Origin of the sequence: Photobacterium sp. DA100 (genome assembly GCF_029223585.1) — a bacterium.
In the GTDB taxonomy this organism is placed as follows: Bacteria; Pseudomonadota; Gammaproteobacteria; order Enterobacterales; family Vibrionaceae; genus Photobacterium.
Map to the genome: position 1 here is coordinate 115,343 of NZ_CP119424.1, position 57,671 is coordinate 173,013.

General features: G+C 48.0%; 53 protein-coding genes and 1 tRNA gene (2 of these 54 running past the window's edge). 32 read left to right on the plus strand and 22 right to left on the minus strand.

The window, feature by feature from the left end; genetic code table 11:
* Positions 1-2,122 carry the 5' portion of a beta-galactosidase subunit alpha gene (gene ebgA, locus PTW35_RS18235; RefSeq protein WP_281028390.1) on the minus strand. 983 nt of this gene lie to the left of the window's left edge, so only the first 2,122 of its 3,105 coding nucleotides appear in the window; it begins with the start codon at positions 2,120-2,122; the stop codon falls past the left edge of the window.
* Positions 2,123-2,438: 316 nt separating this feature from the next.
* Complete coding sequence (gene ebgR / locus PTW35_RS18240) at positions 2,439-3,422, minus strand: transcriptional regulator EbgR (RefSeq protein ID WP_281028391.1); 984 nt, start codon at positions 3,420-3,422, stop codon at positions 2,439-2,441.
* A 333-nt stretch (positions 3,423-3,755) separates the two neighbouring features.
* Between ebgR and PTW35_RS18245 the strand changes: the two genes are divergently transcribed.
* Positions 3,756-4,088, plus strand: a complete 333-nt coding sequence (locus PTW35_RS18245; protein WP_281028392.1) for a tRNA-binding protein — start codon at positions 3,756-3,758, stop codon at positions 4,086-4,088.
* 764 nt (positions 4,089-4,852) lie between these two features.
* Here PTW35_RS18245 and ulaR read toward each other — a convergent pair.
* Positions 4,853-5,620 (minus strand): HTH-type transcriptional regulator UlaR, encoded by a 768-nt coding sequence (ulaR, locus tag PTW35_RS18250; protein ID WP_281028393.1) that lies wholly within the window; start codon positions 5,618-5,620, stop codon positions 4,853-4,855.
* Positions 5,621-5,834: 214 nt separating this feature from the next.
* Between ulaR and PTW35_RS18255 the strand changes: the two genes are divergently transcribed.
* The 11 genes from PTW35_RS18255 to PTW35_RS18305 all read left to right on the plus strand — a co-directional run bounded on the left by PTW35_RS18255 (position 5,835) and on the right by PTW35_RS18305 (position 18,751).
* On the plus strand, positions 5,835-6,677 hold the full coding sequence (locus PTW35_RS18255; RefSeq protein ID WP_281028394.1) for an HAD family hydrolase: 843 nt from the start codon (positions 5,835-5,837) through the stop codon (positions 6,675-6,677).
* A 9-nt stretch (positions 6,678-6,686) separates the two neighbouring features.
* Entirely contained in the window at positions 6,687-7,409 is a 723-nt protein-coding gene (locus PTW35_RS18260; RefSeq protein WP_053439523.1) for a pentose-5-phosphate 3-epimerase, read from the plus strand.
* A gap of 79 nt (positions 7,410-7,488) precedes the next feature.
* The gene (locus PTW35_RS18265; RefSeq protein WP_281028395.1) at positions 7,489-8,646 is read left to right on the plus strand and encodes an iron-containing alcohol dehydrogenase; all 1,158 of its coding nucleotides are present in this window, start codon (positions 7,489-7,491) and stop codon (positions 8,644-8,646) included.
* A 20-nt stretch (positions 8,647-8,666) separates the two neighbouring features.
* Positions 8,667-9,401, plus strand: a complete 735-nt coding sequence (locus PTW35_RS18270) for an HAD family phosphatase (protein WP_281028396.1) — start codon at positions 8,667-8,669, stop codon at positions 9,399-9,401.
* A 4-nt stretch (positions 9,402-9,405) separates the two neighbouring features.
* Positions 9,406-10,359: a transaldolase gene (tal, locus tag PTW35_RS18275; protein ID WP_281028397.1), complete on the plus strand. Its 954-nt coding sequence runs from the start codon at positions 9,406-9,408 to the stop codon at positions 10,357-10,359.
* An 11-nt stretch (positions 10,360-10,370) separates the two neighbouring features.
* Positions 10,371-12,365, plus strand: coding sequence for a transketolase (gene tkt / locus PTW35_RS18280; protein ID WP_281028398.1), 1,995 nt, complete (start codon positions 10,371-10,373; stop codon positions 12,363-12,365).
* Between the two features lie 2 nt (positions 12,366-12,367).
* Complete coding sequence (gene rpiA / locus PTW35_RS18285) at positions 12,368-13,072, plus strand: ribose-5-phosphate isomerase RpiA (protein ID WP_281028399.1); 705 nt, start codon at positions 12,368-12,370, stop codon at positions 13,070-13,072.
* A 59-nt stretch (positions 13,073-13,131) separates the two neighbouring features.
* On the plus strand, positions 13,132-14,538 hold the full coding sequence (locus tag PTW35_RS18290) for a Sapep family Mn(2+)-dependent dipeptidase (RefSeq protein WP_281028400.1): 1,407 nt from the start codon (positions 13,132-13,134) through the stop codon (positions 14,536-14,538).
* Between the two features lie 3 nt (positions 14,539-14,541).
* Positions 14,542-16,128 carry a PTS transporter subunit EIIC gene (locus PTW35_RS18295; RefSeq protein WP_281028401.1) on the plus strand — a complete coding sequence of 529 codons (1,587 nt, stop codon included), beginning with the start codon at positions 14,542-14,544 and terminating at the stop codon, positions 16,126-16,128.
* A 101-nt stretch (positions 16,129-16,229) separates the two neighbouring features.
* Entirely contained in the window at positions 16,230-17,648 is a 1,419-nt protein-coding gene (locus PTW35_RS18300; RefSeq protein ID WP_281028402.1) for an alginate export family protein, read from the plus strand.
* A 569-nt stretch (positions 17,649-18,217) separates the two neighbouring features.
* The gene (locus PTW35_RS18305) at positions 18,218-18,751 is read left to right on the plus strand and encodes a nucleotidyltransferase family protein (protein ID WP_281028403.1); all 534 of its coding nucleotides are present in this window, start codon (positions 18,218-18,220) and stop codon (positions 18,749-18,751) included.
* 80 nt (positions 18,752-18,831) lie between these two features.
* Here PTW35_RS18305 and PTW35_RS18310 read toward each other — a convergent pair whose 3' ends face one another.
* Entirely contained in the window at positions 18,832-19,809 is a 978-nt protein-coding gene (locus PTW35_RS18310; protein ID WP_281028404.1) for a zinc-dependent alcohol dehydrogenase family protein, read from the minus strand.
* Between the two features lie 138 nt (positions 19,810-19,947).
* On the opposite strand from PTW35_RS18310, the gene PTW35_RS18315 reads away from it, so the two are divergent.
* Together PTW35_RS18315 and PTW35_RS18320 are read left to right on the plus strand one after the other, a co-directional pair.
* On the plus strand, positions 19,948-20,847 hold the full coding sequence (locus PTW35_RS18315; RefSeq protein WP_281028405.1) for a LysR family transcriptional regulator: 900 nt from the start codon (positions 19,948-19,950) through the stop codon (positions 20,845-20,847).
* 33 nt (positions 20,848-20,880) lie between these two features.
* Positions 20,881-21,132: a hypothetical protein gene (locus PTW35_RS18320; protein WP_231580610.1), complete on the plus strand. Its 252-nt coding sequence runs from the start codon at positions 20,881-20,883 to the stop codon at positions 21,130-21,132.
* A 77-nt stretch (positions 21,133-21,209) separates the two neighbouring features.
* Here the strand turns inward: PTW35_RS18320 and PTW35_RS18325 are convergent, their stop codons facing one another.
* Positions 21,210-22,373 carry a DUF4382 domain-containing protein gene (locus PTW35_RS18325; protein ID WP_281028406.1) on the minus strand — a complete coding sequence of 388 codons (1,164 nt, stop codon included), beginning with the start codon at positions 22,371-22,373 and terminating at the stop codon, positions 21,210-21,212.
* Between the two features lie 176 nt (positions 22,374-22,549).
* On the opposite strand from PTW35_RS18325, the gene PTW35_RS18330 reads away from it, so the two are divergent.
* From PTW35_RS18330 to PTW35_RS18345, 4 genes are all read left to right on the plus strand, one after another.
* Positions 22,550-22,789 carry a hypothetical protein gene (locus PTW35_RS18330; protein ID WP_281028407.1) on the plus strand — a complete coding sequence of 80 codons (240 nt, stop codon included), beginning with the start codon at positions 22,550-22,552 and terminating at the stop codon, positions 22,787-22,789.
* 147 nt (positions 22,790-22,936) lie between these two features.
* Positions 22,937-23,227, plus strand: coding sequence for a DUF3303 family protein (locus PTW35_RS18335; RefSeq protein ID WP_044620563.1), 291 nt, complete (start codon positions 22,937-22,939; stop codon positions 23,225-23,227).
* A 288-nt stretch (positions 23,228-23,515) separates the two neighbouring features.
* Positions 23,516-23,731, plus strand: a complete 216-nt coding sequence (locus tag PTW35_RS18340; RefSeq protein WP_044620564.1) for a TIGR02450 family Trp-rich protein — start codon at positions 23,516-23,518, stop codon at positions 23,729-23,731.
* Positions 23,732-23,819: 88 nt separating this feature from the next.
* Complete coding sequence (locus PTW35_RS18345) at positions 23,820-24,422, plus strand: 2OG-Fe(II) oxygenase (protein WP_281028408.1); 603 nt, start codon at positions 23,820-23,822, stop codon at positions 24,420-24,422.
* 44 nt (positions 24,423-24,466) lie between these two features.
* On the opposite strand, the gene trpS is transcribed toward PTW35_RS18345, so the two are convergent.
* Positions 24,467-25,519 (minus strand): tryptophan--tRNA ligase, encoded by a 1,053-nt coding sequence (gene trpS, locus PTW35_RS18350; RefSeq protein WP_281028409.1) that lies wholly within the window; start codon positions 25,517-25,519, stop codon positions 24,467-24,469.
* Positions 25,520-25,836: 317 nt separating this feature from the next.
* Positions 25,837-26,580, minus strand: coding sequence for a hypothetical protein (locus PTW35_RS18355; RefSeq protein WP_281028410.1), 744 nt, complete (start codon positions 26,578-26,580; stop codon positions 25,837-25,839).
* 299 nt (positions 26,581-26,879) lie between these two features.
* On the opposite strand from PTW35_RS18355, the gene PTW35_RS18360 reads away from it, so the two are divergent.
* From PTW35_RS18360 to PTW35_RS18375, 4 genes are all read left to right on the plus strand, one after another.
* Positions 26,880-28,292: a DUF3943 domain-containing protein gene (locus PTW35_RS18360; protein WP_281028411.1), complete on the plus strand. Its 1,413-nt coding sequence runs from the start codon at positions 26,880-26,882 to the stop codon at positions 28,290-28,292.
* Between the two features lie 179 nt (positions 28,293-28,471).
* Positions 28,472-29,587, plus strand: coding sequence for a M20/M25/M40 family metallo-hydrolase (locus PTW35_RS18365; protein WP_281028412.1), 1,116 nt, complete (start codon positions 28,472-28,474; stop codon positions 29,585-29,587).
* A 276-nt stretch (positions 29,588-29,863) separates the two neighbouring features.
* A complete protein-coding gene (melR, locus tag PTW35_RS18370) occupies positions 29,864-30,820 on the plus strand; it encodes a transcriptional regulator MelR (protein WP_281028413.1) in 957 nt (318 codons plus the stop codon).
* A 49-nt stretch (positions 30,821-30,869) separates the two neighbouring features.
* Positions 30,870-31,361, plus strand: coding sequence for a transcription elongation factor (locus PTW35_RS18375; protein ID WP_281028414.1), 492 nt, complete (start codon positions 30,870-30,872; stop codon positions 31,359-31,361).
* Between the two features lie 79 nt (positions 31,362-31,440).
* On the opposite strand, the gene PTW35_RS18380 is transcribed toward PTW35_RS18375, so the two are convergent.
* The 3 genes from PTW35_RS18380 to PTW35_RS18390 form a co-directional block, all read right to left on the minus strand.
* On the minus strand, positions 31,441-32,754 hold the full coding sequence (locus PTW35_RS18380) for a peptidoglycan DD-metalloendopeptidase family protein (RefSeq protein WP_281028415.1): 1,314 nt from the start codon (positions 32,752-32,754) through the stop codon (positions 31,441-31,443).
* A 488-nt stretch (positions 32,755-33,242) separates the two neighbouring features.
* Positions 33,243-33,443 (minus strand): hypothetical protein, encoded by a 201-nt coding sequence (locus tag PTW35_RS18385; RefSeq protein ID WP_281028416.1) that lies wholly within the window; start codon positions 33,441-33,443, stop codon positions 33,243-33,245.
* A gap of 517 nt (positions 33,444-33,960) precedes the next feature.
* Positions 33,961-34,497 carry an N-acetyltransferase gene (locus tag PTW35_RS18390; RefSeq protein WP_281028417.1) on the minus strand — a complete coding sequence of 179 codons (537 nt, stop codon included), beginning with the start codon at positions 34,495-34,497 and terminating at the stop codon, positions 33,961-33,963.
* A 234-nt stretch (positions 34,498-34,731) separates the two neighbouring features.
* On the opposite strand from PTW35_RS18390, the gene PTW35_RS18395 reads away from it, so the two are divergent.
* The 3 genes from PTW35_RS18395 (at position 34,732) to PTW35_RS18405 (ending at position 37,123) form a co-directional block, all read left to right on the plus strand.
* Positions 34,732-34,866 carry a hypothetical protein gene (locus PTW35_RS18395; protein ID WP_281028418.1) on the plus strand — a complete coding sequence of 45 codons (135 nt, stop codon included), beginning with the start codon at positions 34,732-34,734 and terminating at the stop codon, positions 34,864-34,866.
* 179 nt (positions 34,867-35,045) lie between these two features.
* Entirely contained in the window at positions 35,046-35,378 is a 333-nt protein-coding gene (locus PTW35_RS18400) for a cupin domain-containing protein (protein WP_281028419.1), read from the plus strand.
* Between the two features lie 284 nt (positions 35,379-35,662).
* Positions 35,663-37,123 carry a glutathione synthase gene (locus tag PTW35_RS18405; protein WP_281028420.1) on the plus strand — a complete coding sequence of 487 codons (1,461 nt, stop codon included), beginning with the start codon at positions 35,663-35,665 and terminating at the stop codon, positions 37,121-37,123.
* An 83-nt stretch (positions 37,124-37,206) separates the two neighbouring features.
* Here PTW35_RS18405 and PTW35_RS18410 read toward each other — a convergent pair whose 3' ends face one another.
* Positions 37,207-37,779: a DUF2913 family protein gene (locus PTW35_RS18410; RefSeq protein WP_281028421.1), complete on the minus strand. Its 573-nt coding sequence runs from the start codon at positions 37,777-37,779 to the stop codon at positions 37,207-37,209.
* A 314-nt stretch (positions 37,780-38,093) separates the two neighbouring features.
* Positions 38,094-38,480 (minus strand): hypothetical protein, encoded by a 387-nt coding sequence (locus PTW35_RS18415; protein WP_281028422.1) that lies wholly within the window; start codon positions 38,478-38,480, stop codon positions 38,094-38,096.
* A gap of 272 nt (positions 38,481-38,752) precedes the next feature.
* On the opposite strand from PTW35_RS18415, the gene PTW35_RS18420 reads away from it, so the two are divergent.
* Entirely contained in the window at positions 38,753-39,658 is a 906-nt protein-coding gene (locus PTW35_RS18420) for a DUF2860 domain-containing protein (protein WP_281028423.1), read from the plus strand.
* Positions 39,659-39,728: 70 nt separating this feature from the next.
* Here the strand turns inward: PTW35_RS18420 and PTW35_RS18425 are convergent, their stop codons facing one another.
* Positions 39,729-40,664: a LysR family transcriptional regulator gene (locus PTW35_RS18425; RefSeq protein WP_281028424.1), complete on the minus strand. Its 936-nt coding sequence runs from the start codon at positions 40,662-40,664 to the stop codon at positions 39,729-39,731.
* Between the two features lie 161 nt (positions 40,665-40,825).
* Here PTW35_RS18425 and gltS point away from each other — a divergent pair, with 161 nt between their 5' ends.
* Positions 40,826-42,028, plus strand: a complete 1,203-nt coding sequence (gltS, locus tag PTW35_RS18430) for a sodium/glutamate symporter (RefSeq protein WP_281028425.1) — start codon at positions 40,826-40,828, stop codon at positions 42,026-42,028.
* 178 nt (positions 42,029-42,206) lie between these two features.
* Here the strand turns inward: gltS and PTW35_RS18435 are convergent, their stop codons facing one another.
* The 4 genes from PTW35_RS18435 to PTW35_RS18450 form a co-directional block, all read right to left on the minus strand.
* Entirely contained in the window at positions 42,207-42,653 is a 447-nt protein-coding gene (locus tag PTW35_RS18435) for a hypothetical protein (protein ID WP_281028426.1), read from the minus strand.
* Positions 42,654-43,012: 359 nt separating this feature from the next.
* Positions 43,013-43,309: a hypothetical protein gene (locus tag PTW35_RS18440; RefSeq protein WP_281028427.1), complete on the minus strand. Its 297-nt coding sequence runs from the start codon at positions 43,307-43,309 to the stop codon at positions 43,013-43,015.
* Between the two features lie 218 nt (positions 43,310-43,527).
* Entirely contained in the window at positions 43,528-46,584 is a 3,057-nt protein-coding gene (locus PTW35_RS18445) for an efflux RND transporter permease subunit (protein ID WP_281028428.1), read from the minus strand.
* Positions 46,584-47,675 (minus strand): efflux RND transporter periplasmic adaptor subunit, encoded by a 1,092-nt coding sequence (locus PTW35_RS18450; RefSeq protein ID WP_281028429.1) that lies wholly within the window; start codon positions 47,673-47,675, stop codon positions 46,584-46,586. The genes PTW35_RS18445 and PTW35_RS18450 overlap by 1 nt, the downstream gene beginning before the upstream one ends.
* A gap of 694 nt (positions 47,676-48,369) precedes the next feature.
* On the opposite strand from PTW35_RS18450, the gene PTW35_RS18455 reads away from it, so the two are divergent.
* Positions 48,370-48,645, plus strand: a complete 276-nt coding sequence (locus tag PTW35_RS18455; RefSeq protein ID WP_039460313.1) for a nitrogenase-stabilizing/protective protein NifW — start codon at positions 48,370-48,372, stop codon at positions 48,643-48,645.
* Between the two features lie 61 nt (positions 48,646-48,706).
* Here the strand turns inward: PTW35_RS18455 and PTW35_RS18460 are convergent, their stop codons facing one another.
* Positions 48,707-49,126, minus strand: a complete 420-nt coding sequence (locus tag PTW35_RS18460) for a universal stress protein (RefSeq protein ID WP_044620578.1) — start codon at positions 49,124-49,126, stop codon at positions 48,707-48,709.
* Between the two features lie 550 nt (positions 49,127-49,676).
* Here PTW35_RS18460 and PTW35_RS18465 point away from each other — a divergent pair.
* Positions 49,677-51,080 (plus strand): tryptophanase, encoded by a 1,404-nt coding sequence (locus PTW35_RS18465; protein ID WP_281028430.1) that lies wholly within the window; start codon positions 49,677-49,679, stop codon positions 51,078-51,080.
* Between the two features lie 175 nt (positions 51,081-51,255).
* Complete coding sequence (locus tag PTW35_RS18470; protein WP_281028431.1) at positions 51,256-51,798, plus strand: copper resistance protein NlpE; 543 nt, start codon at positions 51,256-51,258, stop codon at positions 51,796-51,798.
* Positions 51,799-51,909: 111 nt separating this feature from the next.
* Here PTW35_RS18470 and PTW35_RS18475 read toward each other — a convergent pair whose 3' ends face one another.
* On the minus strand, positions 51,910-52,308 hold the full coding sequence (locus PTW35_RS18475; protein WP_281028432.1) for a hypothetical protein: 399 nt from the start codon (positions 52,306-52,308) through the stop codon (positions 51,910-51,912).
* A 291-nt stretch (positions 52,309-52,599) separates the two neighbouring features.
* Positions 52,600-54,429, minus strand: a complete 1,830-nt coding sequence (locus tag PTW35_RS18480) for a hybrid-cluster NAD(P)-dependent oxidoreductase (RefSeq protein ID WP_281028433.1) — start codon at positions 54,427-54,429, stop codon at positions 52,600-52,602.
* 274 nt (positions 54,430-54,703) lie between these two features.
* Here PTW35_RS18480 and PTW35_RS18485 point away from each other — a divergent pair, with 274 nt between their 5' ends.
* Positions 54,704-56,320 (plus strand): methyl-accepting chemotaxis protein, encoded by a 1,617-nt coding sequence (locus tag PTW35_RS18485; RefSeq protein WP_281028434.1) that lies wholly within the window; start codon positions 54,704-54,706, stop codon positions 56,318-56,320.
* Positions 56,321-56,395: 75 nt separating this feature from the next.
* On the opposite strand, the gene trxC is transcribed toward PTW35_RS18485, so the two are convergent.
* On the minus strand, positions 56,396-56,830 hold the full coding sequence (gene trxC / locus PTW35_RS18490) for a thioredoxin TrxC (RefSeq protein WP_044620582.1): 435 nt from the start codon (positions 56,828-56,830) through the stop codon (positions 56,396-56,398).
* 165 nt (positions 56,831-56,995) lie between these two features.
* A complete protein-coding gene (locus PTW35_RS18495) occupies positions 56,996-57,193 on the minus strand; it encodes a hypothetical protein (RefSeq protein ID WP_039460297.1) in 198 nt (65 codons plus the stop codon).
* A 389-nt stretch (positions 57,194-57,582) separates the two neighbouring features.
* Here PTW35_RS18495 and PTW35_RS18500 point away from each other — a divergent pair.
* Positions 57,583-57,671, plus strand: a tRNA-Ser gene (locus PTW35_RS18500) (it continues 2 nt past the right edge of the window).

Genomic DNA, 57,671 nt, shown 5'->3' on the forward strand with positions numbered 1-57,671 from the left:
TGTTTTCTTTAAGCGGGTACTGGTAAACCGCAATTTCGTGGTTGGCAGCGCTGTACAGCGTGCGGCTGTCTTTGCGCACCGTGAAGTTGATGAACACTTCACGCTCGTCCAGCTCTGGGATAGCAATCGTGATTTCGCGGCTTGTGTTGGCAGCAAGATCTTCAACTTTGAACTGCACGGTACGCAGGGTTTCGCCCTCGGCGCGGATATCGGCGGTGATGGTGTAGTCGTTCAGATCGGAGAACCACAGTTTGTTCTCGACCAGGAACTTGCCAGCCTGTTCGTCGATAGCACGGATCTTCACCGGTGCGATCACTTGCTTGTACTCTTTCAGGCCTGGGCCCGGGGTCTGGTCTGGGTAGATCAGGCCATCCATGCAGAAGTTGTAGTTGTTCGGGTAGTCGCCGTAGTCGCCGCCGTACTTGTAGAACTCGGTGCCGTTTTCGTCACGGGCCAGAATGCCGTGATCACACCATTCCCACACGTAATGTCCCTGGATATGGTCGTGCTGGTAGAACACGTTTTGGTATTCGGTCAGGCCGCCCGGGCCGTTACCCATGGCATGGGCATACTCACAGATGATGCGAGGCTTCTCGTGCGGGTGCTCGCCGAAGTAGTTCATCAACTGGGCGCGGGAGTACATGGTTGAAATCACATCAACCACTTCTGCGTCGCGATCTTCTTCGTAGTGCACCAAACGGGTGTCATCAATCGCCTTGGTGGCGCTATACATAGCGCGGATGTTGCAGCCGTAGCCAGACTCGTTACCCAGTGACCACATGATGATTGAAGGGTGGTTCTTCTGGGCGTGGACATGGCGCACTGCACGGTCTACGAAGACGGTTTCCCACTCGGCATCATCGGTGATGCGGCTCAGGTCGCCGACATTGGCAAAGCCATGGGTTTCGACATCGGTCTCAGCCATGACGAACAGGCCGTAGATGTCACACAGCTCGTAGAAGCGCGGGTCGTTAGGGTAGTGCGCGGTACGGACCGAGTTGATGTTGTGCTGTTTCATCAGGATCAGATCTTTTTCGATGCGATCCATACCGACAGCACGGCCTTTGAGGTGGTCGTTGTCGTGACGGTTGACGCCATGCAGCATGACGTATTGGTTGTTGATGTAGAACAGGCCGTCGCGCACTTTGATGTCGCGGAAGCCGACACGCTGTGGGATGATTTCCAGGGTGTTGCCCTGATTGTCCTTAAGCGTCAGGATCAGCTGGTAAAGGTAAGGATTTTCGGCTGTCCAGTGGGTCGGGTTATCGAGCTCAATGGCAAATTGTGTCTGTGCCTGTACCTGTGAATTGGCATCGATAGTCAGCTCAGGGCATGCGCCCTCGGCAATGATCTGGCCCTTGTCATACAGCGCGTAATCCAACATAAGGCCTGATGCCTGAGTTGCAGACAGGTTTTCGAGCTCGACTGCGCAAGATAGCGTTGCTTGCTGGTAGTTCTCTGCAAAATCAGTGCGAACCGTGAAGTCCTGGACATGCACCAGCTCTTTGCCGACAAGGTACACATCGCGGAAGATCCCGGCTGTCCACCACATGTCCTGATCTTCAATGTAGGTGGAATCAGCCCACTGCATCACACGTACCGAAAGCAGGTTGTCGCCTTGCTTAACGTATTGGCTGATGTCGAACTCGGCGGTCAGGCGGCTGCCTTTGCTAAAGCCGACGTATTCGCCGTTTACGTACACTTCGAAGTAGGTTTCGACGCCGTCGAACTTGATGATGGTCTGCTTGTCTTGCCAGTTTTCGCCCAGTGTGAAGGTACGCTGGTAAGCACCGGTTGGGTTATCGGTTGGGACGAACGGGACATCGATAGGGAAAGGGAAACCCTCGTCGGTGTATTGCAGATCGCCATGGCCTTCCATCTGCCACATGTTAGGGACAGTGATGTGGCCCCAGTCAGCCATTGGCTGGGAGTAAAACTCCTCTGGCACCAACAGCGGGTGGGTAAAGTATTGGAACTGCCACTGGCCGCTGAGCAGCATGTAGTGGCTGCTTAGCTCTCGCTGGAAAGTCTGTGCGCTGGAGAGGGAGTTGTACGAGAAGAAGTATGCACGTGGTGCAAGTCGGTTCTCATGTAGGTGAAGGAAGTTTTCCCAGTTGTTCACGAAATGCCTCCGGTTCGATACCGATGTATTTTTTGCCATGACCAGGATGTTGGCCAGGTAACTTGGGAATCAGTTTAGTAAAAGTTTTACTAAATAGAATCGGTAAAACTTCGATGCTTTAACTTGATCACGGTTTTAACTGTTGGTTCGCTCAATAGTGTGATGGTGATTAAGAAAATTGACAGAGAAGCGGTTTTACCTAGCAGAGGGAGTGGGAGAGGGGACTGACTGGTGGGCAGGCTTTGAAGAGCGATACAAAAAAGCGCTGTATATCAGCGCCTTATAAGATATTAAGTCGTAATGTAAAAGCTATAAATCACTTCGTGGTATCGCGCAACTTGAGCTTGCTTGGCACATACACTTGCAGCGGTAATGTCCTGCCGTCGCGGATTTTTTCAACCAGCAAGTTGACCCCTTGAATACCCATCATTTCAGAGTGGATACGAACCGTAGACAGTGACGGGAAGGTAAACTTCGCGGTTGGGATATCATTGACACTGATTAGGGCAATATCGTCAGGGATCTTAAGGCCGTGCTCGTGAATTGCCCGTAATACCCCGATGGCGATGGAATCTGAAGCCACAAACAAGGCCGACGGATAATCACCGGTCGCAAGCATTTTTATTGCTAACTTGTAGCCGGATGAGCTGGAGAAGTCGCCGCGGTAGATATCCTTGCGGGATACTACGCCTTTGAGCTGGCCGTATTCCGCAAAAGCTTCTTCACGAATATCGGCCAAATCCGGTAGATCCTGCCCGCCAATAAAGCCAATTCGCTGGTAGCCCTGCTCGATGAAAAAGTCGGTGATTTCCTTGCTGACCCTAGCCAGGTCAATATCGACAGAGTCATAAGGCGAGTGAGTATCACTGAAATCCACAAAGCAAATGTTGTCCGACAGCGTTTTTACTTTCTCTAGCACTTTCGGGCTGTTACGACCAACCAGGATAATGCCGCTAACTTTGCTGTTTTCATTGGTAATTTCGCCGTTGTAACAGTTGGTTAGCTCAATGCCGAGCTTGCCGCACTGGGTCTCGATACCATAGCGGATAGAGAGGTAGTAGGGGTCGTTAACCTCAGCTTCTTGCTTGTAGTTGTACACAGCCAAGAAGTGCTGCTGTTGTTTTTTGCTGGTCGCCAGGGCCTTGGAGGTGCTGGTTTTGTATTCCAGCTTTTCAGCGATCTCGAGAATCCGGTGCTTGGTTTCTTCTTTAACGCTGAGAGTCGGGTCGTCGTTGAGAACGCGAGATACCGTCGCCAGAGATACGCCCGCTTCCGTCGCGATATCTTTCAGTGTCGCCATTTACTTGTATCCATTGGCAAGGCTCACTCACCGTGAGCGGTCTATCAATTGACTTATTGTAAACAAACTCGTTGGTGAAGTTCTACGTTTTACTAAAATCATTTCAAATAAACCGCGGGCGATACGGCTAAGTGGATGATTGATAACTGAGAGGTATTCAGCGGTGACATCGCATTTTTGATTATTACCATTGGGTATAATACGTTACCTAATAACCGACTTGATGGCACTGTGCGCGCATGGGTCAAAAAAAGAACGTGACTGCTTGCCATCTGCCTGGGTTCTGGTAAGTTAAAGGTGTTTTAGTAAAATTTACTTATGAGGAAATGCATCATGGAAACCATTGCTTACTCTGACTTCGCCAAACTGGAGATCCGAACCGGTAAGATCATCGAAGTGGCCCGTCACCAAAATGCCGACAAGCTGTATATTGTCCAAATCGATGTCGGTGAGAAAACGCTCCAGACAGTGACCAGCCTGGTACCTTACTACACCAAAGAAGAGTTGATGGGTAAGCAGGTGGTGGTATTGTGCAACTTGGCCAAAGCCAAGATGCGCGGTGAAACGTCTGAATGTATGCTGCTTTGTGCCGAAACCGATGATGAGTCGGAAAGTGTACTCCTGACCCCCGAGCGTGCGATGCCGGCAGGGGTGAAAATCGTTTAGTAGCGTTGTTGAGAAAAGATCTTCTGTAAAATAGATAAAACAAAGCCTCGTCACACCGACGAGGCTTTCTGAGTATTATCCAGAATTACTTGCTGATTTATAGCGTTGTGCTGGTCGAGGCGATATTGCTATCCGTTGTCATATTAGTGCGGATTAATAGGCCGTCATAACTGTTTGTGCTAGCTGGTTGGTAATCCCACTTAATAAAGAATTGGTCTCTATTTGCTTGGTTGAATCACCAGAAGTCAATGTCAGTCATCTCTACATAAGTTAATGATTATTTGATAACTTCTGCCTCATCGCCGTTACATTCGGTACCGGAAACCAGAGCGCCATTTTCATCGAAGACACGTTTCATCGTGGCTACTTTGCTTCTGTCACACATTTGCTTATCTTACCGTGAGCCTTTGAAATTAACGTAGCGCTCTTCACCGGCTTGATCAAAGCCTTTATCGTCAAGCTGGTTTTTCATGATTTCGGTATAAACGCCAATTATTGGATCGTAAGAGCCTGATGTGGTCTCAAATAGCTAGAATTTGTGACCTCCTTCTTTGTCTTCCTTATGGAGGTTAGTGCTTTTAGGCATCAGGTTCCTTTCATAACTGATGCTTATGTAACCCTTTATATTATCTGTATTTTTCATTCAACTAAGGATATGAATAATAGTCGCTAAAATACATCAGAAATGGAGATGTCTCGATTCGGCATCTACGAGCTTTGGTTACAAAACTGTAAAGACAGTATATTCTTCACACAGTTTGAAGCTATACAATGATTATATTAACGCCATGAGAGCGCAATGACTCGAGTACTTTCTCATCAGCACCGTGGTTCGTAATTAAGGTATCCAGTTCTGTGCTAGCCGCTAACAGCTTACCTCCATGCTTTCCTATCTTACTGCTATCAATTAACGCAATCAGTCTCGCACCATACTCAAGCAGCTTTTTCTCAGCCATATACACCAATAAATCAGAGGTATGGATACCGGCTGGTGTGGCACCGGTGCCAGTGAAGAAGACAAAGCGACTTTTATGATTATTAGCCGCTTCTTCATCAGGAGAGATGGTGATCTGACGCTCTGGCAAGTACTGGCCGCCTAAAATAATAATGCTTTGATGATCATGTGTAATCAAAGTATGGGCGAGTGGCATGAAATTAGTAACCACTTGAACATCGCGTCCCGCTAAATATTGTCCCATTAAATAAGTGGTATGACTGCCACTGATAATCACGCTATCGTGTTCATCACAAAGAGATACTGCAGCCTTTGCGATACGTTTTTTCGCCTCAACATGCTCTATGTCAAACTCAAAAGGCGTAAAACTTGAAGGCATATGGTGATTACTGTCACTACTTAGAACTTCTGCACCATTTCGGATCTTCTTTAGTTTTCCTTCTTCTGCCAGCTTAGTGATATCTCGCCGTGCCGTCGAAAGAGATATATTGAGCATGGCTACATAGTGATTCGTCGTAATAAATGTGTGACTTTCTAAGTAGTCAAGTAAACGTCTGTGACGTTGCGCTTCGTTCATCTTTGTTAAACCCTGATTTCATCTTGGTCTATTTTGACCGAATTTGACGTTTATAGCAACTTAATTTTGCTTTTGACTTTTTTTGGGCTGAAAGTGACCGATTTTTGTGATGAGTAGCAATAAAAGCGTCAAAATGAGTCGTGAGTGACTTTACATGACCCTTTTTGATGTATTATGCTTGTTTTGCGTCACAAAGAGTCAAAAGGAGGCCAAGGTGAAGTATCAAGCAATCATTATCGATTTAGATGGAACCTTACTAAACGATCACAACCAGATTAGCGTGAACAATGTTGAAGCCATTCAACAAGCGCTAAATGAAGGTTATCAAGTGACGTTGGCAAGTGGGCGACCTCATCAATTAATGCTGCCTTTTGCCAATCAGCTCGGTATTACTGCTCCATTGATTTGCTGCAATGGTGCTTATCAATACGATGCGACGAGTAACGATTACCACAATGCTCAAGCGTTTAATGCTCACCAACTGAAACAGTTATTAGACACGCTCAGCTTACGTCAGTTTGATTTTACTCTCTATGCTCAAAACGGCATTTACGCGCTACAGACTTCAAGCCATTTTCAGGGACTTGAGCATCAGATGAGTCAATTAGGTATTGATAGTCATATGGAAATCATGCCATCGCTGGCTGAGCTGCAACAAGTATGCGGAGACGTATATAAGGTGTTGGTATCAAGCCGTGACAAACAGGCGCTGTGCCAGCTTCGTGACTCACTAACCGATATTCTGCAAGCGGATCTCTCTACGCCAAACAAACTCGATATTACTTGCCTTGGTGTGAATAAAGGCCAAGCCGCTGCAACTTGGTTATCTCAGCATAACCTCAATCCAAATCTCACCATCGCGTTTGGTGACGGCGACAACGACATCTCATTGTTTAAAGCCGTTGGTGAACCGGTCGCGATGGCAAACGCTAGCCCAGCACTTCGTGGGCTAGCCAATCTCATTATCACAGATAACAACGGTTGCGGCATTGGCCAATATTTACGACTCATCGTTCGTGAAGGTCAGCACACATGCCAACACTCATTTAGCTACTAAGGAAATCTCATGAAAAAAGTAAAAATTGCTGCAGGTTTAGCGCACGTTGATTACGGTCACATGGCTGACATCGTAAAAGAAGTTTCAGATGCCGGCGCAGACTACATTCACTGTGATGCAGCAGATATGCATGACCTAAAAAACATGCAGCTAATGGGCGGCCACCAAATCGTTGAAGGTATTCGTCAATACACAGATAAGCCAATCGAAGTGCATGCTTACTTCAAAGATTGTGACCGCTTGTTTGTGGAAAAAATCGCAGCAGCAGGCGCAGATATGCTGATTCTTCCTGCGGAAAACTTCTTAGGTGCACCACTGGCATACATGATGAAGTACTGCCGCGACTACAACATGAAGTTTGGTCTAACGGTTGGCTGTTTCACACCAGTTTCTTTTGTTAAAGAAGCGATTTACTACCTTGACCGTCTACACATTGTTATCCATGGCGTAAACAACGATGAGTGGCTATGGCGTGAGTCGGCAATCGAAATGATTCGTGAAGCTCGTCAGCTTATCAATGAACGTAACCCTAACTGTGAGCTATGTGTTGATGGGGGTATCCGTAACCACAACCTAGAAGCGCTACTGAAAGAAGATATCGATGTGATGGTTGCGTCTACTAATATCTTCGGTCACGAAAAAGGCATCACAGCAGGTGTGCACGACTTCCGCGCTGCGCTAGACCAAGCTGAGAAAAATGTTGCTGCTGAAGCAGAAGTAGAACCGGCTTAATTAAGCGTTAAATGAATTTGGTGCTGGGCTGACAACCCCCTATATGCTCCGGTCTGGCACCATAACCAAGGATTTTATCATGACACAATTTCAACATTATCAACCGACTAAGCTGACATTCGGATCGGGTGAAATTCAACAAATTGGTCAATTGGTTGCGCAATATGGCAAGCGTTGCTTGGTGGTTTCAGAACTAATTTTTGACGCAGTTAAGCCTGCTTATGATCGCATTTTTGCTTTGCTGGCAAATGAAGGCATTACGGTTACTCACTTTGATGGCGTGGTACCTAACCCGCCGACAACAGTGGTTGAGCTAGGTCGCCAAGTCGCGCAAGCGGCAGAGTGTGATGTGGTGTTAGCGGTCGGTGGTGGCTCATCAATTGATACGGCGAAAATCATTGCCGCAACGATTAATGCAGAAGAGCTCAACTGGTCGCACTGGTTTGCAACTTACGATTCACCATTTGGTGACATCGCCAGCCTACCAGCACCTGTTGTGCCTTTGATTGCGGTACCGACGACCTCTGGTACTGGTTCTCAAGTAACGCAAGCGGCCGTTATTACTAACGTTGAACAGCACGCCAAGCTGACTTTATTCCATCCAGAGTTCTTTCCGCTTGAAGCAGTGATTGACCCAGAGTTGATGCTGACACTGCCACCAAGAATGACGGCAATGACAGGTTTTGACGCTTTCTCTCACGCGTTTGAATCATTCACTGGCACTCGACCATCACCATTTGTTGATCAACTTGCGCTGCAAGCAATGAAGCTGGTGGTGGATAACCTGCCAAAAGTCGTCGCAGATGGCTCGGATATCCAAGGTCGCTGTGAACTTGCTACCGCAGATACGCTAGGTGGCATTTCGCTGGCGAACGGCGGTGCTGGTGCGCCTCATCCACTGGGTGAAATCTTGGGTAGTCAGAAAACCAATTTGCCTCACGGCTTAACACTTGCGGTGGTTTACCCAGCGTATGTTCAGCTTCAGTGGCGCAAACAACCGGAGCGTTATGCTCAAGTTGCCGAACTGTTTGGTGCCGTGGGAAGCACTGAAGAGAAAGCGCAATCTTTAGCAGGACACTTAGTCACTTTCTTAAAAGAGATTGGCCTAGAATCAAACCTCACTCAGGTTGGGGTCAGTAAGCAAGATGTTGAAGCGTTAGAGCCCGCATTTTGCTTCGACTTACCACTGACCTCAGGCGAAGAGATGAAGTCAATTCTTCATGCAAGTTTAGTGTAAATAAAACAGGAGCTTAGAGCATGGAAGACAAGATCAGCGTAATAAAGCTAAACCTAACCAATGTGGAAAGAGAGGACATTGATTGTGCTCGCTTTAAAGCGCTGATATTTGACTTCGATGGTCTTTTAGTCGATACGGAAAGCTGTATGTTCAGAGCCTGGGAAGCTTTGATGAAGCCATACGGTGTAGACGTTTCGCCTCTCCAGGTTGCTGGACTAGTTGGGAGCTCAGCGCCAGCAACCGCCCTTTACCATCTCTATCGTCACCATTCAGGCTTAAACCATAGCGACACTCAAATCCGTGACCGAGTATTAGATCTCGCCTATCAAATGATCGAAACCTTGTCTGAGCGCGAAGGTGTTCGAGATTATCTCAATTTTGCCAAACGAAAGCGGCTTAAGCTTGCGTTGGCAACAAGTTCGGAGCGTGAACACTACCTGCCCATCTTACAGCGCTTGAATCTAGACCATTATTTTGACTGTTTTACCGGGGCGGAAGAGATTGAAGAAATACGCCGTAAACCTTGCCCTGATGTCTACCTAAGAAGCCTCGAAAAACTGGGAGTTTCTGCCCATCAAGCCATTGCCTTTGAAGATTCTCCACCCGGAATAACAGCGGCTCGAACGGCAGATATTTCTACGGTTGCGGTAACCAACCTATTAACCCGGCATCTGGATGTGTCTCACGCCAATGTGGTGTTGTCGTCTATGAGCCAGTTATCGCTAGCAAATTTAATTGAACGTTTGTCGAGATGAAACCATGAACAAATTAGAACAACTGAAAAAGTACACCACAGTTGTCGCCGATACCGGTGACATTGATGCTATTGCTACTTTCCAACCTCAAGATGCAACCACAAACCCTTCTTTGGTACTCAAAGCAGCGGAAATGCCACAGTACGACCACCTCATTGTTGATGCTATCGCATGGGCAAAACAGCAAAGTGATGACAAGACGCAGCAGTTAATTGATGCCAGCGACAAGCTTGCCGTCAACATTGGCGTAGAGATTTTAAAAACCGTTCCGGGCCGTATTTCTACAGAGGTAGACGCACGTCTATCGTTTGATAAAGAAGCTAGCCTAGTGAAAGCGCGCAAGCTGATTGCTATGTATCAAGAGTCAGGGATTGAGAAAGAACGCATCTTGATCAAACTGGCGTCGACATGGGAAGGCATTCGGGCGGCTGAAGTGTTAGAGCAAGAAGGCATCAACTGTAACCTGACTCTACTGTTTAACTTCGCGCAGGCAAAAGCGTGTGCAGAGGCGGGCGCTTACCTCATCTCACCTTTCGTCGGTCGTATCCTTGATTGGTACAAAACCAATACGGATAAGAAAGAGTACTTACCGTTCGAAGACCCAGGTGTGGTCTCGGTATCCAACATCTACAACTACTACAAAGATCATGGCTACAACACCGTGGTTATGGGCGCGAGTTTCCGTAACGCAGATGAAGTGCTAGCACTGGCAGGCTGTGACCGTTTAACCATTGGTCCTGCAATTCTTGATGAGCTAGCAGCGCAGCAAGGCGAGGTAGAGCCGACACTGTTTGCCGAGCGTGATGAAGTGAAAGCTGCGCCTCAAGCGATGACAGAAGCTGAGTTCCGCTGGAAAATGAACCAAGACCCAATGGCGACTGAAAAGCTGTCTGAAGGTATCCGTAATTTTGCAGTCGATCAGGGCAAGCTTGAAGCCATGATTGAAGCGCGTCTGTAAGGAGTTTGGCTATGATTACTCGTTCTAAACTCGCAGATACAATTCGCGTTCTTAGCATGGACGCTGTGCAAAAAGCGGGTTCAGGCCACCCGGGAGCACCGATGGGCATGGCTGACATAGCCGAAGTGCTTTGGCGTGATTTCCTAAAACATAACCCAACCGATCCAAGCTGGTCTGATCGCGACCGTTTTATTTTATCAAACGGCCATGGCTCTATGCTGATTTACAGCTTGCTGCATCTCACAGGTTACGACCTAACGATGGAAGATATCCAGTCATTCCGTCAGCTTCATTCAAAGACAGCGGGTCACCCTGAGTATGGCTATGCGCCGGGTATCGAAACCACGACAGGGCCGCTAGGTCAGGGCATTACCAATGGTGTTGGTATGGCGCTGGCTGAAAAAGTGTTGGGTGAGCAATTTAACCGCCCGGGTCACGATATTGTTGACCACTTTACCTACGTGTTTATGGGTGATGGCTGCATGATGGAAGGCATTTCTCATGAGGCGTGTTCATTAGCTGGCACACTCGGCCTAGGTAAGCTGGTTGCGTTCTGGGATGACAACGGCATTTCAATTGATGGTGAAGTTGAAGGTTGGTTCTCTGACGACACGCCAAAACGATTTGAAGCGTACGGTTGGCACGTTATCGCCGATGTGGATGGCCATAATGCCGAAGCGATCCGCAAGGCGATTCTAGAAGCGAAAGCAGAGACAGATAGACCGACATTGATCTGTTGTAAAACCATTATCGGCTTTGGTTCGCCAAACAAATCGGCAAGCCATGATTGCCACGGTGCACCGTTAGGCGAAGATGAAGTGGCATTAGTGCGCGAAAACTTAGGTTGGGATTACGCGCCGTTTGAGATTCCTGCGGATATCTACTCTGAGTGGGATGGTAAAGACGCGGGCAAAAATGCTCAAGCGCAATGGCAAAACCGCTTTGATGCCTATCAGCAAGCGTTCCCGGAACTCGCAGCAGAATATAAGCGCCGCGTAGAAGGTGAACTTCCTGAAAACTGGCAGCAAATCAGCGAAGATGTGATTGCTACGCTGCAAGCTAATCCTGCGACGATCGCAACGCGTAAAGCATCACAAAACGCGATTGAAGCGTTCGGTGCTCACTTACCGGAATTCTTAGGTGGTTCGGCAGATTTAACGCCATCAAACCTGACTAACTGGTCTGGTTCTAAAGCTATCTCTGCGCAAGATGCTTCAGGTAACTATCTAAGCTACGGCGTACGTGAGTTTGCTATGTCGGCGATGATGAATGGCATTGCCCTGCACGGCGGTTTTATCCCTTACGGCGGCACCTTCCTGATGTTTATGGAATACGCACGTAATGCACTGCGTATGGCAGCATTGATGAAGCAACGCAGCATATTTGTTTACACCCATGACTCCATCGGGTTAGGTGAAGATGGCCCAACGCACCAACCTGTCGAGCAAATTGCATCGCTACGTTTAACGCCAAACATGAGTATATGGCGTCCATGTGACCAAGTGGAAACCGCAGTGGCTTGGAAGTCAGCGGTTGAGCGCAAAGGTGGCCCAACATCACTGATTTTCTCTCGCCAAAACCTTGTTCAATTCGAACGCGATCAAGCAACGCTCAATGACGTCGCAAAAGGCGGCTATATTTTGTCGGACTGCGACGGTGAGCCAGAGCTAATCTTGATTGCCACAGGTTCTGAAGTGGCACTGGCAATGCAAGCGAAAGAACAGCTTGCTAACGTTCGCTGCCGCGTAGTCTCTATGCCATCGACAGACCTGTTTGAAGCACAAACGGCTGAGTATCGTGAGCAAGTTCTACCAGCATCGGTTAGCAAGCGTATTGCGATTGAAGCGGGTATTGCTGACTACTGGTTCAAATACACTGGTCTTAACGGCGATATCATCGGTATGACGACATTTGGTGAGTCTGCACCAGCAGAGCAGCTATTTGAAATGTACGGCTTTACGGTAGATAACGTAGTCGCGAAAGCACACGCGTTACTGGAGAAGTAATCATGAGTATGGCAAAGCGATTTATCGAAATGGATAGCTCAGATTGCCTGCGTACTAAGGCTGCGAAAGCGGCCTTAGACCAAGTACTGAGTGTGCTAAAGCCGTCTTCTGTGATTGGTATCGGCACTGGGGCAACGGTTGAGATATTTATTCAATTGCTCAAACAAAGCGGTGCCGAATTTTCTCATTGTGTATCGAGTTCCGAGCGCTCGAGTAAAGCGCTAGCTGCGGCAGGTCTCGCTGAGCAGCCTATCTCGAGTTGCGAACGAATAGATTTTTATGTCGATGGCATCGATGAAGGGCTAAGTAGCGGTGAAACCATCAAAGGTGGTGGTGCAGCTTTAGCACGTGAGAAGGTGCTAGCAACTCTGGCTATGAGCTTTATCACTATTGCCGATAGTGATCGCTTGAAACTTTCCTTAGGTGCTTTCCCTCTTCCTATCGAAGTTCTTCCTGCAGCAGAACTTGCCGTGACACGTGCCTTACAAAGCCTCGGGGGGATACCTGTGCGAAGAGAGGGATGCATTACCGACAATGGCAATATCATTCTCGATTGTGCTGGGCTGGATTTAAGCGAACCACAGTTACTAGAAACAGCCTTAAACAGCATTCCAGGCGTGGTAGAAAATGGCATTTTTTCTTGTAGAAAAGCGGACTGTATGGCTTTTTCTGATGACGATGGTGTGCATTGGTTAGCGAGTAATTGAGACCTAGCCAAGAACTCTAATTATCTCTTTATCAGTAACGAATAGATTAGGTTTAAAAGATGACGGAACGCAATTTTTCCACACAAATGCTAGGGTATTTTGATGGCTGTACTGATGAATTACTCAACGACTTATCTGGATTAATTGCCATTCCGTCAGTGCGTGATTTAAGCACTAAATCAGACAACGCGCCGTTTGGTCAGAGTATCAGAAAAGCCTTTGATTACTTGATTGACTGGGCGAATCGTGAAGGATTCGAAGTACGTGATCACCAAGGCTATGCGTTGGATATTAGCTACGGTGAAGGTGAAGAAGACATTGGCATTCTGCACCATGTTGATGTCGTGCCAGCAGGCGATGAAGCGACTTGGGTTACCCATCCATTCCAGCTTCACCAACAAGGAGACCTAGTATTCGGTCGCGGCGTAACGGATAACAAAGGGCCTCTTATGGCCTCGCTATATATCCTCAAGATGTTTAAGCAGCTCAACATACCAATGACACACAAAATTCGCGTGATTATTGGTGGCGCTGAAGAGACAACTTGGGAATGTGTAGAGCATTACTTTCGCCATCAGCCACAACCGGCTTTTGGCTTTTCTCCGGATGGCGACTTCCCAATCGTCAATGGAGAAAAAGGTATCTTGTATGCCGAGTTGCAAAAAGACTTCCCAACTTTAAGTGACTTAGGAGCTTGTCAGATATACCGAATCGAAAGTGAGCGAGATCGTACCTCAACGTGTCATCACCTTTCAGTTTGGTTTTCTGGGCAAGAGGCAGCAAGTGTGGCGCAACGTTTTAATAGCGTTGCTGAAGTAACTAAGCAGAAGGAACTGTATCGCGTTGTATTGACAACGCCGTGGGAGAAATCTCGCAACTCGCATCGCGTCCAAAATTGTATGGACAAATTTATGGCTGTGATGCGCCATGTTAAAGGGGTAGATGCGAACTCAAAAAGCTTAATCGACCTGTTGGAGTCATGCTTTGCAGGCTCAATCGATGGAGCGAAATTAGGGCTAGCACATATGGACGTTGAGATGGGAGGTACCAGTTGCTGCGTCTCTTCAATCAACCTTGATGAACATGGATATAACTTGGATTTTGATTTTCGGTTTCCTAAAGGACTGACCATCGAAGAGACTCGTACCCGACTCCAACACTTATCCCAAAAGTATGGAGTGAGTTTCACCGAGCAGCAGTACTTACCTCTATCTTACCTCTCACCCGAAAGTGACCTTATCCAAGCGATGGGAAAAGCGTATTCCGAAGTTACGGGAATGGAAGCTCAGTGCTTTAGCAAAGGTGCAGCATCGTATGCACGTGCGCTAAACAACGGTGTGGCATTCGGACCTACTTTTCCAGGTGATGTGACGAAAGTGCATGAGCCCAACGAACAGCTCAGCCTCGAGTCATTGAGAAAAGCAATAACAATATACGTGAAAGTTCTCATATCACTTCAGGAGTAAATTATGAGAGATAAGGTTCAAGCACTTGCTGGCGGCATGATGGTGTCGATCATCGTGTTAGTCATTGCAGGTATTTACATTGGTATTGGTGCAGGCGTTGTAAACCAAATGTCGGCTCAAGACTCTGTTATCTATGCATTCTTCAAACTGATGTTGGATCTCGGTTTGATGGTAATGCGTAACCTACCACCATTCTTTGCCATTGGTTTGGCGTTCGCACTTTCTAAATCTGAGAAAGGGTGGGCAGCCTTCACTGGTTTTACTATGTTTATGTGTTTCAACGTTGCGGTCGGTTCGATTGCCATGTTTAATGGCTGGACAGCAGAAACCACTAGCGTGGATTACCTAGTCAACACTCTGGGTTACGATATCGTTGCTGCACAAAACTTCAACTCACTGTGGGGTGAAAACCTAGGTGTATTTTCCTATAACATGGGAATCTTCAGTGGTATTGTTGTCGGCTGTCTGACTGCATGGCTACACAACCGCTTCTATAAATTTGAAATGCCCTCGATGCTCAGCTTCTTCTCAGGCCCACGAGCAGTTGTGATTTTTTCTTACATGGCGATCATGCCTATTGGTTTGATTACTTATTACGCATGGCCACCAATTGCTGGCGGTCTACAGTCTATTACGACGCTAATCACTAGCTCTGGCATTTTTGGTTCGTTCCTATACGGTGTATTTGATAAAGGCTTACTGCCATTCGGCCTTCACCATCTTATTGCGTTCCCTATCGAGTACACGCGTGTCGGTGGCGTGATGGAAATTGATGGTGTGATTTACGAAGGTGTTCGTAACATCATGAACGGTCAAATGAGCTCACCTGATGCAACGGGTTACATCACCCATAACTTCACTAGTGGACGTATTCCAATACAGATCGGTGGTCTAACAGGCGCTGCGTATGCAATGTACGTGACTGCGAAAACAGAAAACCGTAAGAAAGTTGCAGCGCTAATGGTTCCTGCTGTGTTTACTGCAGCGGTGATCGGTATCACAGAGCCTCTAGAGTACACCTTCTTATTCGTTCAGCCATTCCTGTTCTTTGCAGTGCACGTGCCACTAAATGGTCTTGCGTATGTGATTACTGAAATGATGGGCGTGTCTATTCACGGTAACCAGTTACTATTCATGGTGCCAAACCTGCTACAACCTGAGAAGGTACACGCATGGGCGTTGCTATGGATCATCCCACTTTACTTCGTGATTTACTTCTACACCTTTAAGTTCTTCATCTTGAAGTTCGACTCGAAAACTCCGGGTCGTGAGGATGCTGAAGAAGGTGAAATTGCGCTGTACAGCAAACACGATTTCAAGAAGAAGCAGCAACAAAACACGGCTGGTCTACCTGTTGAGATCATCAAAGCTCTAGGTGGCGCGGATAACATTGATAACGTATCTAACTGTGCGACTCGTCTACGTGTATCTCTGCATGATGACACACTTACCGCCAGTGACGACTTCTGGAAGAAAGAGTTGAATGCTATCGGCGTGGTGCGTATGCCTAAGGGTATCCAAGTCATCTATGGTGCAAACGTGATCACTATTGCCTCGGGTATCAAAGAAGCCCTAGGCGTGGACTCGTAACGCCTTCCCACAAATAAAAAATCACCAATAACAACAAACTCCTCCTGTGGCCAAAAGGTCACAGGCAGGATTCCTTGTGCCCAAAATATGGAAATAAAATAATGAAAACCATAACTAAATGTACCTTAAGCTTGCTGGCGTTATCGATTTCTGGCGTGTTACACGCGAGTGACACGGCGACTTCAACTTGGCCTGAGCGCAACCCAATCGTGTTCTGGGGTGACCGCGCTAACGAAGATTGGAGCTATGTCGATAATCTTGATGAAAGCCAAAAGAGCTTCTCTGAAAAGCTAAAACGCCTTGATATTACCGATGATGGAGATTGGAAAGTCTCTTTCGCTGGTAACGTAAAAGTGGCTCTCGATAACCGCTGGAATCATATGTATGACCCAGATATTCGCAAGCATAATGAACTGCGCTCACGCCTACAGCTTTCTACTGATGTGACTTACCAAGATTGGATGCGAGTATTTGGTGAAATTCGTACTAATTACACCAACCTAGATGCGCCAGGTCCTATTGATGATGCTGGTACGGATTTCCACCAACTTTTCACCGAGTTCAAACTATTGGATGACGGCGAGCAATATTTAAGTACACGGCTTGGCCGCCAAGAGATCTATCTGAATGAGTGGCAGATGATGAACCGTGAACCAACCCCAGTGCAATCTAGCTGGAACGCGGTCAGCGCTAAATACAGTGTCAGCGGTATCAACTTTGATGCTTACTACGGTGAAGAAGTCTTCCCGTTGTTTGACGATGGCAGCTTTAGTGGCAACTGGGATGACAAAACCAACGGCAATAAGTCGACAGGTCTATTTGCTAACTGGCGTACCGACTTTGGCGCGATGCAAGCTTACGTGATGAGTAATAAACTGACCAACTCAAGTTTTGTAAACGCGCCTGATGGTGATGTCGATATTCAAGTGCTTGGTCTTCATGCTCATGATTTTGTGAGTGAAGGCTTTGGTTACATGATCGATGGTGTTTACCAGTTTGGTGATCATGCAGGTAAAGATATTTCAGCGTACATGGCTTATGCCGACCTGAACTATAACTGGAAAGCGGATTGGAACTACCGAGTGGGTATGAACCTGCACTACGCATCGGGCTCTGACGCTGACAGTGACAAGGTCAATACTTTCAACCCATTATGGACAGGTGACCCACTGGGATTTGCGCATGATGGAGCTTACGGGAACGCCATGCAAGTTGGTGGCTACTCTGTGATTGAGTATGCACCTAAGCAGATAATCATTACCGGTTTCATGTCAACCTGGCGTGCTAATACCGATGATGCGATCTACACTCTTAACCAGGATGTGTTATTTGGTGAAGATTCCGATGAGAAATACGCATACACCCAGTTCTACCTGCAGTTCCACAACTACATTACTGGCAACCTAAAAACAGAAGTGAATACATACTATGCGCTGGCGAGTGACTACACAGATGATGTTGTTGGCCCGAATAGTAAAGATATTACGCGATTTGAATTGGCACTAATCTACAACTTCTAATATTATTTTTACAATTTTTTATGAAGCCAGGCTAATTACTAATAAAGGTCTAATGATATTACAGAAATATGGCTAAATCTTTTTTAAATATACCAATTGATTTTCAGTCACCATAAGGGCACGACATAGTCGATTGGTCTTTTTCCCTCTATATTCTTCGGTAAGGACAACTTAAAACTCAGTGCTGAGTATAGAGTAATGAGAGGGGGCGTCTTAAATACTTTGACGATGTATTTTTAAGTCAGTAACTTTTGTTGCTGACTTATTTTGTGCACAATATTTAGCGTTTTAGTTAAGGCTCAGTGTGGCTTCATATTATATATTATTGACTCATCCACGAGCTTTGTCAGCGTCCTAATATTTAATTCACTCGTTCTGCAGTCAGCTTAAGTTTACATTGCCTTGCTAGCTTCCCTTTGGTGAAGATATAAAGGTATTGTAAATTAATAATTTTATTTTGAAAGGTTGGTATTTTTAGGGTAAATGTGCTTTGCTTTTGATCTTAAAGAACGGAGTAAAACAATAAATATTGTGTATTTATAGCTATATCTATGAAGTAAGGGTGTAAATTGGACTTAATTGTACAGCTGATTGAAAAGAATCAGCTTCATCTTATGGCGCTGCAATGCGCTCGCCAGCTAAACCTGCCGCAATGCTACTTGGCAGCGGGGTTTGTCCGCAATCTGGTTTGGGATCACCTGCATGACTATAGCGAGCCTACACCGCTCAATGATGTCGATGTGGTGTATTTCGACCCCGATGAAGACGATCCCAATCAATATCTGTTTTATGAGCGTCAACTGACGCAGATGCTGCCGGATTGCCACTGGCAGGTGCGCAACCAAGCACGGATGCATCTGCGCAATGGCGACACCCCGTATTCCAGTACATTGGATGCGATGAGTTATTGGCCTGAAAAAGAGACGGCGGTAGGCGTTCGGCTTACCGGCGAGGGGGAGTATGAATGCATCGCGGCTTTTGGTTTTGAATCATTGTTTGAGTTGCAGCTTACCCCCAACCCCAAACGTCCGTATTCGCTTTTTACCGAACGGCTGAACGGCAAGAACTGGCTTGAACATTGGCCTAAACTGCAGGTGATCTAGGGGCTTGATCTAGCTCTTGTTCAAGGAACAGACAAAAAATCCCCTCAGCTGGCAACAGCAGTGAGGGGTTCCGAATCTAGTTAGGCGGTTAGCACAACTTTGCCGACAGCTTGCTTGGACTCCAAACGCTGGTGGCCCTGGGCAACGTCCCAAATACTGTACTGGCTGTCGTCAACCAGAGGTTTAATCTGTCCATCGTCGACCAGTTTGGCAATGTGGGCCAGGATTTCACCGTGCGCCTTGCGGTTGATGCCATAGACCAGAGGGATCGGCATCAACACACTGTGGAAGCTCAATCCTTTCAGGGCGACCTGCAGCGGATCGCTGATTGGCAGGATGGTCGCGACCTTGCCGTTGTAGCGGGCTGCCTTGAAACTGTTCTGGATGTGGTCGCCGGCAATGGTGTCGAAGACGGCATCGAAGCCCAATCCGCCTGTGAGCTGCTCGGTGTAGGCTTCGACCGATTGCTGTTCGGCATTGATCACATGGTCGGCCCCCAATGTGCTGGCTGTGTCGAGGTTTTTCGCCAGTGAGGTGGTGGCGACGGTTGCCCCCAGCACTTTAGCCAGCTGCACCGCAACATGGCCGACACCGCCGGTTGCGCCGTGGATCAGTACATTGTCACCGGGTTTGATCATCATCTTGCTGACGAGTGCTTCCCAGGCGGTGATTGACACCAGTGGTAGTGCGGCCGCCTCGCGCATCGACAGCGTTTCGGGTTTGTGGGCCATCAAATCGGCATCGACCAGCATGTACTCGGCAAGTGCCCCGTTGGTGCCTGCGATACCGCCGGCGCAGCCATAGACTTCCTCGCCGACCTTGAACTGCTCAACGCCCTCGCCCACTTCGACGATGACCCCGGCGACATCACCGTGCAGGATCTCCGGTAGGTTGGCTGACCATGGCGTCTCCGTCGAGCGAAGCATGGTATCAAGCGGATTGACACTGGTTGCCTTTACCTCGACCACCAAATGGCCTGCTTTTGCCTTGGGCCTATCACGCTCGACCTGTCGGAATACATTGGCATCGCCCAGTGAATCAATAATCATCGCTTTCATTGTTTAACCCTCGTTTGTTGAAGCGGGGCCAGTCTATTGATTGCGTTAACTGCAATCCATGCATTAAAAGACAAGTATATTTTGTCTTTTATGCAAAATATGCTTAGGTAGAATACTGCTCCGTGATTGGAGGTAAAGATGATCAAACGACTGCAATATTTTAATGCCGTGGTGGAAACCGGCAGTATTTCTGAAACCAGCCGGGTGTTTGATGTCCAGCCTTCTTCGGTTTCCCGCCAATTGGCGGCGCTGGAGGAGGAACTTGGGGTTCGGCTGATTAACCGCAATACCCGAACGGTATCGCTCACCGAAGCCGGGCAGACCTTTTACAGTTATTCTCAGCATATTGTTGCCAGTCTCGATGAAGCGCGCAGGACCATCAATGATCTGCAGGATATCCCGAAGGGCAAGCTGGTGGTCAGTGCCACGGTGGGGTATGGCGAAGTGGTCCTTCTGCCATTGATCAACGAGTTCCGTCGGCGCTATCCCGAGGTGGATATCCGCATCGAGTTGAGCGAGCGGGTGAAAGATCTCATTGAAGACAATATTGATGTGGCGATCCGAAGCGGGGAGCTGGCAGACTCTTCGCTGGTCGCCAGGAAGCTGCAGAACAATGATTTTATTCTCTGTGCCAGCCCCGAGTACCTCGAGCTGGCACCAGAACTGAACTGTCCGCAGGATTTAACGGAGCACCACTGTATTCGATACGGCTATGCCGGATGGCAGCATTGGTATTTGATCGGCGAAGAGCTGGAGAAGTTGTCTATTGGCGGTGGGCTAGAGGTCAATACGGTTAACGGTCAGAAACAACTGTTGCTCAGCCATTGCGGGATTGCGCTCATTCCCCTTTGGGCTGTTGCCAGCGAGCTGGCAGATGGCCGCTTGCAACAGGTGCTGGCGGAATATCGCTTCAGTCCGCAGGCGACGCCAACGGCGACCTATGCTATCTATCTCAAGCGGGAGATGGTTTCACCCAAGGTGCGGGTGTTCATTGATTATCTGGTCGAAAAGATACACGGCAACAAACAGGAGCTTTGAGCTCAGTGGCATTGGCTATACTCAGAAGGCATCATGAACACAACTGTTGAGGGTGATGAACCTATGGCTGCAGATTTTGACTCCATGCTCCCTGAGCTGAAAGAATTTACGATTCCGGATACGCCGTTCAAAGTCGTTGATCCGACCGGGTTGCCAGATGACACCCGCAAAGCATTTGATGATTTTCTGGCGGGCTCGACCTTGCCTCAAGCATTTTGTGCCTATAGCCACGATTACTCGCAGTTTTGCAAAATGGTCAGAAATGGCGATATCAATATTGGCTAGCAACTGTGCCACGGGACGGGGTAAGAAAAAGGCCGCGGGTGCGGCCTTTTTGTTTGGTGTTAATCTATGTCTATGGCTTATAGAGAAAATGTCACGCCGATGGTTCGGCCCGGTTCAACGATGATGTTGTTGATCGAGTCGTAGATTTCAAAGCCTGACCCATTCGCTTCTTCCGTGTCGTGCTGGGCGGTACAGGTATAGCCGACGGCATACTCTCCGGCATACACATCACTGAAGCTGAATTGTGCCTGCATACCCGATGGGTCTTCAACCAGAGGAACTGCAACTGCAGCCAACTCTACTGGGCGGCGTTCGCCTTCATTACCGATTCTCGGATCGTGGAAGCCTAGCATCTGGCTTTGCTCGGTAGCGCCTCGATACAGGTAAACCGCGTCCACAGCATCTAAGTTGTTGTCGTGACATACGCTTTGGATGGTGTCGATGTCAATGGTACCGCGGATATGGCCTAGTCGCGGGGCGATATCATCGACATGGACGATTTCGAAATCTTTGTTGCCGAGGAAGCGCCAGTCATGGTTTTTATTGTACTGAAGGGTTTCTTCCAAGTTAAACCAGAATGCCAGGTTGTTGTAGCCTTTTTGTACCGTAAACGGCTGGCTGACCAGACGGCCGGTTGGGCGGGCATTTTGCGGCGGCTTGGCACCGGCACACGAACCCTGGCTTGGTGTGGTTAGGTAAAGATAGCTACCGTCGATATCACGGACGTGTGAGTCATAGTCAACTTCTACCTGCGTACCACTTTCGTATTTACCATTGATATACAGGCACATCTCATAGTCGCCCGGCGATAGCTTCAAGTCTTGGAAAAGCGGGTAGGCATTGTCACCGTTGGCATTCATGACATCGATCATACGAAGCTCATTGGCTTCTTGCTCAAAGGTGATGTGGTACGCCTCGCACTCCCCGGTCTGATCGCAGGTTGCGTCGTCACCACCGCCGTTGCCGTTGACTTTTTTCAGGTAGACATAATTGAAGGCGATGACGGCTTCGTCAATGTCATCGAGACATTTGCCGTGATTGCAGTTTGTACTGCTGTAATCACTTGTCTCAATAAGGCTTTTGCTGGCGCTTGCCGGGGAGCTGAGCTGATTGATCACGCCAAAGTTCAAGGTGGCGTCTGTTGGCCCCGGTACGTTTCCGCCATTGTCATTATTGTCGGAGCCACAGCCAACAAGGATGCTGCTCAGTACCAAAGGTAGGAGTAACTTATTGCTTTTCATGATAAAACCTGCCATCTGCGTTTTTGCGCAAGATACAAAAATCTGGTGACAGTAATGTCATCAGATTGTCAGGCGTAGTCGTTCTTGTGAGTGGAATAACACAGATAACGAAAAGCGGCATGATTCATGCTATATCCCTGCAGTGTGTCTCTCCATGCTCGGTAAAGGAAAACACCATGAAACTTTCCAGTGTTGATATGCCTGCGGTGCACGAGCTCCAAGCCCTGGGCTATACCAAGTCGGAGTGTTTGGTCATCATTGAGCGAGAAATTTACCGCCTGACCGCGACGGACCGGATAATGATTGATTCCATGTGCGGCAGCCAGCACTTCAAAAAACAAGAGGCGGTTGATAAAGTCCGCAGCATTAAACGTACGAGGTTCTTCCAATATATCCAGCGCTTTGTTTTTCGCTGAAGGCTGAGCATTCGCTTTTCTCAGCCCTGCTTTGCCTCCCAAATTGCTTCTCATTGTGCGACAGCGATTTCCTCTATAAACCGAGAGGTAGTTGGCCAACAGTGACTATACTCTCAACACGTTTGATTCGAGAGGTAGAGGTATGTCATGACTTTCCTGATTTCCTGGCAGCTTTATCAAGGGCGGTTGCATCCTGTGCTTGCGCACTTTTCCAAACTGACAGAAGAGCAAGACAAGGCACTGATGGGGCCGGATATCAAGTTGGTTGGCCGCTGGCATGACTTGGTCAGTGGCACGGGCGTGTGTATCGTAGAATCTGACAGTATCGAGGCCGTGACCGCCTATGCTTTGAAGTGGAACAGTGAAATGGAGATCACGGTGCAGCCTGTGGTTGATGACGCTATGGCCCGAGAAATGGGCGAAAGGCTTTCGTTGTAGTCTTTAACTAAGAACAAAGCCTGATATAAACCGCGCCTTCCTCATTCCGCTTTAGGTGATGTGATGACTTGGTGGAAAGAGGGAGGCTGAAGGATGGCCCGGAGTGCTGTTCTTTCTTGTATTGCAGAATCTTCTCCTGAAGCGCTTACCTTGCAGCATTCTCGAAATTTCCCCCTATACATCCTCACAATGACTTTAGAATCTAGAACCTAAAGTCATCCCTTGAGCAGAAAACCATGGTCGTTTAGATTACGTATTGTGGTAAAAGCGTTTTGTTGGAGGCTCCCCATGAATCGGGTACACCCTAAATCCCTTTATGGAAGCAAATGGACCAAAGTGGAAGTCGAAGGGCGAGAGAAGCATTTCATGGTGATCGATGTGGAATATGATGACAACCAAAAAGTCGTCTACTGTCTAATTCAAGCGGTGATCAATCATCGAATGTTTGAGCTTGATTGGCGTGAGCTCAAAGATAGCAGCCGCTGGATAATGGGCTGGAAGTAATTCTCATCGTCAGGATTAAACATCTGAATTGTCGCTCTGTGAGATTGGTTATATAACGCGCATTCTTTTCTAATTTTGTGAAAACGTGATGCAGAAGTTAATCGATGCGCTGGCGACCCAGGGATATTTTGTTTGGGATGACTTTCTCCCCCCTGAGCAAGTGAATGAGCTCAAATTGTGTTTGCCGGAGCAATGGACCCAAGCCCGAATTGGCCGTAACGATGAAGTGGCTCGTGAATCATCGATTCGTAGTGACAAAATTCATTGGCTAGCGGCAGATCAAGGTATCGCGGCACAAGATTACCTGGAGCGTATGGAAGTTATCCGCCGAGAGGTCAACCAGCACTTTTTTCTCGGCCTGTTTGAATATGAAGCCCATTTTGCCAAGTATGAAAAAGGTGACTTCTACCAGAAGCATTTAGACTGTTTTCGTGGCAATGAGAATCGCCGCTTAACGACAGTGTTCTATATGAATGACAGCTGGGATGAACAGGATGGTGGCGAGCTGGTGGTCTATGACTTGGATGACAAGGAATTGATGAAGCTAGCACCTAAATCAGGCCGCCTGTTTGTGTTCCTGTCCGAGCAGTTTCCTCATGAGGTACTGCCGACCAATGTCGAGCGCTTCAGTATCGCGGGGTGGTTTCGCACCAACGGCGTGAAAAATAACATGCTCGATATCGCGCAGTAATGTCTTTAGCCATACCCTGAGATAACAGGGTATGGCTATTTATTTCATAGCAAATTCAGCCCAAACGCCGTTTTTACTTTATCGAGTGTTTGTTGCGATTCTTCCTTCGCTTGCTCGGTTCCTTTCTTTAACACCTCTGTCAGATATCCTTTATCTGCTATCAGCCTTTGTCGGCGGGCACGTATCGGGGCAATCAGCGCCTGCAGGCAATCGGTGAGAATTTGTTTGGTTTTGCCATCGCCTAAACCGCCACGTTGATAGTGTTTTTTTAGCTCAGCAATAAATATCGTATCTGGGTGAAATGCATCTAGGTAGGTGAAAACCACATTGCCTTCAATTTGCCCCGGTTGGTCGATGGTTAGGTGGCTCGGGTCGGTATACATGGCTTTCACTGCTTGGCCGATGGCTTGATCCGATGCATCGAGCGTAATCACATTACCCAGCGACTTGGACATCTTGCTTTTGCCGTCGGCACTGGGCAACCGGCTGACATTGCTCAATAAGGGGTGGCATTCCACTAGGATTTCGCTGTTTGCCAATGCGTTTACCTTCCTCACAATCTCGTTGGTTTGCTCCAGCATAGGGAGCTGATCATCGCCGACTGGCACCAGCTGAGCTTGGAATGCGGTGATATCGGCGGCTTGGCTGATAGGGTAGGTGAGAAAACCGGCAGGAATGGAACGGCCAAAGTTCTTTCCTTGGATTTCGTTCTTTACGGTAGGGTTCCGCTCCAGGCGGGCAATAGAGACCAAGTTAGCGTAATACATTGTCAGCTCGGCAAGGGCCGGGACGCCAGACTGCAAGCAGATGGTGGTTTGGGCTGGGTTTATACCGACTGCGAGGTAATCCGCCACCACATTGAGGATGTTGCTGGCGACTTTGCTGGGGGTATTGCCATTGTCGGTAAGCCCCTGCATGTCCGCGACCAGAATCGTTTGCTGGTTGCCCTGTTGCAGTTCAACCCGTTGTTTCAATGAACCGACATAATGGCCGAGATGGAGCTGCCCTGTTGCCCGATCTCCGGTGAGGATCTTTTTGCCGGTTGCTATGGTTTTGCTATTAATTGCTGGAGTAAGGGTGTTTGGGGTATCTAGCATTGTGTGTCTCCGAAATAGCTAGCAGAAAAATAAATGCCGGAGACAAGGGAAAGAGTTGTTCATAGCCTGCCATCCGGCGGCTTTGAACAAATATGACTATTCAGCACCGCTCTTAAAGAAGAGAGTGCCACCAAGAAAGGTTGATAAGAGGCTTGGAGATAATCATTTGCATGCCATTAACCTACCACTGTTTTTTATCCCGTCAATATAATTTCTGCGGCTGCGTTATCTCTATGAGTTACTGATGAGGAATCGCCGTCACTTTACAATGTAAATTTCCTTTGTCCCCCGCTTGCGGGGGACTAGAAACAAGCGAGTTATTTTTCCTGGTTAGCCTGTTCGATGAGCCGTGTGCGCTCGTTGGTGCCCCGGTTGCGGATCTCATGCATGACAAAGATCAGCGGGTCTCGGGTCCAAGGCTGGCCTGACTCCTTGTCGTAGTCGTTCGGCAGCTCGATCCCCTCGGGGGCATAGGCATCGATACCGGCATCCTTTGAGGTGTTGATAGTGCGTAGGCTGTGCTCATAGAAACCGACCACAACGGCTTTACCGAGTTTATCAGTTCCTCCGGCCAGTTTAACTATCTCTTCGGCAACGCCAATCGTACTGAGGTAGATGATGGTGCCGTCAGCGCCCACTTTGGGATAGATGGCAGTGAGATCCTTTTCATCAATACGATCGCCAATTTCCTGGGCAATTTCCCACTGGGCATATACCGGCTTGCCGGTTTGCTTGTAAATCTCCACAACTGTATCTGCCAGCGCTTTGTTCATCGGACCGGGCGACTGGTTGCCATTTTCGGCAATTCGGTTACCAAAGGCATAGGCAATAATACTGTCTGCTTGATCAAGCGGTAGGGGTTCCCCTTGCCAGGTCAGTAGGTTTTTCATAATAAAGTCAGCTGTGTGGGCTGCTACTTTCTCATCTTTTAATTGTTCGGTTAATTTTGCTTCTATCGCTGCCTGTAAATCGGCGTCCGATAATTGTTGTGCGATGACCGCGGGGGAAATGAAAGCAATGGTTGAAATTGCAAGCACGGCTGATTTAGCAATTATGTTCATGTTCATTCCTACCATTTGTCTGGGGATAGATTTTAACTGCAAACTAAAGGCTAGCATTAATTGGGTTTTCGGCGACTTTGTTGGCTATTTGGCAAAGTAGGTGTCGGTGCTGTTCTTCTGCCATGCCCCTGATTCTGTGCGACAGATCTGAGAACTGATAATCGGTTGTAAGCATTTTTTCTCTTTGGATTTTGTTAACTATACTCAAAGGTACGGTTTTTAAGTGTCTGAAATTAATAGCCAATATAAAAGTGTTCTTTTGGTACTTGAACCGAGCGTCGTTTTGAAAGGAGATTGAAATGCGGTTAGCAATGGCAGTGGGAATAGCATTGGCCTCATCAGTGGCTGTGGCAGAAGGGGACAATGGTGAGGTTGGGCAGGCCCCAACAGAGCAGCAGCCTCTTTTTCTTTCAAACGGCTCGCAAGAGCAACCCTCTTACACCTCCCATTATTCGAGTGCTCCCTATACCAATACGACTTGGGAGCAGGTGCCACGTGATGCCTCAGTATATGACTCGCCGTATAACGTCGCTTTGTTTTCGGGAGAGAACGGCGAGGACAAGGCGCGTATGTGGTCGCAAACCAAATCAATTTTTTGGTATGGCGTGGGGGTGGCTGGTTTTATTGCCCTGTTACCGGAAGATATCTCGAATTGGGATACTAGCGACGACCGCTTGCTGGAAAAATGGTGGAACAATGTCAAAGACGGTCCGGTATGGGATAGGGATGTGTGGTACATCAACTATATCGGTCACCCTTATTTTGGTGGGGTGTATTACCAGATCGCGAGGAAGTCGGGATACCGGCAATGGGATGCTTTTGTCTATTCCTTCATGATGTCGACCTTCTATTGGGAATATGGTGTAGAGGCTTTTGCCGAGATCCCTGCTGTGCAGGATCTTGTTGTTACTCCGGTGCTGGGATGGGTATACGGTGAATGGGCTTTCCACAAAGAGCGCGAGATTATTCAGGGCGGGGGAAAAGTCTGGGATTCCGAATGGATGGGAAGTACTGCCCTGTTCTTGCTCGATCCGGTTGATAGCCTGGGTCGCGGCGTAAACCATCTGATGGGGCGTGATGTGGTGAAGGCGGGAACGGGATATATTGGCTACCAGGATGTTGCGCTTCCTAATGGTCAGACTGATACCAAGTTCAGCGTGAATATGAATTTTCAGCTAGGAGAGGGGGAAACAAGCCCGGCGATGCGCCGTAATTATACCCGGGTGCAAATGATGACCACCAGCGATCCGGTGGACTATGGCATTGTCGGCATTTCCGTCGGCGGCCGCTACCTTGATTTGGATGATGAATGGGGGATTGAAAATAACTGGGCGCCGATGATTACCTTGGGGCTTTACTACACCCCGTATTTGTCTTCCCGCTTGCAATACACCCGTGTGGATACGGACAGCAAGCTGACGGGGGAAAGTGTGACCTATGAAAACTACAGCTTTGACTTTCAATATTACTTCCTCTCCGACCACGATCTTCGCCCCTACATCAATGCAGGGATCGGTGAAACCCTGCTAGAGAAAGATCGTGATACCACCACGTTCCAAGTCAATGGTGGCCTGGGTTTGCATTATCAGCTGGACAGCAACTGGGCACTCCAAATGGACTGGGTACACTTCTACAGTGGAAAACTATCGTCTAACGATGATCTCTTCTCCGGGCAGTTGGTCTACCGTTTTGGCCGAGGTGAGCGGTGGTGACAAGACGTAAAAATACGCACTTTTTCATTGTTTTTATGCCTAATTGATTGAGTTCTCAAAGTAATATTTTTCTGCTCATAATTTATTCGTTCGCGATATTAATCACGGTTTTTATTCTGTCAGGCCAGATACTAATTTCGAATAACAACAATTAATTGAAATTAGATAGTGGTGCGATCATGAAAAAAGGAATTATCAGTTTACTTTCCCTTTCGGTCTTAATTGGACTCAGTGGCTGTAACAGCGACTCCGGATCCGAATCCATCGACTACGGCAAAAAGGCGACCGGCTATCTGGTCGATATCGCCGATGAAATCGAGGGTATTGGCGCGCGTGAAGCCAGCACGCCAGAGGAAGAGGCGATGGGCAACTGGCTGTACGACAAGTTAACCGGCTTTGGCTACGACGTTAAGGTTCAGCCTTTTACCTATCAAAAAGGCGATAAGCTACTTTCCTCGAAAAACTTTATTGTTGAGAAGCAAGGGGCGAGTGAGAAAACCATCGTTTTGGCCGCTCACTACGACTCTACCGGCTCTGATCACGGTTCACTGGGAGCGACCGATAATGGCGCTGGAGTTGCTGCTGCGGTAGCGATTGCCGAAAGCCTGATGCAAGAATCTCTGCCTTATACTGTACGTATTCTGTTCCCCGGCGCGGAAGAAAACGGCCTCAACGGCTCGCTGCATTATGTTCGTCAGGCGTTGGACAACGACCAACTGGACAACGTCATTGCCATGATTAACTACGATACCGTCGGTGGTGGCGACTATGTTTATGTGCATGCTGCGCACTCGGATTATGCTGAGTATCAATCCACCTGTGAGAAGTTGGGCTTGGGTGAAGCCGACTACAATGCCCAAACCCATGTCCGGGATGCCATGCTACAGGCTTCAATCGCTGTCAAAGGCGAAGAGGGACAGTATACCGTTCACCCTGCTTTCCCGGGCTACCCAGAGGGGGAGACTGGGTCATGGTCTGATCATGCGGGCTTTGCCTGTGCCGGTATTCCGATTGCGTATGTTGAAGCGACTAATTTTGACATCAATGGTAAGTGGGGCTTTGACGGTTATTCGCAAACGGTTAATCCTGCGGCCTGGGACTGCTACGATGCCGAAAACAAAACCGCCTGTGATCGCGATAGCGAAACCCAATGGGGCAAAATTTGGCATACCGAGTTTGATCGCCTGGACAAGCTGGAAGAGCTATTCCCGGGACGGGTCGATCAGCAATTGAGCGATAACGTGAATATTGTTTTGGAGCTACTGACATCAGCGGCTTATATCAACGAAAAATAAGAAATAAACGATAAAAAATGCTTGTTTTACCTAGCCGAGGTTTATGGGTATAAATCGCGATGTTCTTCTAAAGACAAACCCAAGGAACGCTAGGTAAATTGGGTATATCGTATCTTTTTAGCATTTTGGCCACCGTACCTTCTGGTGGCCTTTTTTTATCGCCGCTCATACCCTGTGCTTTGGGCTGGATCTCACAGTTTGCAGAATAATTATCGGTAGGGCTGTCTGGATTGTCGTATATTCGCTGGTGTTTACCGACCGGTGTACAGAGGACAGATGGCCAAGCACATTGCCCACAATGAAAACCCGCAAGATACCTCGGATGCTGATGCTGTTGGCCCGCTGAGCTTATTCTCTTCTTATGAATCGATTCATATCGAGTTACGTAAGCCGCACCACATGCCTTGCTATCACTGGCACGGCCAAATAGAAGTCAATATCCCCTTCGGTGATGACGTCGACTATGTCATTAATGACCATCCGTTTACTATCAGCAATGGTCATGTCGGGATTTTTTGGGCGACCACACCGCATCAGTTGATCGAGCCCGGAGAGTCGAGCAATATGGGGATCCTCAATATCCCTATTCACTACTTTTTGTCCTGGCCGCTGGATGAAAGCTTGCTTAACCAAATTACCCATGGGGCTGTCGTTCAGTCTGCGTTGCCGAATCTGGTAACCGAGCAGCAGATTGCGTTCTGGATGGAAGAGAGCAAGAGTAGCGACATCGGCTTTCGCCAATTGGCCGCCGATGAAATGTCGCTGATGCTCAAGCGGGTATGCCTGACGGGGTGGGAGAAGCTTACCCATACCATGGAAAGTAAGGGGAGTGTAAAGGGGCTCTCCAAGCACTCCCAGTTCCATGTCCAGAAGATCCTTGAGTATATTGCCTGCAACCATGATGCGCCTTTGACGGTGAAAAGTATCGCCGAGCATGTCGGCCTGCACACCAACTACGCCATGAACCTGTTTCAGAGCGTGATGAAGATGACCATCAAGGAGTATGTCACATCGATGCGGATCAACCACGCCCGCGCCCTGCTGACTGATACCAACCGCACCATCCTTGATATCGCGCTGACTGTCGGCTTCAATTCCAACAGCCGCTTTTATGAAACCTTTCAGCGTTACATGAAAATGACCCCCACCGAGTTTCGCAAGCTTAGCCGCAAGAGTAACCACCTGGCCCTGCACGGCACCAATTTGACCTTGCAGGATATACCTAAGTCGTAATAAGGGTTACTATTTCCGTCAGACCAGCTTTTATAAATAACGCGCCAACATGAATTCCAGCCTGAAACCTCAGATCATAGATCTTATTCTCGACGACTTACAACAAGCCTATCAAGGTGCGATGCACGCGGCAGATCAGGCACATAGTGCCGCGACTGACGATCAGAGTGTGGCGGAAACCCAGTACGATACCTTAGCGATCGAGGCGGCGTACCTGGCCCATGGGCAGTCACAGCGAGTGGCAGAGTGCCTTTCTGATCTCAATGCTTACAAGCAGCTCAAAGCCGCGCTGCCGCCATCATTGCACGAGGTAGTGCTGGGGTGCTTGGTCCATATTATTGACGAAGATGACAATGGCAAGTGGGTCTTTTTTGGGCCAACAGCCGGTGGGATCAAGGTGTCGCTTGAACAGTATGAGGTGGTGGTGGTTACGCCGACATCTCCCTTGGGGGAAGCCTTACTTGGCCTGGGCGTTGGCGAGGAAGCCGAAGTGCACCTTGGTGGTAAGGTTGTTTTCTATGAAGTGGATGTCATCTACTGATAGTGGGTACTGACTATTGTTTGCTTAAAAATAAAGGGGGAAGCATGCTTCCCCCTTTATTTCTTTGTACCAGGCTGTTTTAAGCCTTAGGCTTTTGGTCGGTATCGGCCATACTGAGCAACGAGCGGTTTGGGTTGTCCATCATCTCGTCGTACAGTGCCACCGTCTCTTTGAACTGTCCTTTTTCTTTACTCGGTACCGAAGACGCCATTGGAATATTGGCGGTCATTGGGTTAACGGCACGGTTACGGATCAGGAATTCATAATGGATGTGTGGTCCGGTAACCCGGCCCGTTGCACCGGCAAGGGCAATACGCTGGCCGCGGGAAACTTTCTGCCCCTTGCGCACCAGGATCTTGCTGTTGTGCAAATAGCGGGTACGGTAGTTGGTACCGTGCTGGATTACCACATATCTACCCGCGTAAGGATGGTTGACCACTTGGGTGACCACACCATCACCCGTAGCAATTACTGGCGTACCTGTTGGGGTGGCAAAATCAACACCGTTGTGCGGCGACACGCGACCAGTTACAGGGTGACGGCGCTTAGGGTTGAAGTTTGAACTGATCCGGTAGGTGCGGCTGCGCTCATAAGGGTAGCGCAGGAACGCACGCTGCAGGCTCTCGCCTTTTGCATCGTAGAAGTTACCATCGCTGTGTAGGTAAGCCGTTGTTGCCCGGCCGCGGCTATGGATACGAATTGCACGTAACTCATGCTGACCGGTGACTTGGTCATCGACCGACTGGCGCGAGACAACCACTTCGAATTTGTCCCCAGCGCGGATATCGCGGGAGAAGTTAAGCTTCTCTTTTAGCAGGTTGGTGATTTCATAAATCTCTGTGGCGTTCAGGCCGGCCTTTTGGGCCGAGACCGAGAAGCTGCCGTGGATTTCGCCACTAGCGATGACATCTTCCCAATCGCCCGGAATATTGATTTCTTCAAGCTCAAAACCATTATCTTCTACCCGCTGGTAGGCGACTTTTTGAGCAATGTTGAATTCCAGTTCCAAGCGATTCAGCTGTCCTTCTGCCGAATTGACCCAAAAACGCAAAGTATTGCCCGGTTGCAGTGTATCAATCTTCAAATGGTTGAGATCGGCTTCCTGCAGTTCTTGGATCGTTCGTAGAGGAATATTTAGTCGGGAGAAAATTTGGCTAAGCGTATCACCTTTCTGGATGGTATAGGCATAGCGCGGTGGCTCATAGACTGGTAGATCAGTAAGATCGCTTGGTGACCACGGGGTGGAGTTGATCGCAAGGTTAAGCGGAACCGTGCGGTGGTTTGTGCTGGTTTGTGTTAGCAACGCTGCTATCGTCAGCAGCGAGAAGCCAGCGATCCCTAAAAATTTGGTCGACATCCACTTTCGAGAAAGCGTCGAGTTTTGCGTAGACATGGTAAAAGAACTCGTCGTTTTTATTTCTGATAAAGGTTCTTTATCTCGGGTTATGGAGTGTTGGTATCGTTCTCCATAACGATGATTATTTTTTGAATGTTTATAACTATGCATCCATTACAGGTGCGATAGTCTGCCATAAAGAGACCTCGCATGTGTTAAAAAGGTTCCTCGATCCCAAAAAAATCACTTATCTTGGGTAAAAGATGCACATTTTGTGAGGTATGTTTGATTTTTTGCAGCTTAGAATCGCTTTGCTTTCTCAAGGCAAGAAAAAGCTATCTCTGACATTGCCCTGACACAGCATGTGCTTGCTGTTTCTTATGAGTGGCTGAGAATTCATCATACTGTAATCGGCTGTGTGAATTTGATGCTCGAACGTAAAGTGATGAACATGGCAATAGATTAAACAAGCGAAGAAAAGGGGATAAAAAAACAGCGCTCATTAAGCGCTGTTTTTTTCATACTATTTACTGTCGGCCGCTTTATCAGATGAAGCGGATTTTGACAGCTTGTAGGCTGTTGCTCGAGTCGTCCATATCAAACTCGACCAGGCTGCCTGAAACAGGCTGGCCCTGGCTTGCAATATTGGCACCGTAGAAGCGAATGTCGCCGCCTAGATCACAGGTGATAAGGCCTGTACGGTTGGTTGGGTTGTAGCTGCGGATAATACCGGTATGTGAAATCATAATTTTACCTTCTTGCCCAAACTCTGCATTCTGTCCCGGCTAGCGTGTGCTTTGTCTGCCGGCTCTGGGGAACGTGCTCTGAGTTTGTGGCTATCAAATTGAGTACAAATGCTGAAAACAGCGCTTGTCTTGCCGGATTCAGCATTAGCTGTTCCGGTTTACTCATTGACCTTGTCTCTGGTATTCACGTCAGGAGATCACCTAGCTCGCTGACTCATCACTACAGGCGCTCGCAACTTAGCGCGGCAGTGGCATTAAATAGAGATAATCTTCTGGGGGAGCATCTAACTTTGGCGAGAAGTGAGGTGTAGCCTTTGAAAATCATATGTCGGTCTGAGTAGCAGACCCAGTCAAACTAACGCTAAACGGCGCGGTTGTAAATACATTGAATTGCAAAAAAGTGTGATATTGGTTGGCTGGTGTGTGCGTTTATAGTCTTACTTGTCATTATTTGCAGGGTTTTGACTCGGATACCGAGCCAAAACCCTGGTAGCGGCTGCTACTTCATGTGTTGGGCTTACCAAAGTTCCGGAGCGTTGAATGCCGCGACACAGGAGGAGCTGCCTGCAATCGTCCCCAATGGTTGCGCGGTCAGTGACTGTGCCTGCCAACCATGCGGGTATGAGAGTGGCTGTGGGGCCGTGAACTGCTGCTCGGTAATGCATTCGAATCCAACCTTGCTGTAAAAGTTAGGATCACCGTAGGTAAAAACAAGATCTACGCCATGCTGTTTAAGAGCTGCCAAACCCGTTTTGATCAGCGTCTGGCCAATACCTTTACCTTGGCTTTGCGTGCTAACGGCAACAGGTGCCAGTAAAAAGGCGGCTTTATCCGTTTCAAACGTCAGCCGGGTAAACAGAATGCTACCGACTAACCTGTTTTCTTCGGCGGCAATAAAGACGAAGAGATCGTTACTGTCTGTGGTTTTGAGCAAATCTTTGATTAGCTTGCCGATAACTGCGCCTTCGTCCTTACCCTCTGAATCCGAGAAGGTTTGGGTAAATAGTTGGATAATTGCTTCGGACTGGCTCTGTTCATAGCTGCCGTAATACATTTTTATTTCTCCTCAAAATTTATAACAGCAGCATAAACTGTGAAGTTGTAGACAGGTCAACACTGAACTCTGAGAATAAAACAAGATCCCACTCAAAAGTTCTGAGTGGGTGGCTTAAGATGGAGTGTCTAGCTTGTTGGGCAGCTAACGTTTTTGTTTGCAACACTGATTTTTAGTGTTAGTGTGAATTGACCGTAGGTGTCTCAACCTTCATTTGGATTCAAGGATGGATTTATGGGTTTGAAAGAAGATAAAAACTGGCGCAAAACAGAGCGAGACGCGCAATGTGCCGAGTATGAACTTTACGTCGAGCAGATGAAGAGCCAAGGGTTATCTTGGGTCGACTTCCATGATTGGCTTGATTACTAGCCCCTAACCACAGACTAATTTCCCGATAGCCTATCCAATTTTTCCTACCGCGGTTCTTGGACCGCGGTAAACAACACCTTTATTCACCCCATATGATTAATGATTCTGTGCTTTCCGTCCCATGCGATACCTTACACACCAACAGCGAAGTGATGCCTAACGGGGAAACTCGCCATAGAATGAAAGCTAGCGATGGCTCAGGATATATTCGAACCCGTTATCCTGATGCTGAAGGTGCTTGGCAGAACAGCCATTATCATATCTCGACTTACGAGACGTACATTGTTCAATCGGGCAGAATCCTCTTCGCTGAGCTCCAGGATGGAAAAGCTCTTATCAAAGAGTTGACAGAAAATGAGGTGATCACGGTAAAACCTGGTGTTCACCATAATGTTTTTGTGACTCCCAATACCGATTTACACACCGTGAAGCACGGAGCAACTCAAGTTAATGACTGGCATACCAGTGTTGAGCTTGATCGTCTGTTGGTTGAGCAAGCTACCGGCAAGTAATCTTTTGTTTTACGTTCAGTCGCGTTTAACAACGATTTTTAACCTACCTTCCTACCTTGTTCCCATTTTCACAGTTTTATTTCGTCTTTTTGTCTCCTCATTCGTCTTCCTTAAGCGTATCCGACGCTAATATTGCTTGGTTGATGAGAGTATTTCTAGATTATTGAATTTTAATGCTATATAAGCTTGGCGGATTGAATTAGCAACTTGCTATATTTTGCAGTTATATGGTTGGACAAATTCTACTGGCGATTGTTAAGGGCCGGATGTAAGAGTAGTTGAAAATGACAAACGCAACGCAAAGTTTGCTCACGCAGCAAATCATTGAAGATGCTTGTGAGTGGGCCATTATGCATGGTGTGGCATTCAGGCAGGCTGACAATACCGCAAGGCACTGCCCATTTAGTATTGCGCCGATGGCGATGGAACGTGATGTCTATGAGCACCTGCTGAAAGTCACTCCGTTGATCACCAAGCTGATCAGCCAAGTTTCTGAAGATCATGACTTCTTGCAGTCATCTTTGGGTGATATGGCCAAAGCTGATCCTTTCTTTGGCCGTTTGATGTCGCTACATCAACAGGCACATGGCGGAATCAGTGACAGGCGTTTTCCTGCCCGCCAGCCGCTGTTGTTGATGCGTACCGATTTTATGGATGATCGCCAACATGGTGCGAAAGTGATCGAGTTCAACGGTATCGCCGCTGGCATGGGCCCGTTTGGCCAGCGTGCCACAGAGTTCCATGCCTATATGCAAAGCCAGTGGCCGGAGGTATATAAGAATTGGCAAGAGGGCAGCAATGCGGTGCCAGTGCCAAACCAGGGCCTTGAGCAGTTGGCCTTCGCAATTGCCACATCAGCAAAAAAGATCCGGACTGATTTCAACGAGGATGGCAAACCAACACTTTTGATGGTGGTGCAGAAAAACGAAGACAATGTTTATGATCAGCATCTACTTGAAGTCGCACTGCAGAAGCTGGGTTTGCGTACTATCCGTCGCACGTTCGAACAGTTGAGCACACAGCTTTCCACTGGCGATGGTCAGCGTTTGATGCTCGATGGTGTGGGCGCGATTGACGTGGTTTACCTGCGGGCGGGCTATCAGTATTCAGACTACTGGGCACCAGAGCTGAATGAACCTATTTGTTGTCATACCCTGAGCCAGACTCGGCTATTCATCGAGCAGCACCATGTTGCCGTCAATGCCACTATCAGCCAACAGTTAGCGACCAGTAAATCGATGCAGATGCTGCTGACCATGATGCCAGCAGAAGACTATGCGCGGTGGGGACTGAGCCTTGAAGAAGCATATTTGGTCAAGAGCGTGCTAGCTGAGATGAAGCCAGTAAATAGCGCTACGATTGACTGGTTCAATAATCAAGCTGTAAAGCATGAGTGGGTGCTGAAAAATCAAGGTGAAGGAGGTGGCCACTGCGTTTTTGGCGAGGACATCACGGATAAACTCAGTGAGTTAACCCAACAGGAATATGATGCCTGGGCCTTAATGCAGCGTTTGTATCCCCATGAGCGGGAAACACCCACTATTGCGGTACGGGATGGTACCCAGAAATTGGTGGATGATTTGGTCAGCGAGATAGGCCTGTTTACGGCTTATTTCAATGGCGAGCCCGTCACTCAGCTAGAGGGGTATGCGGGGTATTTGATCCGCAGCAAACCTGCGAGTGAAAACGAAGGAGGGATCCACAGCGGCAAGGGGATCCTCGATTCGCTCACCCTTGTCGATTAAGTGGGGTAACGAATCCAGTGAAACGGGGGAGGCGGCAATGCCTCCTTTTCCCCTGCTGTAGGAAGCCGTCTTTCCTAGACCGGCTACAGCCTAAAGAGCTCAACCCGCAAGTGATTGTCGTCTTCGTAGGCAATGACGGACTGGAAATTACCATCGAGTTCAATAGCCTCGGAAAAGATCTCTTTGTGTTCAGCACTGCCGATGAACAGGATCTGGGTAGACTTTATCATCAGCCCATCATCATCGAAGCTCGAGGTTAGATCCTCATCAACCACGCAGACCAGTACATTGCCGTAACGGGCGTTGAGGTCGATATTATGCGCTTTCGAGTACTGGACCTTGGTTTTGAGTTTGGATTCTATATCTCCCACCAGACCGACAAAGCGGTATAAGTCTGTGGAGCAAGTCTGGATCAGGTGCTCAACTTCATTATTCAGTAGGGCTTCTAAATCGCCATCCGGGTGCCGGCCATGGGCAATCCACTGTTTGGCTGATTTTTTGATGGTTCGGTATCTGTTTGATTTAGCTATACGTTTGAAGTACTTAACTAAAATATTGTTTCTTTCAGCTAAAGAAAGGTGCTTGTCCAGTTTCTGAAATTCAAGGTGCAATAAGGCGTTGGTACTAACATCGAGCAACTGCTGGGTTTGGTTCATTAACGTACTATCCAAATCTCTACAAGATTATCGGAGGTATTATATCGAAATTTGAACAAAATTTTTTACATTTTCTCAGATAAAATACCTTTGATAAAAAAAGGGTCATACGACAGGTCGATTTTCTGGTCGAAAGGGAAACTTGGATGAGTGTTAGCTATCTGGAGTTGGTCGAACTTCAAGCGGCGTAGGCGCAGGTGTCGGCTGTTACGGTGTTGTTGTCTAATTAGGTTAGAAAAATTCAACACCAACCTCGCCTATGAATGCAGGTTGGTATTGAATTGGGGGGAGGTCTCGGGTGGGTATATAATTGACTAATAATAATCAAACTCCAATTCATCTTTCATTCTTTTGCGGAAGATTGATTTTAATATTTGACCCAGTTGAAGGTTATTACTCAAGTCCTTAATCTGGAGCCTATCTATCCAATAAATATCTGCGAGAAGGTGTATATCCTTTGCGAGCTCGAATAAACTATCAAGCGACATTTCATTGATTGTTTTTTCCCAAGCAGGGGTTATGTCAATAATAATAATTCTGTTGGGTGGCGTTTGGTTCTTTATATCCTGTATATAGGGGTGTAATTGATCAACGATAATGATCTCGCACTCTCCTTCACCTTTATCATGTATTTTATAAGGTCGGTCATTAATGTGGATTTTTATACTGTTATCTTTTTCAAGAGTACCGTAGAATGACATTATAACTTATCTCTGTAAATTTGTTCCGGTAGAGCAAAGCTACCACTTCCGGTGCATCCATTCTATGAATATGAGAAATTCAATTTTGAAACTATCTAGAGCATAAATACTTTCAGAAATGAATATCTGTTATGCGTGGTAATTTTGTTATTACATTTTTATATTACACACACTTAATTACTTCCCTGCTTTTGAACGGTCATATTCAATAAGAGATGATAATGAAAAATTTATATCTATATACAGCTGTTGCACTTACAGGTTTTTCGGCCATGAGTTTTGCTAATGAGTCTTCTCGACTGAGCGGTGAAATCATAGTGACTACGGGCTATATGTCCACTAACTCGAATTTGAGCACCGATGGCAATGCCCGCCTGAATGACTTGAATAGTAAGGGGTCCCATACCGATGATTTTATTGCCGCCCCGCTTGGTAGCCTGAGTTACCGACTGGATGACGATAACAAGCAGCGGGTTTACCTTGGTACCTCAAGGGACGATCTTGCGGTGGGTGATCTGGCCTTTGAGATTGGATACCAGTACGACTTTGCCAATGGTACCCAGCTTGACGTTGCTTACCTGCCGACAGTCTTATCTGGTGAGGTGTGGGCCAATCCCTACCAAACGGGCAGCGCCCGACAGAAAACCGATATTGAAGGCCATGCGTTTCGTATGAAGCTCAACAATATCAATAACACCGGTATGTCGCTGGATATGGCCTATGCTTCTGCCGAAGTGGATAACGAGCAAATTGCGGAGCGGGCGCTGCACCGTGACCACGATACCTACTACATCAAGGGCTCGTACCAATCGATGCTGAGCGAACGTTCTGGTTTAGTTTCGTCCGTGTCCTATACCCACCGAGACGCGAAGGGTAAAGCCGAGACATTCGATCAATACAAAACGGAGGTAACGTACTTCACCTCAGTTGATGCACATAAGCTGGCATTGACGGGCGGGTATGCGCACCGAAGCTATGATGGTACCAATCCTATCTTCAATAAAGATCGTTCGGACAACCGCTACAAACTTTTCTTAGCTTACGAATATGCCGATTTTGCCGGCTGGGATAACTGGAGCCTGGTGTCATTGGCTGGAGCTAATTTCAATACATCAAATATCGATTTCTACGAGAGTGAAGAATATCTGATGACTGTCGGCTTGAGCTATAAATTCTGAGGTCTGTCACCTAGGAAAACGGTAACCAGCGGCTCAAAAGCGGGTTACCGTTGGAGCATTTGAAATGCATTCAAGTCATCGGCGGTTGAATGACCGAGTCGAAGAATGATTGCATGGTTTGGTGCAGGTGCTGGTTGAGCGGATAGCCTCGCTTGGATTGGAGGTAGCTACCAGATATGCTGAACTCTCTTAAATATGCCGGAATTTTGGGTAATGGGTAACAGGCTAATTTATCACTCAGGCTCATGATATAGCTGCTACTGAATTTGATGGCATCAGAGTGCTCAAGTTTATCGATAGCAATAGGAATGCTGTGTGTTCTGAGTGCAACTTTTGGGGTATACCCCTTTTCTAGATAAAGTTCGTCATAAGGATCGTGCTTAATGTTGACAGCATCGGAGACGAGTTTCACCAGTGGGAGGTGTGCGATGGAATCGAGTTCGCTGGTTTGATTCAGTACTGGGTGGTTTTTTCTCGCAACCAAACTGACTTTTATGGTGCTAAGATGATGCACATAGAGCTCTTGAGGTAGAGGGTAAGGTGAATAGTGAACCATATAATCTATTTTGCGATCTAGAATGTCTTGCAAAGATCCTTCTTGCCAATAGATAAGCTCAAGGCAGGCATTAGGTAATGATTTGCTGATGGCCCGATATATACCCTGGCCAAAAGTCTCGAGCAGGCTCAATTCAACGGCAATAACTATCCTGCCACTATACTCAAGCGGGTCAAAGCTTTGATAGGAGTCAAGCACGTTCGCAAATGGGGTAAGCATGCTCTCCGCGGCTTCTGCCAGTTTTTCGGCGAGCTCAGAGGGTTCGACACCATGTGCCTTGCGGATGAACAGCTGGTCACCGAAGGTTTCCCTTAGCTTAGCCAATCCCCGGCTGACACTGGTCTGGGAGATCCCGAGCTTGTCGGCTGCAGTTGACGTATTACGGGTTTCCACCACCACCCGAAGCAGCTTCAGTAGGTTTAGGTCGAGATCCTCGAGATTTGTTTGCATGTGCTCTGTCTACTCCATGGCCACATTCCATCATTAATTAATTATTACCATAGCACATGTGTATTTAATTAAAAGTTATAGATGTGAATTATTAACAAAAGAAAACGACTGGTTAATTTTCTATTCAACTTTATTATTTTATGAATTTATATTTTAGGTGGATGACAATGCAGACTATTGCTATTGATGGCTTTGTTTCATTTACGCTGGCAATTTGCTTATTATTTATAGGCAAGTTTGCCACTATGCGCTTAGAAGTGTTGAGGAGATACAGTATTCCAGAGCCGGTTATTGGTGGTTTTATTTGTGCCATTTCGGTAGCGTTTTTTTATTATTTTTTTGAAACCAAAGTTGAATTTGATCTCGGGGCAAGAGATACCTTGTTACTGTACTTTTTTGCAGGTATTGGATTGAGTGCAAATATCAAAACGTTATTATCAGGTGGAAAGCCTCTTCTGATACTGACTTTGTTGGCGATTGTTTATATTGGGCTGCAGAATATTGTCGGCGTCAGTATTGCGTCTTTATTTGGCTTTGAACCGCTATTGGGTTTAATGGCAGGATCTATTTCCCTGATTGGCGGTGTGGGTACCACCATGGCCTGGTCGCCAGCGTTTGCGGAAATGGGGATGGAGGGTGCCGCCGAAATTGGTATCGCCAGTAATACACTGGGGCTTATTTCTGCGTGCCTTGTCGGGGGACCGATAGCTAACTATTTGATTAAGAAGTACTGCTTAGAGGCCAATGCCGATCATCAGTTGGATATTGGTGTTTGCCACAATGAAACCGTTAAGCTGGATCACTTCGGTTATTTGTATGCATGGCTGATGCTCAACTTGAGCTTGATGCTGGGCTACTTTGTTGATATGGGACTTGCTTCTATGGGGCTTCAGTTGCCTATGTTTGTTGCATGCCTCTTGGCTGGCATCATTATTGGTAACTTCAAGTCGGTGGTATTAAAGCAAAAGGCCAGTAAGAATGCCCAGCTTGGACAAACTCTGATTTCAGATGTGTGCCTCGGTATGTTCCTGACAATGGCACTGATGGGGCTTCAGTTGTGGCAACTGCAGAGTTCGATATTGTTCTTGAGTGCTGTGATCGTCAGCCAGGTTGCTCTTTCTATTGGCTTTACTCTTTTGGTGGTGTTCCGGGCCATGGGGAAGAACTATGAGGCGGCAGTCATTAGCTCGGGTTTTGGGGGGATCACTCTAGGATCAACGGCCACCGCGATTGTCAACATGACGGCGGTGACCCAGCAGCATGGTGCTGCACATAAGGCTTTTATCATTGTTCCACTGGTGTGTGGCTTCTTTATTGATATTGCCAATGCGTTGATTATCAATGGATTCCTGCAGTTATTTTAGAGGGGGAATGGTTTTTTAATCCATTCCTACAGGCAAAGAAATTCAATTATTGGTGTTGATGAAAAAAACACTCAGTTAGGGGCGCTGTTTAATCAGCGCCCCTTTTGTTCAATCCTGCACTGCGATTGACTCGATTTTTACTTGCCTGGAAGTGAGTAGTAATTGGGGGGACACAGCGTTAGCTTAGGTTGTTGAGTGTATCCATTGAGCTAAACTCCATATCTTGTAGGGCGAGCATATGCTTGAGTGCGGTATTGTAATCGTTGGTATTGTGATACACCTCGACAGCACTGCGCCAAATTTCAGCGCCTTTGGTGTTAGGTGCTGAGAGTTTGGACAGCATTTCATATGGGCAATCAAAATGACACGGCATAGCCCATTCAGGATAGAATTTTACCCACATTCCAAACTGGCCATCTACAATGTCAACGTTGTAGGGGTGTACAGTGAGGCTAAGGCTACCGTCAGCTTCTAGCCATGTTCGATAGTATGCTTCCTCGGTAATGTGGTCTGTATCGCCAAGCTCCGGATCGAAGTGTGTATCCTCTCGCAATGCCTGTCTGATGACTTGTCTATTGTCATTGCGAACCTTGCCATTGTTGAGAATTATGAAAAAAGCATCCATATCCACCACCTCCGTAAGCAATTGAATAAATTGTGTAAAAATCTACAAATTATTTATAGAGCGATCCACCTATTTTGTTGTTGAGCATCAGTATGTCTGACTCGTCAGAGATGGTCGCGATCTGCGCTGCAATCAAGTTGTGGAAGCTGTGACAAGTGATATTGCCATCGAGATCTAATTGGCTGTCTTGGCGCTCGTTCTGATATCGCTTGGGGCTATCAAAAAAAACGAATCCTACCTTGAGCGGGCCCTTCTCAATGCCCAGCAAAGCCTTTTGTTGGGCAGTTTTTCAACTACGTTTCAAGCGTCAATATACGTCCCTGAAAAAGATCGACATCAACCTGCTTTGGCTGGTATTACTATTTTTTGCGGTGCCTTGCTTTTCTCTGCAGGATTTTTTCCAAATCCTGAATGGCTGTTGACAGTTTGATCCCGCTGGTGATTAAGCCATGCTCGTGGAACAGGATGGATGGGATCCGTTTCAAGTTAAACTTGTGACAATCGGTCGCGGTTGTTAAGACGATCTCTAAACCGGCAATCTCGGTGTCATGTAGCCAATTTAATTGATGCTCTGAACACACAACGGTGACACGTCCTACCTGCTCTCTTTGCCACTTGTTGTCATGCACCGAATAGTGAGGCTGTAAATTCGACATGCCATCTCTCAAAATAATAAGCCAGTCATCATTTTACGTTTTCTTTAACTACTCAAAGTTAAAGTTATGTCATTTGATGCAGGGGGAGTAGAGATGCCCAATCGTGCAGTGAACGACTGCCGGGTATTTATTATTCCCCGAGCGGGGAAATAAAACAGCCTGGGCAATGCCCAGGCTGTTACGTATGTGAAAGATTAGCCAATGGCTCTATTTAGCGTTCATTGCTCAGCGTTTAGTGGCTTGATCTTGAAGAACAGCGCATAGTTCAATGGGATGACTACCAAGGTCAGCACTGTGGCAAATAGCAGGCCAAACATAATGGTCACGGCCATGCTCTTGAAGAACGGGTCAATCAGCAAGGGCGCGACGCCAAGAATGGTCGTTGTTGCCCCCAAGATCACCGGCCGTGCCCGGCTCATCGCCGCATCGATGATCGCATGGTAAGGCTCCTTGCCGGCATGAATTTCATTATCAGCCTGATCAACCAGCACAATCGCATTTTTCACCATCATCCCGACTAAGCTCAGGAAGCCCAAAGTGGCCATGAACTCAAATGGCGTCTGGAAAATAATCAAGCCAATAGCGACACCTACAACTGCGAGAGGAACCGTAAGCCAGATAACCAGTGCCTGGCGGATACCATTGAACATGAATACCACCGCCAAGACCATCGCGGCAAAACCGTAAGGTGCGGATAGCATCAGGCCTTCATCCGCCTCTTTGGCATCTTTGTATTCACCGTGCCACTCCAGCTGGTAGCCCAGGGGCAACGGCATGTTTTCGATTTCGGCCCTGATTGACTCGAACGCTGTTGAGGTTAGTACGCCAGGCGCAGGGTCGGCCTGTGCCATAATGGTCGGTATACGGTCGACGCGCCTTAGCATCGCATCCTGCCATACGACATCGTTTGACTCGATCAGCTGGCTCAACTGGATGAAGCTGCCTGCTGTTGAACTGAATACCTGGGTTTGTTCAATCGCATATTCATGATTACGCTCCTCTTTTGGCGCGCGAACAACAATAGGCACCAGATCATTGCCTTCGCGGTACACACCCACTTGACGACCCGACAAGGACTGTGCAATTGCGCTGTTCAATTCTTGAGTCGTCAAACCGAACTGCTGGGTTTTTTCAGCGGAAAATACCGGGCTTAGCACCGGAACTTGCTGCCGCCAGTCATCTTGTACCGCAATCAGGTTCGGGTTGTTGTTCATTAATGCTTTCGCCTGCTCGGCCAGTTGGCGCAGCACTTCACTGTCAGGGCCTTTGAACGCGGCTTCAATTTTCTTGCCGCCACCTGGGCCCAACATGAATTTCCATACATTGATAGAAGCATCCTGATAGCGCTCGCCTAATTCAACCTGTAGTTCGGCAACTAGCGACTCAATAATGTTGTAATCGTCGACATCAACCAAAAGTTGACCATAACTCGGGTTCTCTGGCTCGGCTGAGTAGGTCAGCATAAAGCGCAGACCGCCAGAGCCGATAAAGCTGATGGTATTGGTCACGCCGTCTTTGGCTCTCACGTCTTTTTCAATATCGAGCATGATGCTTTCGGTACGCGAGATATCTGAGCCTTGCGGCAGGAAGACATCAATTGCAAACTGTGCCCGCTGTGATTCTGGCATAAAGCCCGGTGGCACATAGCCGAAGGCTTTGACTCCAATAATGAACACCGCAACCACCACCATGATGCTGGTTTTCTGGTTGTTGAGGACTTTGACCAATACCCCTTTGTACAGCTTACTGGCGCGTCCTGGCTGTGCGTTGCTCTTCTGTGCGTTGACCTTGATGAAGTCATGGCACAGCAGTGGGGTGACGGTAATAGCCAGTACCCAGCTCAGGAACATGGAGTAGAGGATCACCCAGAACAGTGAGCCGGCGTATTCACCCATGTTCGATGGCGACAAGCCGATAGCGCTGAAGGCACAGATCCCGACGATGGTGCCACCGAGTAGTGGCCACTTGGTTTCGTCAACGATTTCGGCAGAAATCTCTTCGCGATTGGCATTCGGATTCTTCTGCAGCCGGGTCAGAATACCGTCGGTGACCACGATGGCGTTATCAACCAGCATCCCCAAGGCAATGATCAGGGCACCGAGCGAAATTCGTTGCATGGCGATGTCGTCAATCAGCATGACGATCAGTGTGCCGGCAACCGTCAACACCAGTACGAAGCCGATGATGATGCCAGTACGTACTCCCATAAATAGCAGTAAGACCACAAAGACAATGACAACGGCGGCAATCAAGTTGTTGATGAAATCGGCGACAGACGCTTTTACCGATTCAGACTGAATCGAAATGTTGTGCAATTCAATGCCAACAGGTCGCTGGCTTTCCAGCTCGGCAATACGGGCGGTGACCGCATCACCCATCTCAACGACATTGCCGCCAGCAACATTCGAAATCCCTAGACCGACAGCACGCATGCCGTTGTAACGCATTAGTACGGATGTTGGCTCCTGGTAACCGCGGGTCACTGCTGCGATGTCACCAAGGCGCAAGATGGTGTTGTTTTCACCAATACCAATTTGTAAGTTCTTCAGGTCATCAAAAGTACGTACGCTTGAGGTTGGTACCACGGCAACACGCATCGATTCTGTTTCCAGCGTCCCCGCTACCGTAACCATATTCTGCTTCTGCAGAACCTGATAGATTTGCTCGGCAGAGAGACCAAATTGTTCCAGGCGGGCACTGGCGATCTCGACAAAAATTGCTTCTTGTTTTTCTGCCATGGTAGTGGTTTTAGATACTCCAGGTACCAGTACCAGTTCTCGCCTTAGATCATCAACGTAGTCTTGCAGCTGTTTGTCGCTATACCCTTCACCGGTGACCGCATAAAACTGGGCGAAGACATCGGCAAAGTCGTCGTTGACGATGGATGGCCCGGCGCCCGGTGGCAGCATACGCTGTGCATCATTGATCTTCCTGCGTAGCTTGTCCCATACTTGCTGCAACTCGGCATCGGTTTGGGAGAAGTTGCGTTTGATCTCTACGGTCACCTCGGACATGCCTTGCTTGGAGACGGAGGTAACCTCTTTGACCTCCTGCAGTGACTGTACCGCGCCTTCTATAACATCGGTGATTTCATCAGACACTTCCTGGGCGGTAGCACCCGAGTAAGGCGTCACAATCACCGCCTGCCGGATCACAAATTCCGGGTCTTCAAAGCGTCCGAGCTTAAGGTAGCTGAGGTAACCGCCGATCAAGGTCAGGGCGATCAAGACCCAAACACTGGTGCGTTTGGCTAATGTATAGCGCGCAATATTCATTATTTAGCCTCCATCACAATGGGTCTTACCTTGATGTTTTCAGATAAACTTGCCGTGCCTGCTACCACGATTTGTTCGCCAACTTGCAAGTTGGAGGTAACTTCTACTCGGCTGCCTCTTAGTGCCCCTGTCGTGATAAAGCGTTTTTCCAATTGGTTCTCGCTGTTTACCAACCATAGGTATTGTTGGCCTTGGTTATCGGGCAAAATGGCTGACAATGGGACTGTAATAGAGGTCGATACTGCTTGTTTGTCATCACCTGGAATAACCCTTACCATCATGCCTGGCAGAACCACGGTGTCGTTGAGCGCAACAAAACCCAGTGTTACCGAGTAGGTCTGGGTAACCGGATCTGGCTTGGTTGAGTAGGTTTTCAAGGCCAGCTCAAATTGCTTGCCCTGCAAGGCAGGGATTTGCGCCATGATTTTTGGCGACTGCTGGTCTTCTTTTAGCATCAGTCTCTCTGGTACATCTATCACCACTTCCATATCTGTTAAGTCATGAATAGACAGAATATTTTCGTTGGCCTGTACCAATACATGGGTATTGCGGTGCTTGCGGCTGATAATGCCGTCAAACGGTGCCAGCAGGTGGGTTTCCTCCAACCGGCGCTCAGCCTCGTCTAGGCGGTGTTGGGCGAGGCGGAAGCGGACTTCAATTTCTTCCAGCTGGCTTTTGGAAATTGCCTGGCTGGACTCAAAGATGGATTTGGCGCGCTGATATTCTGTTTGCATATTGCGCATCTCAATACGTGCAGAGTTTAAGTTTGTCTCGGCGTCTTTAGGATCCAGTTTAGCCAGCAGGTCCCCTTGCTTCACTTCATCACCCTCTTTTACCAGTACTTTAACCAAGCGGCCGGAAGCGCGAAATGAGAGATCGGCCTGCTGCGCGGCTTGAACGGTGCCGCTAAGGCTCATTTCCGATGTACTGGAAAAGCTAACAATTTCGGTCATGGCTGGACGGACTACCGGCTCCTTGGTTTCTGCCGGTGACTCCGAATTACAACCCGTTAAAATTACAACGGATAGCGCTAGGCCAATAGCGGCTTTCAGTAGTTTGTAATTGGCTGAGGTTGGAAGTGGTAACTTCATTAATGCTGTCTCCGAAATGCTCGTTGTCAATGCGTGTTCTAAGTGTTGGTTTGTCATTTAATGTAGCTAATGGTAAAGAGCGTGCTGGGGGAACACTACGTATAAGAGATATTCATTTTTGGCAGAGCGCCATTACTGGCGGTGTTGAGATTGTGCGTTTGCCTAGAAAAGTGGGTGGAAGCTATTTGCGGCAGGTGATTCTGTTGAGTGAGTGTTCGTTGGTTGGTTGCTGGATTACAGGTACAGGGCATCGGAGCCCGGTTGGCCACACCTGTAAAGTGGCGTAGGCTGGAGGGGGAAGTGATTAGTGGATAATTAATAGCTTCAACAGGTAGGCGCTGAGATCAATGCGTAATATAGCGACAACAAATAGGGCCCAGAGAAGGGGCTCCAATAAAAGGTTAAGCCTTACCATCGTGAAAAATCCCTAAATACACAATTACTGCAAGAGTGATACTTGCTGTTCGTGTTACAAAAATCAGTTATGGGTTGCTTGCAGCAAAGTCTATGGATTAACAGTGGCGATGGCTATGGATAAGAGAAATTCATATTTGAAGATTCAGTCTGTTGGCGAAAGCCGGTTGAACCATGGCCAAAATGGTATCAACGGCGCGTTACATCAATGATTGCGTGTCTGCGTTAGTTTAGAGTGGCCCTGCTAGATGTTTGTATATTTTTGAAAGTTGAGTAGTTGATGAGTCAGAACGACATTCTGCAAAAAATAGCCAGCTTTACGTCAATCGAGCAGGCGTTGGAGTACTTTGAAATTGACTTCGATAGTAAGTTTATCAATGAGTACCGCACCCAACTGGTCAAGCGCTTCAATGGTTACTTATTGATTTCAAAACCTGACGACTGGTTCTCTGCCCGTCGTGCTCTGAAAAATGCCTACTGCAAGGTGCAACGAGGCCGGTTGGACCCGCATACCCGCTCGGCCTGCAGGGGATGTACTTCCTGCCAGCGGCGATAAAAAGCCGAATCAGCAGGGGCAACTGATCCGGCTAGTAGTCATTGATATCCTGTTGTCCGCTTTAGATTGGCACAACGAGGATATCAACCGGTGATTTGTTGATGAGGTGCTTGGAGTAGGAAATAATATTGCTCCAGAAATCATGGTGATGACCACAAATGATCAGTTCGACCCCGTTATCTTGGATGATACCTTGTAGCTTGTTGCTCAAGTCACCGGTACCCACCAAGAAGTGTTTGATTGGATAGTCTGTATCGGTTTCGAAGGCTTTGAGCTGCGCCATTTTGGCTTCACCCAGAGGGTTTTCGTCCGGGGTCTTCTTGATATCAACCAGCTCTGGGTAGATTTCCCCGTGTGTGCCGTCAATGTGGACAAAAGAGACCTCTGCATTGAGTAGCTTTGCTAGAAAAACAGCTCTATCAATTAGCACATTGGTTTCTTCAGTTAGTTCAAGTGCAACTAGGATATGTTTGTATTTCATAACTACGCTCTCCTGCTTAGTAATTTGCCGAAGTAACTCAAAGTTACTTGGATATAACTCCAGCATAGTTCGAGACAGAAAAAAATAGTGTCGAAGATGTCTCAGAATAGCTAAAAAGCATTTAATTTATTGAAATGTAATACAATAGTGCTGACAAGACGGTGTCTTATCATTGCGTGTATTTATGCCTACCCTGTTGTTGTCTAATTTCTATACTGGTCACAGCATGGCTGGTGGCAAATTGGGTATGCTGAGTCTTGTCTATAATCAAGTGAAGTTATAGGCAATACTTACCCTGTTTATTTGTGAAGGAAAGCAAATATGACCTGCCAATCTGCTGTGGTGACGCCCGACATCACCTTAATGATGTCGGCATGGTTCAATCAAGACTTCCGCCTTTCGAACGACTTCCCTGTTTAGTCTCTTTGCTCGGGCTTACCGGCATTTAATCCATGTAAAAACGATGACATCAGTGTGGCTTTCACACCGTTGATTTAATTGTCTGTTGCCGCTGGCTGATAAGTACAGGCGGCTTTATTGGAGAAAAGAGATGAAAAGGATCCCTGAACCATTTCGTATCAAGATGGTAGAGCGTATTCGGATGACCGATGAAGAAGATCGTCGCAAGGCGCTGATCGAAGCTGGCTATAATCCGTTTATGCTGCGCAGCGAAGATGTGTATATCGACCTGTTGACCGACTCGGGCACCGGGGCGATGAGTGATAACCAGTGGGCTGGCTTGATGATGGGGGACGAGGCGTATGCCGGAAGCCGTAACTATTACAATCTCTGCCAGGCGGTGAAACATTTCTTCGGCTACAAGCTGACGGTGCCAGCCCACCAGGGGCGCGGTGCCGAGCAAATCCTGTTCCCTTGCCTGATTGACCGGATGCGCCGGGTGAGGGGAGGGACGGAGGCGATCTTTCTTTCAAACTTCCATTTCGACACCACTGCGGGCCATATTGAGATGAGTGGTGGCAAAGCCATTAACCTGCTCACTGAAACGGCTTTCCATACGTCCACCTATGATGACTGGAAAGGTAATTTTGACCTCGAGAAGCTCGAAGCCGCGATAGAGCAATATGGCTCGATCAATATTGCGGCCATCATTACCACGGTGACTTGCAACAGTTCGGGTGGCCAGCCGGTCGCGATGGAAAACATGCGAGCGGTGTATGAGTTGGCGCAGAAGAACGATATCCCCGTGGTGATTGATTCGGCCCGGTATTGTGAGAATGCCTACTTTATCAAGCAGCGCGAAGCGGGCTATTCGGATAAATCCATCCTCGAGATCATCCGTGAAATGTACCAGTACGGTGATATCCTGACGATGTCGGCGAAAAAAGATCCCATGGTGAATATCGGCGGCCTGTGCTGTATCAAAGATCATGAAGGCCTGTTCCAGGCGGTGCGAACCCGCTGTGTCCCGATGGAGGGCTTTGTCACCTATGGCGGTATGGCCGGGCGGGATATGGAAGCCCTGGCTAGGGGATTATACGAAGCGGCGGATGAAGACTTTCTCCATTACCGGATCAGCCAGGTGAAATACCTCGGCGAGCGGCTACGCGAGGGCGGGGTGCCTATTCAGTATCCCACCGGCGGGCATGCGGTGTTTGTCGATGCCAGGAAAATGCTGCCCCACATTCCTTCGCATCAGTTTCCGGCTCATGCTTTGTGCAATGAGCTTTATCTGGAATCCGGCGTGCGAGCGGTGGAAATCGGCTCGTTGCTGATGGGGCGGGATCCGCAAACCGGGAAGCAGAAAGAGACGGCCTTGGAGTTGATGAGACTGACGATTCCTCGGCGGGTATATACCAATGATCATATGGACTACGTTGCCGATGCGCTCATAGCGGTTAGCCAGCGGGCCAGTGAAATTCGCGGGCTGGAATTTGAGTATGAGCCTCCGGTGTTGCGCCACTTTACTGCGAGGCTGAAGCCGGTCGATGGTTAAAGATCTTTTTACTATCAACCGGTAAATTACGAACACTTTGACGAAAGAACCACCGCGACCTGCTGGGTTGCGGTGGTTTTTGACTGATTTCTAACGTAGCGATGACGCTGTGCCCACAATCCTAGCACTACAATAAATACCAAGTTATATGAGAATGCTCATTAAGGATATCAAAATGAAAAAGACCTTACTTGCACTGGTTGTGGCTGGCTTCGTACTGACGGGATGTGATCAAAAAGCCACACCTGAGTCCCCATCTCAAACTGAGACTGATACTGCGGTGGTAGTTGAAAATCAAGTTCAAGCGGATGACGCTTCAACGGCAGAAGTGCCGGTGACTCTGCCTGAGATAGAGCAGCCAGAAGTGGCTCAACCGGTAGCCGATTCTGCCCACAGCGCCCGTAACGCGCTGGATTGGGATGGCACCTATACCGGTATCTTGCCTTGTGCTGATTGCGAAGGGATCAAGACTGAGCTGATCGTAAAAAAGGATGGTACGTTTATCCTGACCGAGGTGTATCTAGGCAAGGAAGACAATATCTTTGAATACGAAGGTTCCTTTAACTGGAATAATGCAGGCAACACCATCGCTCTACCAGGGGCCGGAGATGATTCTGTGCAGTACTTTGTCGGCGAAAATCAGTTGTTCCGCTTAGACCAAGAAGGTAACCGGGTAACCGGTGATTTGGCGGACCATTACGTGCTGCGCAAGCAGTAATTGCTAACAGCCACCAGAAGGCGGCTGGTAACGAAAAAAAGGATCTCGCATGTCGCTAGATCCTTTTTTTTGCAGGAGCAATGCAAGCCTCTCTCATCGGCGTGCCTTAGCTCATGACCCTAATGACTTAGCAGTTTCAAAGTAGAACCTGTACTCACGTACACCATCTATCTGGACACCTTTTTCTCTCAACTCAAGGTACTGCTGAATCTTAACCGTTCTGAAATCCAGCGCTTTCAGTGCAAGGATTATCCGGAGTTCATCCATTGAACGCGACTTAGCAGCAGAACTGCAAGTACCGCAGATAACATGAGCCTTTGCCTTAAAACCGGTCTTATCCAGCCAGCTAAGCTCTTTGGCTTCCTTGCGCTGACCACAGAAATAACAGCGGTTGTCTTGCTTCAATGCTGCCTGTTCCCTTAAGGCTTTAGGGCTTAGGGAATTGTTGGGTTGGGCAGTGTTGGTCTTCTTACTACCACTGAACATAGAGAACTGGACGACATTAGACATTGGGATAACTCATACTGATCAAGGTGTATTCGTTCAGCTGACAGCGTATAACTGAACATGATTGCCAGGTGCCTTGGTATCCTATTTCTTGTGCACTCAATTAGTCAAATCACGACTGTGCACAATGGGCGGTTTAAGTGGCGTATACCCAGAACCAAGCCAGCCTATTACAAGGCTAGTATGTGATTAACCCAGCCAAGTACAAATGAAAAAAGATCTGGCCTTGGCCAGATCTTGTTGATGTTGCCAGTATGTCTACCGTTGGCTGTTTATTTGGCAGTGTAGTAATGCCTAGTTGACCAGTTCGAGATCGGATTTCGGCACGCAACAACATGCCAGTACCTTGCCCGATTCTTTTTCTCCCGGTAGCAAGGCGGGCACGTCGGGCTGGTCCACCTCTCCCGATTCTAACGTCATTTTGCATGCACCGCAGAATCCGGCACGACAGCTGTTGGGCACACTGAGCCCTGCCGCTTCCGCCTGTTCCAGCAAGGTCTGTTGGTTATCGCCGCTGAACAGGTTGCCATTGATACTGATAGTCACCGCTTCGACTTTGTTGCTCTCGCGGGTTATGGGGCCAAAAGCTTCCTGGTGATACTGCGCCGCATCGAGGCCGGCATTGAGCAGCAGTGCCTTGGCATCGTCCATGAAGAGGCCGGGACCGCAGACGAATGCTTGTCGTTCGGTTAATGAATCGATCATTTCCAAATGGGTAACTTCAAGGCGGCCAGACAACCCGCCCCAGTGCTTGTTCGGGCGGCTGAGGGAAATCATCACTTTCAGCCCGGGGAAATGCTTCTCCAGTTTTTTTAACTCCCCAAAGTAGGGAATATCGGCTTGGGAGCGGCACTGGTGGTAGAAGATCACGTCGCGGACTTGGTCATGATCGGCTAGGTAGCGCAGCATCGAAATCATCGGTGTCACACCGCTGCCGGCAGAGAGCAATAACAGTTTGTCGGTGTGATGGCCTAGGTGAAAACTACCGTCAGGCTGCTGGGCCACCAAGGTGTCGCCAACCTGGAAGTGGTCGTGGAGCCAGTTTGAAATCCGGCCGTCATCGACTCGCTTAACGGAGATCCCATAGCGTCCCGGTCGGGAGGGGCTAGACGAAAGGGTATAGCGGCGGGCCACATATTCACCGTTAATTTCTACCTGGACGGGGAGGTGCTGTCCCGGCAGATAAGGCGGCAGTGATTGTTGTTGGGCAGGCTTAAGCCAGAAGGTACAAAAGTCGCGGGCGATCTCCTCGCGTTCAACACACGTCAGGGTGAGGGCTTGGTTGCCGTTGTCGAGATAAATGTCTTTTGGCTTGGCCTCAAGTACTTCGATCTTATCACCTGCACGAATGATCCCTTCATTGAGCGCGACCAAGTTTTGGCCGAAGAAAACTTCGCCACTGCCGTCTGAGCGGAAGGATGAAAGGGTATTAAGCGGCTCTTTGAGTGCATTGAACTCGCCAGTAGCGGGATCCACCGTGGTGAGGATACACCGGGCACACGGCTTCACCACTTCGAACTCGACGCCGCCGATGCGGATCCGTTTCCAGCCATCCTCGGCAAAAGGCTCGGTGCCGGATACCACCAAGTTGGTGCGGAACTGATCCATCGTGTGTTGCTGGGGGCTGCGGGCATTGAGTGCCTCCAGTGAGGCTTCGCTGATAACCAGCAGAGGATAGCCATCTGCAAAGCTGACATGCCGATTGATCTTGGCTCTCAGGCGTTGGGATTGTTCACCGGTATACAGCAATTGGACCGGTTCACCGATAATTCGGCTGAACCAGTCATTGGCTTCCTTGGTTGTGAGGTATGCGTTGAAGGTGTCCTTCCACACGGTTGCTTCAGACTCGACCATTTCAAAGTCGGTATAACGGAGTGTCAGCGGGGGCTGGCCGGGAAAATCGAGTACCAATCCGTTAGACAACAATGCCGCGGACACTTTGACTAATTGAGGATGCTTTCTTGCCGTGATCATACTGCCGTCAAGCCGCGAGACCATAAAGCGTCGATCGAAACTCAACCCCTGTTGCTCAACCCATGCGTGTGACAGGTTTATTCCTGCTATCGACTTCACGGGAAATATGTTGATCTGGTTTAGCGTCGGAATATTGGCTAATTGACTCACTGTTAGCATCCTTGTGTCGTTATTCTTGGCTTGGATAACGCCATTTTATCAAATACGGTTTGGTTCCGGTGTCAATTTTATTGCTGGTGGAGTGTTGTTGCTTGATAAATTAGCGTGAAAAACTTTTACGGTCGCAAAATTATGCTTGGTGAATTTATACTTATTTACAATATTTGCAGCTAGATGTATGAAATTTATGAATATTTGTAAGAATTAAGCCTGTTTGGTCGTTCATAATACCTACAAAATATAAATTGTTTTTAAAGAGGGAACTATGAACCTATTAAGGCATTATGGGGTAAGAGCCAAATTATTGGCTTTGATCGCGATTGCAGCTATTTTAATGCTTGTTAATACAGCATTTCAGGCCAATGAGAGTTACCAAAGTGATATTGCGGATCGCAAAATCTCAATGCAAGAGCAGGTGAAAGCTGCGATTTCTTTGGTGCAATACTATTCGGACAAGTATCCACTCGATCAGGGGACCGCTAGGCAGGAAGCAAAAGCTGCGTTGGCGGCAATGCGTTTTGATGGGGATAACTATTTTTGGGTGATTGCCACAGATAATACGCTGATTATGCACCCACTGCGTCAGCAGCAGGAAGGGCAATCGATGCAGTCCATAACCGACGCCGCTGGTAAGCCGCACTGGCTGGAGATGACCACGATTGGCCGTTTATCCGGCAGTGGTTTTTTGGATTACGCCTGGATTGCACCTAGCGGTGAGGTTTCCGAGAAAATTTCCTATGTCGAGAACTTTGCCAAGTGGGGGTGGGTGGTCGGTACGGGGGTCCACCTTCTCGATATCGAAGCGCGTTTTTTTGATAGTGCTGTTTTCCAGCTTGGTGTCAGTCTGGTTGTTGTCTCTATCTTGGTGGTCTTCGGGGTGTGGATCAGCAATGACATTAGTCAGCCGCTTCAGCAATTGACCGCGCGCGTCCGTAAGCTTGAGCAAGGCGACTTAACACAAAACTTTACCATGGAGCGCCGGGATGAAATCGGCCAAATTGCGGAAGCGATGCATCAAGCATCATCTGCGATGCGTACCACATTGCTGGCTGCCAACCACAATGCCCAGCAGTCGGTGAGTATGGCCGGTACTATTGCCGCTGCCAGTGAGCAGTGTGCCCAGTCGATCACCGAGCAAAACCAGCAGTTGGCCCAGCTGGCTACCGCAATGGAAGAGATGAGCACCACTATCAATGATGTCGCCCAAAATGCCGAGACCGTTTCATCGGCAACTGCGGCAATCAACGCACAGGTTGATGCGAGTAATCAGCGTATGGTGCAGGCGATGGCGGCGATCCATAGCGTTTCTGAAGGGATAGAGCACTCCGATCAGCGAGTCGGCGAGCTAAAAGCCGGGGTAGAAGAGATTGGTAATGTTACCCAGGTGATCCAGGGGGTTTCGGAGCAAACCAACCTGCTTGCCCTCAATGCTGCAATCGAGGCTGCCCGTGCCGGTGAGCAGGGGCGCGGTTTTGCCGTGGTAGCCGATGAAGTGCGTAACCTTGCCAGCCGCACTCAGCAGTCGACGATCGAAATCCAGGAAACAATCGACAAGTTAACGGAAAGTACCCTCAACACCGTGAAGTCAATGGCGGAAAGTACCGAGCAGACACAAAACAGTGTTGAGCATAGTGAGCAGGTGCAAAGTGAGTTGAATCGCATTGCTAGCTTGGTGACAGAGGCCAACGATATGATCATGCAGGTGGCAACGGCCGCTGAACAACAAGGCACGGTTACCGAGGAGGTGAACAATACGGTTAACCTTATTCATACCGCGACGGATGATATCAACAAAGCGGCTCAACATTTGGCGTCGGAAAGCCAATCTTTGAGTAAAGCGGCTGCCACCTTGGGTGATCAGCTCAAGCAATTTAAGGTGTAAGTACCTTTACTTTTCTTCCCGAGACAAAAAACCACAAGTGCCAGCTTGTGGTTTTTTACTGGTAGTCAAATAGGCTTATTTGGTCAGGGCTTGGTTTAGCCACTGGTCAAACTGGCCTTTAGGCAACGCGCCATTGATCGTCTCTACCATTTGACCGTTCTTGAATACCATAATAGTGGGGATGCTGCGGATACGGTACTGTGCCGCCAGCGCTTGCTGGGCTTCGGTATCAATTTTGACGAAGCGTACATCTCCGTTGCGCTCTTTGGCGACATCTTCGAAGATAGGGGCAAAGCCGACACATGGGTTGCACCAAGGGGCCCAGAAATCAACCACAACAGGCTTGTCACTTTGGATCAGGGAAAGGAAATTGTCCTGCGTACCTTCAATAGGCATGCCGTCTAGCAGGCGATCCTTACAGGCACCGCAGTTGGCGATGTCATTCACTCGCGCCGTTGGAATACGGTTCATGGCCTTGCAGTGAGGACAGCGGGTAGTCATTGTAGTCATAATCGGGTTCCAGTAAGTCTTGTTTCTTACTAATTTAACGACTACCCAAGTATAAGCAAAGCAGGATTAACAGATTATATTGATAGAAATAATCTATCGGTTAGGTATACCTCAATGTCTACGGTCGTTATATCGTTGTTCGTTATTCTTCAATAGTTAATTGGCTTAGTGTATCAAGCCCAGTTCTTTAGCTTCCTCAATGGTAAGGCCGCTGGCACGGATGTCGCGAAGCATTTCAATACGGCGACGCGCTTCAGCTTGCTGGCGTTTGTTCTGGGAGATGTGTGAAGCGGTTTCGTCTTTGAAATCCCACTTTGAGGACACATCTGACATTTCATTATGGTCGATAGAATTGATAGACACATTAACCTCCTAAATAATCCCTGCGTCGAAATCAACTTATCTTTATCAGAGGAATTTGCTGACGTTAAGACGTTAAAATCTACTTTGTGACACATCCCAAAATTGTGCAATTTCTATGAAAACTTGCTTTTCTCCACCGACAAACGGGGGTAATGTTGACGGTTCCACACCAGTAAAAATTCACGTTGTCAGATCACTTTTTCGAGCAGCCTTCCCTCCCTTTTTGACTCAGCGTTTTTATGCCTATTGGTAGTTTGATAATTAATCATGTAACTGATTGTATATTAATGCGTTTGTTGCAATTCTAAGTTGTTTGTTGATAACTTGGTCAATTGGTTTTTAAAGGGTTTACAGCGGTCGTAGGATCCCATATCATTCGTCGCACTTACGGAGAGATGGCTGAGTGGTTGAAAGCACCGGTCTTGAAAACCGGCATACGTTAATAGCGTATCTAGGGTTCAAATCCCTATCTCTCCGC

Excerpts from the sequence above, each read along its gene's own strand:
- PTW35_RS18395 (WP_281028418.1), top strand. The coding sequence starts at position 34,732 with ATGGGTTTGAAAGAAGATAAAAACTGGCGCAAAACAGAGCGAGACGCG.
- gltS (WP_281028425.1), top strand. The coding sequence starts at position 40,826 with ATGACAATGCAGACTATTGCTATTGATGGCTTTGTTTCATTTACGCTG.
- PTW35_RS18380 (WP_281028415.1), bottom strand. The coding sequence starts at position 32,754 with ATGTCTACGCAAAACTCGACGCTTTCTCGAAAGTGGATGTCGACCAAA.
- PTW35_RS18475 (WP_281028432.1), bottom strand. The coding sequence starts at position 52,308 with ATGTCTAATGTCGTCCAGTTCTCTATGTTCAGTGGTAGTAAGAAGACC.
- PTW35_RS18455 (WP_039460313.1), top strand. The coding sequence starts at position 48,370 with ATGAGTCAGAACGACATTCTGCAAAAAATAGCCAGCTTTACGTCAATC.
- PTW35_RS18460 (WP_044620578.1), bottom strand. The coding sequence starts at position 49,126 with ATGAAATACAAACATATCCTAGTTGCACTTGAACTAACTGAAGAAACC.
- PTW35_RS18360 (WP_281028411.1), top strand. The coding sequence starts at position 26,880 with ATGCGGTTAGCAATGGCAGTGGGAATAGCATTGGCCTCATCAGTGGCT.
- tkt (WP_281028398.1), top strand. The coding sequence starts at position 10,371 with ATGATTACTCGTTCTAAACTCGCAGATACAATTCGCGTTCTTAGCATG.
- PTW35_RS18345 (WP_281028408.1), top strand. The coding sequence starts at position 23,820 with ATGCAGAAGTTAATCGATGCGCTGGCGACCCAGGGATATTTTGTTTGG.
- PTW35_RS18410 (WP_281028421.1), bottom strand. The coding sequence starts at position 37,779 with ATGAACCAAACCCAGCAGTTGCTCGATGTTAGTACCAACGCCTTATTG.
- PTW35_RS18260 (WP_053439523.1), top strand. The coding sequence starts at position 6,687 with ATGAAAAAAGTAAAAATTGCTGCAGGTTTAGCGCACGTTGATTACGGT.
- PTW35_RS18330 (WP_281028407.1), top strand. The coding sequence starts at position 22,550 with ATGAAACTTTCCAGTGTTGATATGCCTGCGGTGCACGAGCTCCAAGCC.
- PTW35_RS18340 (WP_044620564.1), top strand. The coding sequence starts at position 23,516 with ATGAATCGGGTACACCCTAAATCCCTTTATGGAAGCAAATGGACCAAA.
- PTW35_RS18385 (WP_281028416.1), bottom strand. The coding sequence starts at position 33,443 with ATGATTTCACATACCGGTATTATCCGCAGCTACAACCCAACCAACCGT.
- PTW35_RS18440 (WP_281028427.1), bottom strand. The coding sequence starts at position 43,309 with ATGTCGAATTTACAGCCTCACTATTCGGTGCATGACAACAAGTGGCAA.
- PTW35_RS18245 (WP_281028392.1), top strand. The coding sequence starts at position 3,756 with ATGGAAACCATTGCTTACTCTGACTTCGCCAAACTGGAGATCCGAACC.
- PTW35_RS18325 (WP_281028406.1), bottom strand. The coding sequence starts at position 22,373 with ATGAAAAGCAATAAGTTACTCCTACCTTTGGTACTGAGCAGCATCCTT.
- PTW35_RS18390 (WP_281028417.1), bottom strand. The coding sequence starts at position 34,497 with ATGTATTACGGCAGCTATGAACAGAGCCAGTCCGAAGCAATTATCCAA.
- PTW35_RS18485 (WP_281028434.1), top strand. The coding sequence starts at position 54,704 with ATGAACCTATTAAGGCATTATGGGGTAAGAGCCAAATTATTGGCTTTG.
- PTW35_RS18420 (WP_281028423.1), top strand. The coding sequence starts at position 38,753 with ATGAGTTTTGCTAATGAGTCTTCTCGACTGAGCGGTGAAATCATAGTG.
- PTW35_RS18470 (WP_281028431.1), top strand. The coding sequence starts at position 51,256 with ATGAAAAAGACCTTACTTGCACTGGTTGTGGCTGGCTTCGTACTGACG.
- melR (WP_281028413.1), top strand. The coding sequence starts at position 29,864 with ATGGCCAAGCACATTGCCCACAATGAAAACCCGCAAGATACCTCGGAT.
- PTW35_RS18450 (WP_281028429.1), bottom strand. The coding sequence starts at position 47,675 with ATGAAGTTACCACTTCCAACCTCAGCCAATTACAAACTACTGAAAGCC.
- PTW35_RS18465 (WP_281028430.1), top strand. The coding sequence starts at position 49,677 with ATGAAAAGGATCCCTGAACCATTTCGTATCAAGATGGTAGAGCGTATT.
- PTW35_RS18310 (WP_281028404.1), bottom strand. The coding sequence starts at position 19,809 with ATGAAAGCGATGATTATTGATTCACTGGGCGATGCCAATGTATTCCGA.
- ulaR (WP_281028393.1), bottom strand. The coding sequence starts at position 5,620 with ATGAACGAAGCGCAACGTCACAGACGTTTACTTGACTACTTAGAAAGT.
- PTW35_RS18425 (WP_281028424.1), bottom strand. The coding sequence starts at position 40,664 with ATGCAAACAAATCTCGAGGATCTCGACCTAAACCTACTGAAGCTGCTT.
- PTW35_RS18315 (WP_281028405.1), top strand. The coding sequence starts at position 19,948 with ATGATCAAACGACTGCAATATTTTAATGCCGTGGTGGAAACCGGCAGT.
- trxC (WP_044620582.1), bottom strand. The coding sequence starts at position 56,830 with ATGACTACAATGACTACCCGCTGTCCTCACTGCAAGGCCATGAACCGT.
- PTW35_RS18295 (WP_281028401.1), top strand. The coding sequence starts at position 14,542 with ATGAGAGATAAGGTTCAAGCACTTGCTGGCGGCATGATGGTGTCGATC.
- PTW35_RS18405 (WP_281028420.1), top strand. The coding sequence starts at position 35,663 with ATGACAAACGCAACGCAAAGTTTGCTCACGCAGCAAATCATTGAAGAT.
- PTW35_RS18290 (WP_281028400.1), top strand. The coding sequence starts at position 13,132 with ATGACGGAACGCAATTTTTCCACACAAATGCTAGGGTATTTTGATGGC.
- PTW35_RS18445 (WP_281028428.1), bottom strand. The coding sequence starts at position 46,584 with ATGAATATTGCGCGCTATACATTAGCCAAACGCACCAGTGTTTGGGTC.
- trpS (WP_281028409.1), bottom strand. The coding sequence starts at position 25,519 with ATGCTAGATACCCCAAACACCCTTACTCCAGCAATTAATAGCAAAACC.
- PTW35_RS18375 (WP_281028414.1), top strand. The coding sequence starts at position 30,870 with ATGAATTCCAGCCTGAAACCTCAGATCATAGATCTTATTCTCGACGAC.
- PTW35_RS18270 (WP_281028396.1), top strand. The coding sequence starts at position 8,667 with ATGGAAGACAAGATCAGCGTAATAAAGCTAAACCTAACCAATGTGGAA.
- PTW35_RS18435 (WP_281028426.1), bottom strand. The coding sequence starts at position 42,653 with ATGGATGCTTTTTTCATAATTCTCAACAATGGCAAGGTTCGCAATGAC.
- PTW35_RS18335 (WP_044620563.1), top strand. The coding sequence starts at position 22,937 with ATGACTTTCCTGATTTCCTGGCAGCTTTATCAAGGGCGGTTGCATCCT.
- PTW35_RS18400 (WP_281028419.1), top strand. The coding sequence starts at position 35,046 with ATGAAAGCTAGCGATGGCTCAGGATATATTCGAACCCGTTATCCTGAT.
- ebgR (WP_281028391.1), bottom strand. The coding sequence starts at position 3,422 with ATGGCGACACTGAAAGATATCGCGACGGAAGCGGGCGTATCTCTGGCG.
- PTW35_RS18300 (WP_281028402.1), top strand. The coding sequence starts at position 16,230 with ATGAAAACCATAACTAAATGTACCTTAAGCTTGCTGGCGTTATCGATT.
- PTW35_RS18265 (WP_281028395.1), top strand. The coding sequence starts at position 7,489 with ATGACACAATTTCAACATTATCAACCGACTAAGCTGACATTCGGATCG.
- PTW35_RS18320 (WP_231580610.1), top strand. The coding sequence starts at position 20,881 with ATGAACACAACTGTTGAGGGTGATGAACCTATGGCTGCAGATTTTGAC.
- PTW35_RS18355 (WP_281028410.1), bottom strand. The coding sequence starts at position 26,580 with ATGAACATAATTGCTAAATCAGCCGTGCTTGCAATTTCAACCATTGCT.
- rpiA (WP_281028399.1), top strand. The coding sequence starts at position 12,368 with ATGAGTATGGCAAAGCGATTTATCGAAATGGATAGCTCAGATTGCCTG.
- PTW35_RS18415 (WP_281028422.1), bottom strand. The coding sequence starts at position 38,480 with ATGTCATTCTACGGTACTCTTGAAAAAGATAACAGTATAAAAATCCAC.
- tal (WP_281028397.1), top strand. The coding sequence starts at position 9,406 with ATGAACAAATTAGAACAACTGAAAAAGTACACCACAGTTGTCGCCGAT.
- PTW35_RS18365 (WP_281028412.1), top strand. The coding sequence starts at position 28,472 with ATGAAAAAAGGAATTATCAGTTTACTTTCCCTTTCGGTCTTAATTGGA.